Raw genomic sequence first — 57671 nt, forward strand, 5'->3', positions numbered from 1 at the left:
CAGTTTCAAGTAGGTTCAGACAGCAATCAAACCATTGGCGTAACCTTAAATTCTGCAGCCGCTGAAGATATAGGTCTAAGAGGTAAAGGGTTTGATTTGGCTGCAATTGCCGGATTTTCAGGTGCTAGTGAAACAGCTAAAACATTTGCGGCTACAGACTCTTTAAGTGTAACTGCAGGTGGGCAAACTAACACGATTGATTTAACCACAGGTATGAGTGCGGCAGATTTAGCTGGTCAATTCAATAGTACCGAAGGGGTGTTTGGTGTTGGTGCAACCACACAAGTTGCGGTGGGTGGATTTGGAGCTACAAATACAACTGCTACAGATGTTGTTACACTTAATGTTGCAGGTGTAGAAATTTCAGCAACGGCTGCAGCAACGGGTGATGGTACAGTTGCTGCATTGAACACCGCAATTGACCCAGCAACAGCAGAGGCACTTGCTGCTAAAGGTATTACTGCCTCGGTTGTAACTAATGCTGGTACTACCGGCGATGATTTATTGGTGTTTACTAACGCTAGTGGTGAAAACATTGATGTAACAATGGAAATTCAAGGTGGTAATACTGATGGGTTAGATGGTACGGTATCTGCTTACGATGGCACTGCAGTTATTGCTGGTGGTGTAACAGTATCTGCTGCTGCAGACACAACTGAAAACAAAACAGCAACAATTACTGGGCGTTTAGATGTTTCTAATGGAGTATTGGATTCTGACTTTTCTACATTAAGCGTTACTGGTACAGGCGCTTTAAATGGTGCAACAACAACCAACGCTACGCTTGATACGACAACTAGCCTTACGTCAATTGCTAATTTAGATATTTCATCAGCAGGTGGCTCGCAATCGGCAATCGATGTGATTGATGCAGCACTACAGCAAATTGGTAATGAGCGTGCTGAGCTCGGTGCGGTGCAAAATCGTTTTAGTCAAACAATTAGTAATTTGGCGAATATTCAAGAAAATGCATCGGCATCACGTAGCCGTATTCAAGATACCGATTACGCCACAGAAACAGCACAAATGACGAAAAACCAAATCTTGCAACAAGCGGGTACGTCTATCTTGTCGCAAGCAAATCAGTTACCACAAGCAGCACTTAGCTTATTAGGTTAATAAGTTAAAGTAATAGCTTAATGGTTAGCTAGCTAGTACATAAAGTCAGTATTAGTTTTACAAAAAAGGAGGTGGCTTTAGCTACCTCCTTTTGTGGTTTAAGGGTTTTAATTGAGCTATTGTTTAATTAACTAATAAATAGGAATCTGTTATGAATACCATTAATTCCAATGCAGAAGTTACATTACCAACTCCGCTTGCGGGTGAAGATAAAGTAGTTGGTCAAGCGGCTAGTTCGCTAACCGAACGCGCTGTTGACGATGTAAAGCAAGCTGACACACAAAATCAGCAACGATTACAGCAAAATCAATACGAAAAAAATAACCAAGAAGTAACTGCTCAGCCGTTAGAGCGTGAACAGCTAGAAAAAATGGCGCAGCAATTGCAGGAGTTTATGGGTGAAATGAACCGTAGCTTACAGTTTCAGGTAGACGAAGACTCTGGCCGCGATGTAATTAAAGTGCTAGATAAAGACACTGGCGATATTATTAAACAATATCCATCGGAAGAGGTGTTAAATTTAGTGTCTAAGTTATCTGAAACTGCGGGCTTATTGATAGATCACACTGTATAGCGCCTAAATGGTGGCTTAATTTTTCATTTAAATAGTTATTAAAGAGGGTAATATGGCTATTTCGTTTACAGGGTTAGGCTCAGGCTTACAAGTATCAGAAATTGTAGGTGCATTGGTAAATGCCGAAAAAGCTCCTTTTGAATCGCGTTTAAATAAAAAAGAAGGTAATTTAACCACAGATATTTCTGCCGCTGGGGCACTTAAGGCGGCACTTGTAAAAGTGCAAGAGTCTATGACCGCGCTTGGCAAGGTCGATAACTACCAAAAGCGCACAGCATCGGGTAATGATGATTTTATATCTCTTAGCTCAAACAAAGACGCGGAGCCAGGCAGTTATAATGTAAAAGTTGATGCACTGGCACAAGCCCATAAGTTATCGTCTCCTGCATTTGCTGCCGATGAGGCGGTTGGTGGTGGTGTGATTACTATTGGCTCTGGAGATAACAGTTTTTCGACTGTGCTGTCGCCTACTAATACACTGGAAGATTTAAGAGACCAAATAAATAACGGCCCATACACTGGCTCTGACTCTAATGACTCTGTGGTAGCAACGATAGTAACCAGTGATGCAGGTCAACATTTGGTTTTAACCAGTAAACAAACCGGTGAAGAAAACGCCATTACCATTACCGTACAAGATAGCGATGGTAACAATACCGATGTAGGCGGGCTCTCTCGCTTAGCCTATGACGTATCTGATGCGGACCCTGCCAACCATACGACTAATTTAACTGAGGTAAATGCGGCGCAAAATGCTCAAATAACCATTGATGGTACTTTAATTGCTTCAAGTAGTACGAACGAGTTTAAAAGTGTTATTGATGGCGTAGATATTACGGCTAAAAAAACCCAAGGTATTGATGGTGACGTAAGCACATTAACAGTAAAAGAAAACAATAATAATATTAAAGCTGGACTCGATGGATTTGTTAAAAGTTATAACGAGTTATTGGAGCTAAGTAAAAATTTAGGTAAATCTGGCGAGGATGGCGCTGGCGTAATGGCCGGTGACTCGTTGCTGCGCGGGGTGATGTCTAAACTTAGGCAAGAAATTACCAACAGCATCGATTTAGGTGAGGGCAACTCTTTATCACTATCACAGTTAGGGGTCGAGGCTGACCGCTACGGCAAGCTAAGCCTCGACACTGCGCGCTTAAATGAGCAAGTAGAAAGCAATGTTGATTTAGTGCAGCAGTTTTTTGTAGGTAAAAATACTGATGAAGGTGGTTTTGCCCAGTCGTTTGATACATTAATGGGTTTTTATACTAAATCAGATGGCTTAATTCAAAACCGCATAGACAGTAAGGAGGGCCAGTTAAACGATATAGATGACCAGAGAGTATCGTTTGCGCGTAAAATGGAGTCGTTAGAGTCGCGCCTGTATGCACAGTACAACAGTATGGATGCATTGGTGGCTAGTTTAAATTCAACCAGTAGCTATTTGCAAACTCAGCTGGACAACATGCCAGGTGTGGTAAGGCAGTCTAAATAATATATATTAGTAATTTAAAAAGGCCGCTAAGCATTTAACTTAGTGGCCTTTTTACTGTGGGATTTGGTGCATTTGATGCTGATACAGCTACTTTAAATAATTAAGTCGACTTATAAGCGTTAATGGCTTTATCCGACTTTTTATGTTTGAGCAGCGCACTAAATGACTCTGCTTTTTGGTTTTCTGCGGTTGCTAAAATCATATTAATTTGCGTTTGCAGTACACTTAACTCATCAACACTTGGCGGTGAGGTACTTTCGCACCAATTTACTAAGTGTTTATTTAATAACTCAAGCGAATTAGCAGCACCATCGGCACTGTTTTTATTAACGTGAGTTTGAAGCTCGCAGAGTAATTGTTTAACATGTTCTGCGGCTTTTGTTGGCTTTGTTGGCATAACTATTAAATAGTAGGTATGCGTTGGTCGGCAGGAATACCCTCCCAACCCTCTTTAATTTCCTTAACAATACCCGAAACCTCTGTAAGTGCTTCAACATCATTGTTGATATTTGCTTGTACTAAGCGGCGTTGGCAGTAGTCGTAAAGTGCCAATAAATTGTTAGCTATACTTGGGTCTTGCTCAACCTCTAAGTTTAAAGAGTCTTGCAAGGCACCAAATAACAAAATACAGGCTGATATGTTTTCACCTTTTTTTGCTATTTCTTTACGTTCAATAAAGCCTTTAGTGGCTGCTAAGCGACCAATAATGTTACTAAAAATTAGATTTATTTGTTCATACGGTGCCATTTCGGCGATGCTGCTGGTACGAACTTGAGAATATTTTTTTAACGAAGCATGAGCCATGGGTTAATCCTAAATTTAGTTAAATATAAAAGTTACTAAATGTTAGCAATTATAATGCCAAGCATTTTATATATGACTTGTTATCGGCATTTATACTAACAACTTAAGCAAAAATTTAATGTTACTTAAATTTTTATAGTCAGTTGATGTGCTTATGATTGCGCGCGATAATAAGGACAGTCAAGCTTTTGTAATACTTAATATCTAATCCCTAAGTATTGGGTTTAAGTGGTGTGTCTATTTTTTGGCGTGAATGTCAAAAAATCGCCGCTTTGTGCTTGCATCCAAATCCAACTGGCTTACAATTTGATTAATAAAACAAATTAGTGAAATAAATGGCTCGCTAAAGATGATCTTAATTTTAGATAATAATAACAATCGCTCTATTGGATTATACGCATCGCTTACTTTTATTGGTGAGGCGGTACAGTTGCAAACAGAAGCTGACTTTGAACAGGCATGTAGCCACTATCAAAACAAAGAATGTATTGTGGTGTTAGGTGCTTTGCAGTCTTTAGATCACGAAAGTTTAATTAAACGATACCCAACATTTCCTTTTTTACTCATTGGTGAAACGCTTAAACCTTTGTTGAGTTTGGCTAATGTTGTGGGGTTGATATGTGAGCCATTTACTCATGAAATAACCACACAGCTGTTACACGACTGTCAGCAATATCAGCGCATGTTGCCGCATGAACATAAAAATAATAAAGAGAAAAGCACCTTTGATGGTCTTGTTGGTGAAACCAAAGCCGTAAAAGATTTACGCTTTTTAATTACGCAGGTTGCTAAAACCGATGCTAACGTACTTATTTTAGGTGAGTCGGGCACAGGTAAAGAAGTGGTCGCCCGTAACGTACATTTGCTTTCTAAACGTAACAAAGGCCCATTTGTACCAGTAAACTGTGGGGCAATTCCTGCAGAGCTACTAGAAAGTGAACTATTTGGTCATGAAAAAGGCGCATTCACAGGGGCCATTTCAGCACGGAAAGGCCGTTTTGAGTTAGCGCAAGGTGGCACGCTATTTTTAGATGAAATAGGGGATATGCCATTACAAATGCAGGTTAAATTACTGCGAGTGCTCCAAGAGCGTAGCTATGAGCGCGTTGGTGGTACCAAAGCGATCCAAGCTGATGTGCGTGTGATTGCTGCAACCCACCGTGACCTTGAAAACATGATAGAAAAAGGCTCATTTAGAGAAGATTTATACTATCGCTTAAATGTTTTTCCTATTGAGAGCCCATCTCTTGCTCAACGCGCAGAAGACATACCATTACTACTTAAAGAGCTTATGCGCCGTGTAAATGAACAAAGCGGTACTACGGCTAAGTTTACAGAGCGTGCTATTGATAGTTTAAAAGAACATGCTTGGCCGGGTAATATTCGTGAGCTGGCGAACCTTGTTGAACGAATGGTTATTATGTTTCCAGATAAGGTGGTGGATGTTCCTGATTTACCCAATAAATACCGCTACATTGAAGTTGAAGCCTATGAGCCACAGTACCCAGAAGAGCTGATGGAGCGTGATGCCTTTAATGATATTTTTAGTGGCGGATTTAGCGAAGATGAAATAGATCTAGAAGATGACTTTGCTCAGGCCGCACCTGGTTTATTGCCCGATGAAGGTATTGAGCTTAAAGAGTACTTAGCTGAGCTTGAAATTAACTTAATCACACAGGCATTAGAGCGCTTTGATTACGTTGTCGCCCGTGCTGCTGAAGTACTTGGTGTAAGACGAACCACACTGGTCGAAAAAATGAAAAAATATAACTTATCCCGTGATTAAGGTTAAGAGCAGGTGTTACATTTTGGTGTTGGGTGTTGGGTGTTGGGTGTTGGGTGTTAGGTGTTAGGTGTTAGGTATTAGGTTAGAAAAACTAAACACCGCGTTTAATGCAAACTCGGCGCTATACTTGTCAGCGGGTTAACCCCGCGTCGGTGTTGGTGCCAACTTACTGTTTTTGTTTAAAATAATAATTAAAGGGTTACGACTGAAAATCCTTAATTTATGCTATTTTCTTAACCCTTAACCCTTAACCCTTAACCCTTAACCCTTAACCCCTAAATTTTTAACTTCTTCCTTCCTAAAACAGTTATTACTATGATCGTTAACCATTCCGCACGCCTGCATGTAGGCATACACTGTGGTTGGGCCTAAAAACTTAAAACCGCGCTTTTTTAAATCTTTTGCAAATAATGTTGATGCCTCAGTAACTGCGGGGTAATCCGCAAGCGTCTCTAAATCGTTTACCTGAGGTTTATTACCAACAAACCGCCACTGGTAATCACTAAAGCTGCCAAACTCTTTTTGAATAGCAATGAAGCACTTTGCATTATTAATTGTTGCGGCTATTTTTAAGCGATTGCGAACAATTCCTTCATTTTGCATTAATGTTTCTAGGTCCTGCTCAGTAAAGGCCGCTACTTTATTTACGTCAAAGTTTGCAAAGGCGTTTTTATAATTAGCGCGCTTTTTTAATATGGTGTACCAACTTAACCCTGCTTGTGCCGATTCTAACGTTAAAAACTCAAAAAGTAGTTGATCGTCATACACAGGAACGCCCCATTCATGGTCATGGTAATCCACGTAGTCGGGTTTTGTTGTATCTAACCATGGGCAGCGGCACTGAGTCTCTTTATTCATGCATGTTCCTTTGCGCGTCATTTTTACGACACGCGTTTTGTTGGTTTAATTTATTGAATTTGCTAGTAAATAATTTTGGTACATATTGTGCATCAGCTACAGTATCTACATTATTTTAGAGAGTTGATTATGGCCCTTGCAAGTGTGCTAAAACCCCAGTTTATTTCTGCTAATCAGTATAACCCATGTTTACTGCAAGAGGAGTATGTTGGTGAGTTGAGTGATTTGCGTCAACAAGCAAGTTGGCTCTCTCATCTGGTTGATACCATGCCTGCGGGCGTGATTGTACTCGATGGTAAAGGAATGATCGCTAAGGCAAACCAAATAGCTATCGATATGCTCGGCGAGCCATTAGAAGGAGAGAAGTGGTTTAGCGTTATTCAGCGCTCATTTCGTCCTCATCAAGATGATGGTCATGAAGTGTCGTTAAAAGATGGACGCTTAATAAAGCTCGATATTACTGCACTCGCGCCTGAGCCTGGGCAACTTATACTAATGACCGATTTAACCGAAACCCGACGCTTACAAAAGCGAGTCGCGCATATGCAGCGTTTAAGTGCCTTAGGTAAAATGGTTGCGTCTTTGGCTCATCAAGTACGCACACCGTTATCAGCGGCTATGTTGTATGCCGCAAATTTAGGCTCAAAACGCTTACCCGAAGCGTCTCGCGGCAGTTTTCATACTAAATTAATGTCACGTTTAAAAGATTTAGAAACCCAAGTAAACGACATGCTGTTATTTGCTAAAAGTGGTGATCAGCAAGTTGTTGAGCAAGTGTCGATGCAACAGCTACTAAGTGAAGTTAAAGCCGGTGCCGATGCTATGGTAGCGCTCAATGATAGCGAATTAAATGTGAGCTTACCTGAACCCGATATTGAAATTATGGGTAACAAAACAGCATTGGCAAGCGCAATTCAAAACCTAATTCATAATAGTATTCAAGTCATTGGCAGTGGTGCACAAGTACATCTTAGTGCTTTGCGTGATATGCAAGACCCTGATTATGTCCGCATTAGTGTTAGTGATAATGGCCCTGGGCTTGATTTAGCACAAACTGAAAAAATATTTGAACCCTTTTATACCACTAAAAGCCAAGGTACTGGTTTAGGACTTGCCGTTGTAAGTTCAGTGGCCAGTGCACATCAGGGACGTGTTGAAGCAGACAACAACCCACAAGGGGGAGCAATTTTTAGTATGTTGCTACCTATTAGTGTCACATCTAAATTAGGGGAGTCATAATGAGTAACACTATTTTAGTTGTAGAAGATGACGCCGGACTTCGTGAAGCATTAATTGATACACTTGAAATGTCAGGTATAGCCTGTATGGCCGCCAATAGTGCCGAACAAGCCATGGTGCTACTAAAAAAAGAAGTATTTTCATTGGTGGTCAGTGATGTACAAATGGGCGCAATGAGCGGCTTGGATTTATTACGTAGTATTAAATTAAATTACCCTGATTTACCCGTACTAATGATGACGGCCTATGCCACTATTGATGATGCTGTAGAGGCTATGCGTTTAGGCGCGATTGATTATATGGCTAAGCCATTTGCACCAGAAGTGCTATTGAATATGGTGAGTCGTTACTTACCAGAAAAAGAAAAAGAAACAGACGGGCCCATTGTCGCCGACCCTAGTAGTATTCAATTACTCGAACTTGCTAATAAAGTTGCTCGTTCAGATGCCAGTGTGATGGTGCTTGGGCCAAGTGGCTCTGGTAAAGAAGTACTGGCGCGTTATATTCATGACAAATCAAAACGCTGTAATGAACCGTTTGTTGCGATTAACTGTGCTGCTATTCCTGAAAATATGCTCGAAGCCACTTTATTTGGTTATGAGAAAGGCGCGTTTACCGGTGCTATACAAGCTTGTCCTGGTAAGTTTGAACAAGCACAGGGCGGTACTATTTTACTTGATGAAATTACCGAGATGGATTTAGGCTTACAAGCCAAATTACTGCGGGTATTGCAAGAGCGTGAAGTTGAGCGTTTAGGTGGTCGTAAAACCATTGCACTGGATGTACGTGTGCTTGCCACAAGTAACCGAGAGTTAAAAGAAGCGGTTGCTGATAACCAGTTCCGCGAAGATTTATACTATCGACTCAATGTTTTCCCATTGCTATGGCGACCACTGTGTGAGCGCCCAGGGGACATTATTGTGCTGGCTAAACATTTGATTGAACGTCACTTAAGTAAAAGCAAAGAGCCAATGGCGTATTTAGATAGCAGTGCAGAGCAAAAACTGCTTAGCCATAGCTGGCCCGGTAACGTACGCGAACTAGATAACGTTATTCAACGCGCATTAATTTTACGCAGTGGAAATAGTATTGATGAACATGCTATTTTTATCGAAAATCTAGCCCCAACGCATTTTGTAGCAGAAACTAAAGCTGACATTGAGCCTGTAAAAAGTAGTCTCAGTAACGCTTATTATGATGAAAAAGCAGCGCCTGTAGATGAGCAAAAAAATGATTTGTTAGCCGTCGATACCGGCAGTTACAAAGATGAGCTTAAAGATAAAGAACATCGCATAATTTTAGAAACCTTGGCACGCTGTCAAGGAAAGCGTAAAGAAGTAGCCGAAACCTTAGGTATAAGTCCGCGTACTTTGCGTTACAAATTAGCACAAATGCGTGATTTAGGCATTTCCCTCCCAGCATAACCCCCATAAGCCCTAAGTTCAATCACTTGAATTTAGGGCTGTCAAAACTCTGACTGCTTAATTATTTTACTTAAAGTGCTGTTTTAATTGATTTTAATTTTTGGCATGTTTTGTGCTTTATTCTCTTTAAGAGTTTACTGCATTATCAGAGACAATTATGAAAATTCAAAACAGTGCTTTATTTCAAGAAATGCAATCAATGGCTGCAGAGGCCACACGTAGTAATCAAGTTAATAACTTGCCAACGCAAGTGCAATCAACCTCTACAGCTCAGTTTGGTGACATGTTGAGTAATGCCCTTAATACAGTGCATGAACTTCAGCAAGACGCAGGGCAAAAAGTAAAAGCGGTAGAGAATGGCGACAGAAGCGTATCACTTGCTGAGGCTATGATTGCTTCGCAAAAGTCTTCTGTGGCATTTGAAGCTACGGTACAGGTTCGTAATAAGCTTGTTGAATCTTATAAAGAAATTATGAACATGCCTGTTTAACTAGGTAGTGGAGAATTATTGTGGCGCAATCTAATCAATCTACAGATCTGGCACTTGCTGATGGCATGATGGAGCAAAGTGAAAACGAAGATCAACAAGAGCAAAAATCAGGCTATTTTAGTTCCCTTGGCGGTGTTGATGTTTTACGTCAAATTACCCTGATTGTTGCATTAGCTATTTGTTTAGCCATTGCTATTTTCGTTATTATTTGGGCTCGTCAGCCAGATATGCGCCCTTTAGGTAAAATGCAAACTGAAGAGTTAATAGAAACACTCGACTTTTTAGATGCACAAAAAATTGACTACCAACTTGATGGCAATGTGGTCTCGGTGGATGAAACTGAATATCAAAATATCAAGTTATTGATGACCCGTGAAGGTTTAGATCAAGGGCCTACATCAGGTAGCGACATTATTATGCAAGACATGGGGTTTGGGGTAAGCCAACGTTTAGAACGTGAGCGCCTTAAACATGGCCGTGAGCAACAACTTGCCCGTACTATAGAAGAGCTAAATAATGTTACTCGCGCCAAAGTATTGTTAGCGATTCCCAAAGAAAATGTATTTGCCCGTAGAGAGAAAAAACCCTCTGCGACTGTTGTACTTACTCTTAAACGCGGTCGCTCTCTAGATGGCGAAGAAGTTGACTCGGTTGTTGATATGATAGCTTCAGCGGTACAAGGGCTTGAGCCTTCGCGCGTTACTGTGACCGATCAAAATGGTCGTTTATTAAATTCAGGCTCGCAAACCTCTTTAGCTGCACGCTCGCGTAAAGAATACGATATAGAACGTAAACGTGAGCAAGAATACCTAGAAAAAATCGACAGTATTTTGATCCCCGTGGTTGGATTAGGTAATTACACCGCACAAGTAGATTTAAGTATGGACTTTAGTGCGGTAGAAGAAACACAAAAACGTTACAACCCAGATTTACCGGCGGTAAGAAGTGAAACGACCTTTGAAGAAAATAATATTGGTGGCCTAGCGGTTGGTATTCCAGGCGCGCTTACTAATCAGCCACCAGTTAACTCAACGATACCTGAAGATGCAATGGCTGGCGGTGCAGGCACTGCAACCTCACCGAGTAGAACTCACAAAGAAGCCACTCGTAACTATGAACTCGATACCACTATTTCACATAAGCGTCAGCAAACTGGAGTGATCCGCAGAATAAGTGTCTCTGTTGCGGTTGATTACCTGCCTACGGTGGGTGAAAATGGTGAAACAACTATGACGCCACGCTCGGTTGAAGCCCTGTCAAATATTCGTCGCTTGTTACAAGGTGGCGTAGGCTTTGATATGCAACGTGGCGATGCACTTGAAGTAGTGACCGTGCCATTTGTTCGTGAAGACTCAGCGCTTGATTTTGAGTTGCCTTTATGGGAACAAGACTGGTTTATGAAAATGATGCGCTTAGTATTAGGTGCGCTGGTTATTATTGTACTGATTTTAGCTGTCGTTAAACCTATGCTTAAGCGGTTAATTTACCCAGATAGTACACTTGAAGAATATGATGAAGACTCTCTTAGTTCAGGTGTTGATCTTGGTGACAGCACATTAGATATGCTAAATAATGACTTTGATTCTGCTTCAGTTGGCTTCTCAAGCGATGGTACACTACAGTTACCAGACCTACATGGCGACGAAGACTTATTGAAAGCGGTTCGTGCCCTTGTAGCCAATGAACCAGAACTATCATCACAAGTAGTGAAAGCGTGGTTAACAGAAGATGACTGATCAAGAACAAAAACAACTACCACCGGCGTTTGATGTTGATAAACTTGATGGTGTAGATAAAGCGGCGATATTATTGCTGAGTTTATCTGAAGAAGATGCAGCGCAAATCCTAAAGCACTTAGAGCCAAAGCAAGTGCAAAAGGTAGGTATGGCCATGGCGGCAATCGATGATTTGTCGCAAGCTAAAATCAGCGCAGTGCACAACTTGTTTATCGAACAAATTCAAAGCTTTAGTACGATAGGTTTTCAGTCTGAAGATTTTATCAAAAAAGCACTTACGGCTGCATTAGGTGAAGATAAAGCCGCCAGCTTGATAGACCAAATAGTGATGGGCTCAGGCGCCAAAGGGCTTGATTCATTAAAGTGGATGGACTCTAAACAGGTGGCTAACATTATTCGTAATGAGCATCCACAAATTCAAACAATTGTTCTCTCTTACCTAGAGCCTGAACAGTCGGCTGAAATTTTAGCGCAATTTCCTGAAAAAGTGCGCCTCGATTTAACCATGCGTATTGCTAATTTAGAAGAAGTACAACCGGCAGCATTGCAAGAATTGAATGAAATTATGGAAAAACAATTTGCCGGTCAAGCGGGTGCACAAGCTGCGAAAATGGGTGGCTTAAAAGCTGCGGCAGATATCATGAACTACCTCGATACCAATGTTGAAGGGCAGTTAATGGATTCAATCCGTGAGCATGACGAAGAAATGTCGCAACAAATTCAAGACTTAATGTTTGTCTTCGAAAACTTAATGGATGTAGACGACAGAGGCATTCAAGCAATCCTGCGTGAAGTGCCGCAAGATGTATTAATGAAAGCCATTAAAGGGACCGACGATGCCCTTAAAGAGAAAATTTTGGGTAACATGTCAAAACGTGCTGCTGAAATGCTCGCTGATGATTTAGAGGCTATGGCTCCTGTGCGCATTAGTGAAGTAGAAGCGGCGCAAAAAGAAATTTTATCAACAGCACGTCGCCTTTCTGATTCAGGTGAAATTATGCTTGGTGGTGGCGGTGGTGAGGAGTTCTTATAACCTATGAGTCACTCTAAAGGTCGCCCATTACATGCAGATGAAGCTGATGAGTTATTAAAAAATTGGCCAATTCCTGATGTTGCTCCTGATGAGCGAAGCTTTCGCAATCGCTCTACGGCTTATGGCACACCCTTAGCCGAGCTATACCGTAAAGAAATAGCAAAAGAACAAGTAGAAGAACCGGAAGAACCAGAGCTGCCTTCATTAACTATGGTAGAGCTGGAGCGTATCCGCCAAGATGCCTACGAAGAAGGCCTTAAACAAGGGCACGAACAAGGCTATATAGATGGCTTTGACAAAGGCGTAACCGAGGGTAAAGAGGCGGGTTACAAAGAAGGTGTAGAGCTGGGTAAAACACAAGGCCAAGAAGACGTTAAACCATTAATTGATGAGCAGTTGACCAGCCTGCGTGGCTTACTAGATAGTTTAAGCGACCCGCTTAAAAAAGTGGACGAACAAGCAGAAAAACAGCTGGTACAGCTAGCCACTATGCTCAGTGAAGCGATTATTTATCAAGAAGTAAAAACATCACCTGATATTATTTTACATACTTTGAAAAAAAGCATTGATGCACTTAATGCAGAACAAGAAAAAGTTCGAATTCATCTTCATCCAGATGACTTATCGCTGATAAAAGCCAGTTATGGGGAACAAGCTATTGAAGCTAATCATTGGCAATTAATTGCAGAGCCCACTCTAGAGCGGGGCGGTTGTGAAGTTAAAACAACGTTATCATCTTTAGATATGACCTTGAAAACCCGTGTCAAAGAAACGTTGGATAGCTTTTTGCATAACAGTGGTATCTAACTTTTTTATTGGCGTGTCATGTCTGTGAGCGATACTTCATTAAGCGAACGCTTATCTCAATACCAACGGCATATTAAAATTCCAGCGCCTGCAGTCGCGGGGGTTTTAACGCGTGTGGTTGGTTTAACACTGGAAGCCAAAGGTTTGCGCGCTCCGGTAGGCAGCCAATGTAAAATTGAAACAATGAACGGTTTTGTTGACGCTGAAATTGTTGGATTTAACGATCAAACTTTGTATTTAATGCCTAACGACCACATTTCAGGTGTACTGCCTGGTGCGCGAGTTATCCCCCAAGTTAATGACACAGGTTTGCCTGTTGGCATGAGCTTACTTGGTCGAGTGGTAGACGGTTTAGGCAGACCTTTAGATGGCTTAGGTAAAATTAATGCAGAACATACACTCAAATTTGCTCAAAATGCAATAAACCCTCTTGCAAGACGCCCCATTAGTAAGCCTATGGATGTGGGGGTACGTGCTATTAACTCGGTGATTACTGTCGGCCAAGGCCAGCGCATGGGCTTATTTGCAGGCTCTGGTGTGGGTAAATCAGTATTATTAGGCATGATGACCCGAGGCAGTGAAGCCGATGTGATTGTAGTGGGTTTAGTCGGTGAGCGTGGTCGAGAAGTAAAAGAATTTATTGAAGAAATACTGGGTGTTGAAGGGCGTAAACGTTCAGTTGTTGTTGCAGCCCCCGCTGATGCCTCACCATTAATGCGATTAAAAGGCTGCGAAAGTGCGGTAACCATTGCAGAGTATTTTCGAGATCAAGGTTTAAACGTATTGTTATTACTCGACTCGGTGACGCGTTATGCTATGGCACAGCGTGAAATCGCCCTTGCCGTCGGTGAGCCCCCTGCAACAAAAGGCTACCCACCTTCAGTATTTGCTAAATTACCTGCGCTGGTGGAAAGAGCGGGTAATGGCGGGGAAGGGCAAGGCTCTATTACTGCCTTTTTTACCGTACTGAGTGAAGGCGATGACATGCAAGATCCGATTGCTGATGCTGCACGTGCCATACTTGACGGACATATTGTTTTATCTCGTGATTTAGCCGACAGCGGCCATTATCCTGCCATTGACATAGAAAAATCGATTTCTCGAGTTATGCCTCAAGTGGTGTCTGAATCGCACATGCAACAAGCTCGGGTGCTTAAGCAAGTGTATTCAATGTATCAACAGAACAAAGACATGATCACCTTGGGCGCTTATCAAAAAGGCAGTGATCAAATGCTCGATCAGGCAATAAACATGATGCCAAGAGTGAACGCATTTTTACAACAAGGGATGCGTGATGTGATTAGCTATGATGATGGCCTTCAAGGGCTCGCGCAATTATTAGGACAAGCATAATGGCAAAAAATAAACTGCATTTGTTGCTCAGGCTTGAAAACGAAAAAGAAGAAACGTTACGCATGAGCTACTTGCAAGCTAATCAAAATTTGCAAGTAAATCAGCAAAAGCTGCAGGGCTTAAATGACTTTCGACTTGAATACACGCAGCAACTTCATATTAAGGGGCAGTCGGGTTTATCAAGTGCCGGATTTAGTCAGTATCATGCATTCATTGCTAAGATTGAAGAAGCGATACGTCAACAAGCAAGCACTGTTAACACTGCAAAGCAGGTGGTTAGCCAGCGTAAAACCTTGTGGTTAAAGCAACAAGTAAAAGCGAAAGCGGTTGCTAAGTTAATTGAAAAACAACAGATAAAAGCGGATATGTTGGCCGCTAAAAGTGAGCAAAAAATGCTCGATGAATTTTCCTCTAATCAGTTTTATCAAAGGCATAAAGCACTATAAGGTAGGCATGCTAATTGCTTAGATTCTACAAGAGCAATGATTTTTAGGATTGTGCGGTGGGCTGTTGCCGCTTTTATTAGGTGATTTATGGCGATAAATGATATTTCAATGTTAGCGGTATCTGAGCAAGACTCATACTTAGTTAAAAAAGACAGTGATAAAACAAAGCTAGATAGCAGTAATGATGCTGGCTTTTTTGATCAATTAGCCCTTGCTAACCAAGCTTCTGAAACACACAGTACGCAAGCTAAAGCGCCACAAAAACAACAATCAGCAGATGAACAATCCGATCTAAAAGAGCAAAGTAGCGAAGAAAAGCCTTTGAGCGGTGAAGATATGCTGGCGCAAATTAATGCGGCACAAGTCATCGATACCTCAGTAAAAAATAACCCCCATGGTGGTGCGCAGTTAATAGACAAAGACGCTGTTAAAATAAACGCTAAGCCTGAAGATAAGCTGGCACCCATTATTACTATGCCAAGTGATGCCGTTATGGATGATGAAATCATTCCACAAACACAAAATGTACAAGGTGCTAATTTAGCAGGAAAAGGCGAAGGTGAGCCGACACTGCTTGACACAAAAGCGCTAGCAGCTGTTAATGCGAGTCAAAAAGGCGATGTTGTTTCAAGTCAATTAGCAACAGATAAGGTGGCCGATAAGCCGACTGATACCACAACCGTAAAATCATCATTAGACTCATCAATTTTGGCGCTGTTATCAAAAGATGATAATGCCATTAAAGCAGATAAATTATTGGCAAATTTAACACCTGCTCAGCAAGGTGAATTAGCCACTGAGCTTAATGCGATGAGCAAGCCAATTAATAAAGATAACCTAGCGGATTTAAAGCAATTACTCAGTAAGTATGTGAGTGAAAGTGAGAAGCCGCAAACACCTCAGCAGACCATTAATGCACAAATAAGTACGTTAACTACCTCAGAAAAACAGGCCTTACTCAATCAGTTGCAGGGTTACGTTAAAAATGAATCTTTATCAACGAAAGAACTTACCTCGCTAAAAGGAGTAATCAGTGATTTAGAGACCGCGATTAACGCGGACAGCTTGTTTAGCGCCAAAGATAAGCCACTATTTTCAAATAATGCTTTGGCGGGAGCAATAGCGCCAAAAGCACAGGCTGGTACTGAATCAGCCAATGTAAAACCTGAGCTAAAATTAGAGAGTTCAAAATCGGTAGCTGATAACCCTGAAGAGCTTGCCAAACAGTTAGACGCATTACAAAAAGAGAGCATGCGCGGCACTAATGCTGAGCAAATGCCACCGCGTGCAGCACAAATTTTCTCTCAGATCATTAATATATTTGACAAACAGTCGCTTAATAGTCTCGCTAAATACGATACTTTAGGGTACGAACAAGCTATTATTGAAGCGCAAAGCTTGCAAGCAGGACAGTTACAAAGTACAGCACAAGCGAAACAAGTAAGCATTGATCCTGCCACGTTACAGGCTTTAAACATTATTAAAAGTGATGCGGCAAAAATGCTACAAGAGCGGGTTAGCTCAATGTTAAGTATTAATAATAAAGAAGCTGAAATTCGCCTAGATCCGCCAGAAATGGGCAGCATGCAAATTCGTATTAGAAGTGATGCTGAGCAAGCACAAATCAACTTTGTAGTGCAAAACCAGCAAGCCAAAGAAGCGCTGGAGCAGTCGTTACCTAGGCTTAGAGAAATACTGATGCAGCAAGGTTTAGAACTAGGTGAAAGCAGTATTTCTTACGGTGATTCCTCAGGTGAGCAAGCACAGCAACAAGAAGGTGATGCACAAGGGCAAATGGCCAATAATCGCTCTACAGATGAGACAAATAGTGAGCAACCAGATAAGCAAATACAGGGTTCTGGACAACAAACGTCATCATCAATAGATTACTATGCCTAAGTCCTGCTATTATAATAGTTAAAACAAGCAAATACCTTTGCAAATAAAGGAAATACAATGGCTGAAGATACTAATTTAGAAATAGAAGAAGTCAGTAAAAATAAAAGCAAGCTCATTATAATTATAGCTGCTGTATTGGTAATTGTTGGCGGTGTAGCTGGTTACTTTTTACTATCGGGGGATGATGAGGCCTTAGAAACTCTAACAGATGATAGTGCCAGTGGTGAATTAGCTGCTGCATCATCAAGCTCTTCAGCAACAATAGGCACAGCCTTATATATTTCAATGCCAAGACCTTTTGTATTTAATGTGCCAGGGGCTAGTCGCGATAGAATTGTGCAAATTAAAGTGCAATTACTGGTGCGCGGGGATGGCAATGAAGAAATAGCTAAAAAGCATATTCCTCTTATAGAAGGTACGTTGTTAAATGTATTTTCTATGACCACAGCTGATGAGTTAAGTAGCAGCGTTGGTAAGGAAACACTGCGCTTTACTGCGCTTGATAAAGTGCAAGCAGCTATGATGGATGTGGAAGGAAGTAAAGTAATTGAGCGGGTACTATTTACCGGCTTTGTGATGCAATAAGGGGCCAGTGTGAGCGATTTATTATCCCAAGACGAAATTGATGCGCTATTACATGGTGTCGATGAAGTCGAAGAGGAAGATATACACGACGGTGAAGATGGTGAGGGAAGTACACTACAGTACGACTTTTCTTCGCAAGATCGCATCGTGCGTGGTCGCATGCCGACACTTGAAATTGTTAACGAGCGATTTGCCCGTCACATGCGAATTAGCTTATTTAACATGATGCGCCGCACCGCTGAGGTGTCAATTAACGGCGTGCAAATGATCAAGTTTGGTGAGTACATACATACCTTGTTTGTACCAACGAGTTTGAATATGGTGCGTTTTCGCCCACTAAAAGGCACCGGCCTTATTACCATGGAAGCACGCTTAGTATTTATACTGGTAGACAACTTCTTTGGTGGCGATGGCCGTTATCATGCCAAAATTGAAGGACGTGAATTTACCCCAACAGAACGCCGAATCGTGCAAATGCTGCTGAAAATAATCTTTGAAGATTACAAAGAAGCATGGGCACCAGTGATGGATGTGTCGTTCGAGTACCTCGATTCTGAGGTAAACCCTGCGATGGCTAATATTGTTAGCCCAACCGAAGTGGTGGTTATTAGCTCTTTTCATATTGAGCTGGATGGTGGCGGGGGAGACTTCCATATTGCGCTACCTTATTCAATGCTCGAACCTATCAGAGAGCTATTGGATGCGGGTGTTCAGTCTGATACTGAAGATACCGATTTACGTTGGAGTAAGGCGCTTCGTGACGAAATAATGGACGTAGAAGTCGATTTATCGACCCAGCTACTTGAAGTTGATTTAAGCTTAAAACAAATAATGGAGCTCAAAGCCGGGGATATAATTCCAGTTGAAATGCCTGAGCATATTACCGTATTTGTGGAAGAACTCCCTACATTTAGAGCTAAAATGGGTCGTTCACGTGATAACGTTGCGCTACAAATTAGTGAAAAAATTAAACGCCCTGATTCAGTTAAATCTGAGCTGCATGTCTTTACCAAAGGCGGCAAAAAAATTGATTCAGATGCAGAATTAGCAGAACTAGAAGATGATTTACACCTTTCAAACGGTGTAGACTTAGACTGGTAATTGATTAAAAGGTTAAAAGTATGAGCGATGATCAAGATACAATGGACGAATGGGCAGCAGCACTTGCTGAAGCTGAAGGCACTGACGATAGTCCTGAGGTCAAAGTAACCGAGCTTGATGAGCTTGATGATTCAAAGCATGAACTCAGCGGTGAAGAAAAACGTAAACTCGATACTATTTTAGACATTCCCGTTACTATTTCTATGGAAGTAGGGCGTTCTAAAATTAATATTCGTAATTTATTACAACTTAACCAAGGTTCGGTCGTTGAGCTTGACAGGGTTGCCGGCGAACCGCTCGATGTTTTAGTTAATGGTACTTTGATTGCGCATGGCGAAGTGGTTGTGGTGAACGATAAGTTCGGTATTCGTTTAACGGATGTAATTAGCCAGGTTGAACGGATCAAAAAGTTACGATGATAGCACTAGCCAGTTTAAGCAATTCGGTGTTTGCAGCAACAGATGCTGCAACACCGACCACAGATATCGTATCCATGGTGTTATCTTTGGGTATGGTTGTGGTGTTAATTTTAGTGTTGGCTTTTTTTGTAAAAAAGCTCAATCCAAATTTAACCAATAACGATGAGTTTAAAGTGATCCGCAGTCTTCCGTTGGGATCACGTGAGCGCTTAATGGTGGTTGAAATAGATAATGCACAGCACCTATTAGGGGTTACTCCACACAGTATTAATTATCTACACAAGTTAGAAACCCCCCTAACAGAAAAAGAGTTACCAGAATTAGCGAAGCGGTTTGGCAAAATGTTGAATCCGCAACTTAATCAAAATAAAAAGAACTAATATTATGACTAAATGGCTGCTTTTCCTATTTGCCATGGTGTTCGTCCCAGGGGTCAATGCCGAGGGGATTGACGCGCTGACGATCACCACTAATGCCGATGGCACCCAAGACTACTCAGTGACGCTACAAGTGTTGGCGATCATGACGGCTATGAGCTTTATTCCAGCCGCCATTATCATGATGACCTCTTTCACTCGAATTATTGTTGTTTTAGCTATTTTGCGCCAAGCCATTGGTTTGCAGCAAACGCCTTCGAACCAAGTATTACTAGGTATGTCGCTGTTTTTAAGTATTTTTATTATGGCGCCAATTTATGAGCAAATAAATGAGCGCGCTATCGAACCGTATTTAAGTGAACAAGTAACGTCACTTGAAGCACTTGATTTAGCCAAAGAGCCAATGAAAGCGTTTATGCTCTCACAGGTACGTATAAAAGATTTAGAAACCTTTGCTAAAATAGCAGGTTACGATCAGCTTGACTCGCCTGAAGCAACGCCAATGGTTGTGCTTATTCCTGCGTTTGTGACCAGTGAGCTACAAACCGCTTTTATTATTGGTTTTATGTTTTTTATTCCCTTTTTGATTGTCGATTTGGTGGTTGCATCGGTATTGATGGCCATGGGTATGATGATGTTATCGCCCATGATTGTGTCGCTACCGTTTAAGATTATGTTGTTTGTATTGGTTGATGGGTGGAGCTTGGTGATGGGTACACTCGCTAAAAGCTTTGGCTTGGGCACGTAGTTGTGCACTCTTCATTGAACCAACCACACTAGGAGTCGTCCATGGAACCTGAAGTATTTGTTGATATTTTAAGTGGAGCCCTATTTTTAGTGATTAAGCTGGTGTCTGCCATTGTGGTACCTGGCTTAATTATTGGGTTGGTTGTGGCTGTGTTTCAGGCAGCAACCTCAATTAACGAACAAACACTGAGTTTTTTACCGCGTTTATTAATCACCATCAGTGCCCTGATTGTGGGAGGACATTGGTTTACTCAAGAGCTAATGGACTTTTTTAATCGCTTAGTGCTGCTTATCCCCGAAATTGCAGGTTAACAATGGAATTTCCATTTTCCGTTGTCATTCAATGGTTAAGTGATTTTTTACTGCCCTTAGTGCGCATCAGCTCTATGATCATGATCATGGCGGGTATTGGCGCAAAAAACGTACCTGCTCGAATAAAAATGGGCTTGGCTGTTGTGGTCACCTTCTTAGTTGTTCCTGTTCTTCCTGCTGCTACATTTACTAATCTATTTTCTTTTGAAATGATTTTAGTGGTACTCCAACAAATGTTGATTGGTGTCGCAATTGGTTTTGCGTCCACACTATTACTCAATACGTTTGTGTTAGCCGGTCAAATTCTTGCTATGCAAACCGGTTTAGGTTTTGCATCTGTTGTTGACCCCTCTAATGGGATGAGTGTGCCTGCAGTGGGGCAATTTTATCTAATATTAGCTACCTTATTATTTTTTGTGTTTAATGGTCATTTAATGATGATTCAAATGGTGGTGCACAGTTTTGAAGTACTCCCGATTGATGGCAATTGGTGGGCGGTTGATCATTACTGGGACATAGTGACATGGGGTGGTTGGATGTTTACCACTGCATTAGTGCTGTCATTAGCACCATTAACCGCCATGCTGGTTATTAATATGGCATTTGGTATTATGACCCGTGCTGCACCGCAGTTAAATATTTTCTCGATAGGCTTCCCATTTACCTTAGTGGCAGGGCTCGTTATTATTTGGGCAACGCTCGGTAACTTTGTCACTCAGTTTGAGTTCCAATGGCTAAAAATGGTTGAGCTGATGTGTACTCTAGTTGGTTGTTCCCCTTAGGAGAGCGTAATGGCTGAAGATTCCGGACAAGAAAAAACCGAAGAACCCACCCCCAAAAAAGTTGATGATGCTAAAAAGAAAGGTCAAATAGCGCGTTCTAAAGAGTTAGGTACCATGTTTGTGCTTATTTTTTCTGCTATTTCCTTATTAATGTATGGGCCTGAAATTGGCAAAGGCTTGTACCGCATTATGGGAAGAATGCTGAGTCTTAACCGCAATGAAACCTACGACACCACCAAAATGTTTGCCGTATGGGGAGAGGTGGCCGACGTACTGTTATTTCCTATGTCGATGTTTGTACTCATTATTGTATTGGCTGCATTTATCGGTAATACCATGCTTGGCGGCTTTAATTTTAGTTGGCAAGCAGCTGCGCCCAAAGCCAGTAAAATGTCGCCAATGAAAGGCTTTACCCGCATGTTTGGTCCACAAGCGGCTATAGAATTGCTTAAGTCATTATTAAAGTTTGGCTTGGTGGCAGCATTTGCTATTTTTTTAATTAATACGTTTTTTGATGAAATCTTACATTTAAGTATAGAAAGTGCGCCTGGCAATATTGTTCATGCTTTGGAAATTTTAGCGTGGATGTTTTTAGGCATGTCTTGCACCTTAATTATTATTGCTGCTATTGACGCCCCATTTCAAAGCTATAGTCATAACAAACAGCTTAAAATGACTATGCAAGAGGTAAAAGACGAATATAAAAACTCAGAAGGTGATCCGCAGATTAAAGCGCGCATAAGGCAAACCCAACGTCAAATGTCGCAAAAGAGAATGATGCAGGATGTGCCAGACGCCGATGTTATTGTTACCAACCCTACTCACTATTCCGTAGCTTTAAAATACGATACAGAGCGAGCAGGCGCGCCTATTGTATTAGCCAAAGGTGTGGATGAGCTCGCCATGCAAATTCGTAAAATTGCATTGGGTAATGAAGTGCCTGTTGTTGAGTCTCCAACTTTAACCCGAGCGCTTTATCATACTGCAGAAGTGGGTGAGCAAATCCCCGATCAGCTCTTTACTGCGGTTGCTCAAGTGCTTGCTTATGTGTTTCAGCTTAAACGGTTTAAAAAAGGTCGTGGAAAACGCCCTGTTGCCCTTAATAAAAAGCTGCCTATCCCCGATGAATTTAAGTATTAACTGCTAACCAACTAACTTGGAATAGTTATTGCAATTTCAGCGTAGTGTCAATTTTTTGAAATTGTAGAGTTATGGAATTTAAAGCGGTATTACAACAACTTAATAAAGATAAAAAAGAATATGCGAAGGGCGTTGGTACACCGCTTTTGGTGTTGGCTGCGCTGGGCATGGTTATTTTACCGCTGCCTCCATTCCTGCTTGATATATTATTTTCGTTTAATATCGCGCTTGCGTTAGTTGTATTACTGGTCACTGTATACACCATGAAGCCGCTTGAGTTTGGTATGTTCCCAGCGGTGCTGTTAATTGCAACCATAATGCGCTTAGCACTCAATGTGGCCAGTACCCGGGTGGTACTGCTTGAGGGTCATAACGGTGGGGATGCTGCTGGTAAAGTCATTGAAGCATTTGGTTCAGTGGTAATCGGTGGTAACTACGCCGTGGGCTTGGTGGTGTTTTTAATTCTGATCATCATTAACTTTGTGGTAATCACCAAAGGTGCTGGTCGTATTTCAGAGGTATCAGCGCGTTTTACTCTAGATGCTATGCCAGGTAAGCAAATGGCCATAGATGCAGATATGAATGCCGGTTTTATCAGTGCCGAGCAAGCCAGAGAACGTCGTGAGGAAGTAACCCGTGAAGCTGACTTTTATGGTTCTATGGATGGAGCTAGTAAATTTGTAAAAGGTGATGCTATTGCTGGCATAGTCATTTTAGTGATCAATATTGTGGGTGGCTTATTTGTTGGCATGATCCAACATGATTTAAGTTTTTCACGCGCTATGGAAGTGTACACACTATTGACCATTGGTGATGGCTTAGTCGCGCAATTACCTTCATTACTACTTTCAATTGGTACTGCAATTGTTGTAACCCGTCAAAATGAATCGCACAACATGGGCGATCAGTTTAAGAAGCAATTAGGTAACGAAAAGTCGTTATTTATTGCCTCAGGTATCCTTATTACTATGGGCTTAGTCCCAGGTATGCCACACCTTGCATTTTTAAGCTTAGGGGCGCTTTTAGGTTACCTTGCATACTATACTCAACAAAATAAACTGAAATTAGCCGCTGCAGAAGCAGAAGAAGCCGAAAATGCGGCCTCAGGTACCGGAATTGCGGCTAAACAAGAGCAAAAAGAACTGGGTTGGGATGATGTTCAACAAGTTGATGTTATTGGTTTAGAAGTCGGTTACCGACTCATTCCTCTCGTTGACCAATCACAAGGTGGCGAGCTGTTAAACCGTATTAAAGGAGTGCGTAAAAAACTATCTCAAGAGCTAGGCTTTTTAGTGCCGCCGGTGCATATACGCGATAATCTAGAACTCGACCCAAATGCATACCGCATAACCATGATGGGTGTATCAAGTGGTGAGGGTGAGCTTAAACATGGTGATGAATTAGCGATTAACCCAGGCCAAGTATTTGGCCCGTTAAAAGGAATTGAAACTAAAGATCCGGCGTTTGGTTTAGATGCAGTTTGGATAAAACCTGATCAAAAAGATGAAGCACAGTCTTTAGGTTACACGGTGGTTGATTCGGCTACCGTGGTGGCAACCCATATTAGCCAGTTACTCACCAATAGCGCCGCTTTATTACTCGGACATGAAGAAGTACAAAACTTATTAGATATGTTAGGTAAGAGTCACCCTCGCTTAGTTGAAGGACTTGTACCTGAGGTATTACCGCTGACCACCATCGTGAAAGTACTACAAAATTTATTAAATGAAGGGGTAGCAATACGAGATATGCGCTCAATTGTTCAAACCCTTGTTGAGTATGGCCCTCGCAGCCAAGACCCAGATGTATTAACGGCTGCAGTGCGAATATCACTGCGTAGATTAATCGTCCAAGATGCCGTTGGTATGTCTTCTGAAATCCCTGTCATAACCTTGGCGCCTGAGTTGGAACAGATGTTGCATCAGTCACTTCAAAATGCAGGTGATGAAGGTGCCGGAATAGAACCAGGGCTTGCTGATAGACTTCAAACATCATTGAATGAAGCGCATCAAAATCAAGAAATGGCCGGTGAACCTTCAATATTGCTAACGTCAGGAATGTTACGCACTGTGTTATCTCGATTTGTTAAATACACCATTCCAGGATTGCGAGTGATGTCTTATCAAGAGATACCAGATGAAAGACAGATCAAGATTGTCAGCTCTGTAGGCCAACAATAAGATTTTAAAGGGGTTTGAATTATGAAAATTAAACGTTTTTTTGCTAAAGACATGCGCACTGCACTAAAAGAAGTAAAAGAAGAGTTGGGTGTTGATGCGGTTATTATGTCAAATAAAAAACTAGCTAATGGCGTTGAAATTGTTGCTGCAGTTGATTACGACAAAGCAGCGACAAAACCGCCAGAGCAGCCTCAAAGCCAACCTGCTGCAAGAGCTTCATTTGCACATACTGAGCAAAGTTCACATAATTTTGTTAAACCAGAACCACAACGCGCTCAACCTAAGCCACAAGCAAAGGTTGCAGATAGCTTACAAGCCTTACTAGAGCGTCAGTCTCCACGTCCTCGTTCAGCAGAGCTTGCTTCAATGTTTTCACACTCTGGCATTGACACATCTGGCCACTATCAAGAACAAGAGCCTGTGCAATCACGACCTAAAAATATGTTTGAACGTGAACAAAGCGCGCCAGTGCGCCCTCGTACCCAAGCCGATAGCTTAGGTTTTGACGACTTAGACAGTGGCTTTGACGATTTAGATTCACCTAGCGCACCGCGTCAGCAAACAATGCATAAAGAATCAAGTGACATGAGCACAATGCGTGAAGAAATGAACGCAATTCGTCAACTATTAGAGCACCAAGTATCAGGTTTAATGCAGCAAGATATGGCGCGTCGCGACCCGACCCGTGCATGTATGATTGACCGCTTAGTCGGTATGGGTATAGAGAAAAATGTTGCTGAGCAAATGGCATGTTTTGTACCGGACGATGTGTCTCGCCAACAAGGCTGGAAAGCTTTATTGAACATGGTTGAAGATCAAATGCAAACCACTAACAACGAAATACTTCGCCAAGGCGGTGTTTTTGCGTTAGTTGGACCTACTGGGGTGGGTAAAACCACCACAGTTGCAAAACTGGCAGCATTAGGTGCACAAAAATACGGTGCCGATAAAGTAGCGCTTATTACTACCGATACCTACCGTATTGGTGCCTATGAGCAGCTAGCAACGTATGGTCGTATTATAGGTTGTGGCGTTAAACAAGTTAAAGATGCAAATGAATTAGCAGAAGTTTTATACCATTTACGAAATAAACGTCTAGTCTTAATTGATACAGCAGGAATGAGTCAACGTGATTTACGCTTAACCGAGCAGTTAAACACCTTGATGCGTAATCAGCGTGTTGATATACGTAGTTATTTAGTATTAAGTGCGACGGCGCAAATTAATGTATTACAAGAAACAGTAAGGCACTTTAAAAAAGTACAGCTAAGTGGATGTATTTTTACTAAACTTGATGAGTCATTGAGTTTAGGTGAGATTATTAGTATTGCGATTCAAAATCGTCTCCCAATAGGGTATCTTACTAACGGTCAGCGAGTACCAGAAGATATTAGAGTGGCAAATGCCGAAAAACTAGTAAAAAAAGCTGAGCAATTGTATTTAAAAAGAATAAAAGCACAACAATCACGACACCAATCAGTGGCGTCGAGCACAGTAGAGATGTATGATTAACACAGTTTTAGATCAAGCAAGCGGCCTTCGCAAAATGAGCAAGAATAATAATAACGGCGTAAAAGTTATCGCTGTCACCGGCGGCAAAGGTGGAGTGGGTAAAACGAACGTATCCCTTAACACGGCAATCGCGTTAGGCCAACAAGGCAAACGTGTGCTTGTACTAGATGCTGATTTAGGATTAGCGAATTGTGATGTGATGCTTGGACTGCGCGTTGAGCGTAATTTATCTCATGTTTTATCGGGCGAATGTGAACTTGATGATATTTTAGTCGAAGGTCCCGCAGGCATAAAAATAGTGCCTGCAACATCGGGTTCGCAAAGTATGGTTGAGTTATCACCCTCAGAGCACGCTGGACTTATTCGTGCATTTAGTGAACTTAACACCGACTTTGATATTTTAATTGTTGATACCGCTGCGGGTATTTCCGATATGGTGCTGAGTTTTTCTCGCGCAGCGCAAGATGTGGTTGTGGTGGTATGTGATGAGCCTACATCAATTACCGATGCCTATGCTTTAATTAAAGTACTTAGCCGTGAGCACGGCGTTTATAAATTTAAAATTGTTGCCAATATGGTGCGTAGTTTACGCGAAGGGCAGGAATTGTTTGCAAAACTTTCAAAGGTTACCGACCGATTTTTAGATATATCAATGGAGTTGGTTGCAACGGTTCCATATGATGAAAATATGCGCAAATCAACGCGCCGCCAAAAAGTAATTGTTGAGGTTTTTCCTGGGTCGCCTGCTGCAATTGCTTTTAAAACACTGGCTACAAAAATTGCTAAGTGGCCAACACCTAGTCAAGCCTCGGGTCATTTAGAGTTTTTCATTGAGAAACTAGTTAGTAACTAACAATGACAATACCGGTGAATAGAGCTATGGGATATCAGTCAACACAAAATTTAAATATGATTGTTGAAAAGCATGCCTCATTAGTCAAAAAAGTGGCGTGCCATTTAATTGCTCGTTTACCGGCCAGTGTGCAGCTAGATGATTTAATTCAATCGGGTATGATTGGTTTAATTGAAGCTTCAAAAAACTTTGATGCAAGCAAAGGCGCAAGCTTTGAAACCTTTGCCGGTATTCGTATTCGTGGTGCGATGATAGACGAAATGCGCCGAGGCGATTGGGTTCCACGTTCAGTTCACAGAAAAAGCCGTTTGGTTGCAGAAACTATTGTTGCGCTTGAGAACAGTTTAAACCGTGAACCTAAAGATAGTGAAGTTGCTGAAAAACTTGAAATTTCGCTAAATGAGTACCATCATATTTTAAACGATGTAAATGTAAGCAAAGTGTTAGGTATTGAAGACCTTGGTATAGATGACGATGTGATTACACCTCATGGCCAAGATTTAGCACTAGACAAACCGTTCAATAATGTTAAAAATGAACGGTTTAATGAGTCTTTACTCAGTGCAATAAAGTCGTTACCGGAAAAAGATGCAATGGTGCTTTCTTTGTACTATAACGATGAGATGAATTTAAAAGAAATTGGGCATATACTCGATGTAAGTGAATCGCGTGTAAGTCAGATACATGGTCAGGCGATGATTAAGCTTAAAGCAAAAATCAATGACTGGATAAACTAGAAGTAAGTAAATAAAGGTTCAGGCCTCACTGGAGGATGTTTTGGATAAAAACATTAAAATTCTTGTTGTTGATGATTTCTCAACAATGAGACGTATTATTAAAAACCTGTTGCGCGATTTAGGTTTTACCAATGTTCAAGAAGCAGATGACGGGTCAACTGCTTTGCCTATGTTGCAAAATCAAGCGTTTGATTTTGTTGTAACAGATTGGAATATGCCAGGCATGCAAGGTATTGATCTTTTAAGGGCAATTCGAGCTGATGAAAAATTAAAGCATATTCCTGTTTTAATGGTTACAGCAGAAGCTAAAAAAGAACAAATAATTGCTGCGGCCCAAGCAGGTGTTAATGGTTATATTGTTAAACCATTCACTGCAGGTACATTGAAAACTAAATTAGAAAAAGTGTTCGAACGCTTAGGTTAATGAGAGGGAGAGGCTTATGTCAGCACCTGCTGCGCCTCAGATTACTTTAGAACAAGCTCGCCAGTTAGTTGTTTTTTTAGAAAATGGTGAGCAAGATAAAGCGAATCAGTTAATTTTAGAAACAGCTTCACAAGAGCAATCACAGTTATTTGCTGAGGTGGGTAAGTTGACGCGTCAACTGCACGAAGCTTTAAAAAGTTTCGAGTTAGACACGCGTTTAACAGACATTACCACTGATGCCATCCCTGACGCAAAAAAACGCCTTAACTATGTCATGGAAATGACAGAAAACGCAGCCAATAAGACAATGGATGCGGTTGAAGCAAGCTTACCATTAGCACAAGAAATCGCTGACGAAATAGCTGATATCAAGCCAACGTGGGATCGTTTAATGAACCGCGAAATAGAGCTTGGTGAGTTTAAATCACTTTGTCATAGTATTGATAAGTTTATGAGCAGTTCTCATCACAAAACCGATGAGTTACAAATGCTGATGACTAATGTGCTGATGGCTCAAGACTATCAAGATTTAACCGGTCAGGTTATTCGCCGTGTTATTGAACTTGTCCGTGAAGTTGAAGAAAGTTTAATTCACCTGTTAACTGCATTTGCAGCGCAAGGTGGTGAGGTTGAACCAACTGAACAACCAGAAAAAATAGAAGATCCCATTGTTGCACAAACACTAGCAGGTCCCGAAGGGCCTATTATTGATAAAGAAACGCGTAATGATGTTGTATCTGATCAAGATGAAGTTGATGATCTATTATCAAGTTTGGGCTTCTAATAGGAGAGTACTGCATGAGCTTTGAAGTCGATGAAGATATTTTACAAGACTTTTTAGTAGAGGCCGGAGAAATCCTTGAGCTTTTATCTGAACAGTTAGTAGAACTGGAAAACAACCCAGATGATACTGAGCTACTAAACGCAATATTTCGCGGTTTCCACACTGTAAAGGGTGGCGCTGGCTTTTTGGCTATGACAGAGCTTGTTGATGCATGTCATGGTGCTGAAAATGTGTTTGATTTACTGCGCCAAGGTGTAAGAACAGTTAACTCTGAATTAATGGATGTGATTTTACAAGCACTGGACACCATTAATGAAATGTTTGCCACGATTAAAAATCGTGACCAGCCAGAGCCTGCTGATCCAGAATTACTTGCAGTACTTCACAAACTTGGACAGCCACCGACAGCAGAAGAGCTTGCCGGCGATTCTGTGGTTGAAGATGTAGCTCCTGTCGAAACCCCATCGGTAGAGCCCGAACCAGTTGCAGAGCAACCGAGCAGCGATGCTGAAGAAGACCCGTTTGCTTTTGATGAATTATTTAGCGGCCCAGATAGCAGCAGTACTGAGTCTCAGATTGATGAAATAACCGAAGACGAATTCGAAAGCCTACTTGATGAACTTCATGGAAAAGGGCAAGCCCCACAAGAAAAACAATCATCATCAAGTGACAATGATGTCAGTGGTGATATAACTGACGATGAGTTTGACAGCTTATTGGATGAACTTCATGGTGTAGGCAGCTTTGGCGAAGTGAGCCAAGCAACCGCAAGTACACCACAACAAACACCATCAGCCCCTGTGGCTCCACCAAGTAACGAGCAAAGCTCGGGCGATGATGAAATAAGTGACGACGAGTTTGAAGCGTTACTTGATGAACTTCATGGTAAAGGTGCACCTAAGTCGATAGAAACACCGGCTCCTGTAAGTAAACCAGAACCAGTGGCAGCTAAAAAGCCAGAACCAGTTGCTGCAGCTAAGCCACAGCCTAAACCAGAGCCAGCTAAGCCGGCTCCTGCGGCACAAGCAGCTAAAGCTGCGCCGCCTAAAAAAGCAGCGCCTCCACCGGCAGAAACAACAGTACGTGTTGATACCAAACGCCTAGACCAAATAATGAACATGGTGGGCGAGTTAGTACTTGTGCGAAATCGCTTAGTGAGTTTGGCGACTAATTCTGATAGCGAGGCTATGGGTAAAGCTATTTCCAACTTAGATGTTGTGACTGCTGATATCCAAGGTGCAGTAATGCAAACACGAATGCAGCCAATTAAAAAAGTATTTGGCCGTTTTCCTCGTGTTGTACGTGACTTAGCACGAACACTTAAAAAAGATATTAATTTATTACTTGTCGGTGAAGACACCGATTTAGATAAAAATTTAGTGGAAGCATTGGCCGATCCATTGGTGCATTTGGTTCGCAACTCGGTCGACCATGGTATTGAAATGCCCGATATTCGTGAAGCATCGGGTAAACCTAGAACAGGTACGGTGACTTTATCAGCTTCGCAACAGGGTGATCATATTCTACTTACCATCCAAGATGATGGTGCCGGTATGGATGCTGAAAAGCTTAAAAAGATTGCGATTAGTAAAGGGGTGCTTGATCACGACCAAGCGAGTCGTCTTTCTGATACTGAAGCTTATAACCTTATTTTTGCACCTGGGTTTTCAACCAAAGAAGAAATCTCAGATATTTCTGGCCGTGGTGTTGGTATGGATGTGGTTAAAACAAAAATCACTCAGCTCAATGGCTCGGTTAACATAAAATCAGAAATGGGCGTAGGGACTACTTTAGAAATCAAAGTTCCACTAACACTTGCGATATTGCCTACCTTAATGGTGGTGGTGGGAGAGCAAACCTTTGCCTTGCCGCTAGCGGGTGTAAGTGAAATATTCCACTTAGATTTAACAAAAACTAATGTGGTTGATGGCCAGCTAACGATTATTGTTCGTAAAAAGTCGATTCCATTATTCTACCTTGAACATTGGCTTATAAAAGGCGCTGATAGAGGTCAGCGAAAAGCACAAGGGCATGTCGTTATTGTGCAAATAGGGACTCAAAAAGTAGGGTTCGTTGTTGATTCACTAATAGGTCAAGAAGAAGTGGTGATCAAGCCTCTAGATGCATTATTGCAAGGTACGCCGGGTATGGCGGGTGCGACTATTACCTCTGATGGTGGAATTGCACTGATATTAGATGTACCGAGTATGCTAAAGCATTACGCTGGATAATAAAAAGTAGGTATAAACTTTATGCCTACCCATTCATTGAATAAGAGAGCGAAATGGCTGTTAAAGTTTTAGTAGTTGATGATTCAAGCTTTTTTCGCCGCAGAGTGAGTGAAATTCTTGAACAAGACAGCGGCATTGAGGTAATAGGCTTTGCTGTAAATGGCCGAGAGGCCGTCGAAAAAACAGCTCAGTTACGTCCTGATGTTATCACCATGGATGTTGAAATGCCGGTGCTGGATGGTATTAGTGCTGTGAAAGAGATCATGGCGAGTAATCCAACACCTATTTTAATGTTTTCATCGTTAACACGAGCAGGGGCATCTGCCACTTTGGATGCGCTTGATGCTGGGGCGATGGACTTTTTACCTAAAAAGTTTGAAGATATTGCTCGCAATAACGATGATGCAATTAAGTTATTGCAAAATAAGGTTAAGGAAATAGGCCGCCAGCGTATTGGAAGAATTACGAGAACGGCCCCATCTCCAAGTATTAGTAAACCAGCGTCAAACAGTTCTGAACGCTTTTCTAACCTTGCTAAAAAGCCGATAGTTCAACCTGATCGTAGCTTTAATAATGCGAGTCCTGCACCTAATAACAGCAGTGCCTCAGCGCGTGCCAGTGGTAAGCAGTATCAGTTAGTTGCTATTGGTACATCCACAGGTGGGCCAGTTGCACTGCAAACTATTTTGACGCAATTACCTGCTAATTTTCCACACCCTATTTTACTCATACAGCATATGCCTGCTGCATTTACCCCGGCCTTTGCTACTCGCTTAGATGGCTTGTGTAAGATTAAGGTAAAAGAAGCGCAGCAAGGCGATAGATTACAACCTGGGTGCGCTTATTTAGCGCCAGGTGGCCAGCAAATGATGGTAGAAGGACGTGGCTCTAATAGAACCCTTCGTGTGTTTGAAGATAAAAATGAACGAGTAAACTATAAACCAAGTGTTGATATTACCTTTGCCAGTGCGGCCAAAGCGTATCAAGGTGATGTGCTTGCCATTATTTTGACAGGCATGGGTGCAGATGGTCGTGATGGTGCTCGCATGCTTAAGCAAACTGGCGCTACAATTTGGGCTCAGGATGAAAAAAGCTGTGTTGTCTATGGTATGCCTCAGGCGATAGCCAGTGCAGGTTTAGCGAGCGAAAGCATTAGCCTTCATGATGTGGCTGCACGCTTAAAAAGAGAGGTTGGCTGTGGATAAGCTTTCTGTTTTAGGATTACTGGTTGCATTAGGTGCTATTGCAATCGGTTATTCTTTAGAGGGAGGTGTGGTATCTGCGCTGTTTAATGGGCCTGCACTAATTATTGTATTAGGCGGTACATTAGGTGCGGTGATGCTACAAACATCAGCCAATACATTTAAAAAAATGCTTAGTATTACTCATTGGGTTTTTGTTACCGACGACCATGATATTGAAGATGCTATTGAGCAAGTAAAACGCTGGTCGCATAAAGCCCGTCAAGAGGGTTATTTAGCATTAGAAAACGAAGCACTTGCGCATTCAGATCCCTATGCCGCCAAAGGACTGAGTTTATTAGTTGATGGCTGTTCAGAGCAAAAACTACGCGATACCCTCGAGATTGACTTATTACTTGAGCGAGAACGATTACTTGAGGCTAGCCGGGTATATGAAGCAATGGGTGGGTATAGCCCAACTATTGGTATTTTAGGTGCTGTACTTGGGCTTATTCAAGCCATGTCATTTATTAACGATCCTGAGCAGTTAGGAACGGGTATTGCCACCGCGTTCATTGCAACTATATATGGTGTTGGTTTGGCTAATTTATTATTTTTACCCATGGCCAATAAGCTAAAGCAACGGGTTGAACAAAAGATGCTTTATCACGAAATGTTAGCGGAAGGTGTAATTGCTATTAGCCAAGGTGAGAGCCCTATTAATATAGAACTAAAGCTTGAAGCCTACCGCGTTGAACGTCCAATTTTACAGGCCCATTAGCGCCTATGTTACGCCGTCGCTTACGTCATCACCAATTAAAGAGCCAACATACTGAGCGTTGGTTAGTTTCTTATGCGGATTATATGACCATAATGTTTGCATTTTTTGTTGTATTGTATGCAATTGCGATAAACAAAGAAGACAACATCAAGGTTTTATCTGATTCTCTTGAGCATGTTTTTGATAAGTCTGCAAAACAATATTCTCAGCAGGGTAACGGGGTAAATGGTGATGCTTTATTGCTTGAAAGGGTGACCCCTGAGGCTGAAATACTCTATGGCGAAAGTATTCAAGAGCTAGAGCAAGGCCCAGTGTTACTCGATGGTCAAAGTGACAATAGCAATATTAGTCAACGCCACTTAGGTAAGCCGCTGGATAGTTTATTGGCTAAATTACAATCGTCGCTGATTGATGAGATACGCAGTGGCGAGGCTAGCTTAGAACTAAGCCAAGACTGGTTGGTTATTGAGCTCAATTCCGGATTGTTGTTTGCCAGTGGTAGTGCTGTTGCACATAACAAGGCCAAAGAGATTGTAAAAAAAATTGAAGCAATCATCGCATCAGTCGATAACTATATAAGAGTACGCGGGTATACAGATAACGAAACCATACGAAATGAAATATTTCGTTCTAATTGGGAGTTATCAGTGGCGCGTGCAACCTCAATATTAGTTGAGCTAGAGCGTTTGGGCATTGAATCCGCGCGCATGGCCATTGAGGGATATGGTCAATACTCGCCCTTTGCCGATAATGATACCGAAGCTGGGCGTGCTGAAAACCGTAAAGTCGTGATTGCACTTTCTAAATATGGTTTAGCACCAGATCCCTCTGATGAACAAACGAAATCATCAATTTCAGTATCAGAGCAAAGTCAGCCAGAAATTGAGCTACCTGCCCAAGACGATACAATAAAAATAATCCGTTTACCGCATGGTGGCATCCGTGTTACAACGCGCAACGAACAGTAATTAGGATGTAATGTGAAAGTTTGGACAGTAGCCAATCAAAAAGGGGGAGTAGGCAAAACCACTACAGCGGTTAGCCTTGCAGGGATCCTTGCGCTTCAAGGCAAGCGTGTGTTATTGATTGATACAGATCCTCATGCTTCACTAACCTATTACTTTGGTATTGATTCAGAAGATTTAGAGGTCAGTGTTTACGATATTTTTACTCGCGGCTCGAGTATGAAAAGTGAAGAAATACTGCAAGCATTATGCCCCTCAACAATTGAAAACCTAGATATTTTACCTGCAACTATGGCGATCGCGACACTTGACCGTAGCATGGGTAATAAAACGGGAATGGGCCTGATTTTAAAAAAAACACTGGCTAAAATTAGCGAGTATTACGATTACGCAATTTTAGATTGCCCACCTGTTTTAGGTGTGCTGATGGTCAATGCGCTTGCCGCCTGTGAAAGAGTCTTAGTGCCGGTGCAAACTGAGTTCTTGGCGCTTAAAGGGCTCGATAGAATGATGCGTACTATGGAATTAATGCAAACCTCTCAAGCGAAAAGCTATGAATATACTATAATTCCAACTATGTATGATAAACGAACCAAAGCATCGCTTGAGGCCTATAAAACACTACAAGAAACGTATAAAGAAAAAGTATGGCCAGGCGTTATTCCTGTGGATACTAAATTTAGAGATGCAAGTTTAGCGCAAAAAGTACCGGTAGATTTTTGCCCAAATGCGCGTGGAGTCTATGCTTATAAAGCATTACTTAAATATTTAATAAAACAAGGTTAATAAATGAGTAAGCAATTATTTGCTAATGAAAAAGTAGTCACTCAGTACTTAGGGGCGTTATTATCTGATGACGAACCAACAAAAGACCTTGAGCCTGTTGCTAAACTGCTTGAGCAGGTAACGTATGAAGAGCAAAAAGAACAACCAGTAATAGTTGAGCCTGTTGTTGAAGTTGAAAAGCTCAATAAGCAAGTATCGAATGTAGAAATTGACACTCTCCAAGAGCAACACGTCGTGCCTGAGCAAGAGGTGGTTGTAGGTGGTGAAGCTGACTACTTTGATGGTGAGTTTCAAGCGCTGTTTTTTGAAGTGGCAGGGCTTACTTTAGCGGTGCCGCTAAAAGCCTTAGGTGGCATTCATGAGCTTGGAGAAGTAAATCATTTATTTGGCAAGCCTAAGTGGTTTAAAGGGGTTATGATCAACCGAGAAGAAAAGCTCAATGTTGTTGATACCGCTCGCTGGGTTATGCCTGAAAAGTACGATGAGCAGTTAGAGGCATCTTTAAATTATCAATACCTCATCACTTTAGGTGATAGCCAATGGGGTTTATTAGCAGAAAAACTAATAAATAACATTACATTGAGTAAAGAAGATGTAAAATGGCGTACAAATAACAGTAAGCGCCCATGGCTTGCTGGAGTAATTAAAGAAAAAATGTGTGCTTTAATAGATGTTAATAATTTAAACGCACTATTAGAGAAAGGCTTAGATAGCCGTCACAAGTAATGACCATTACGAGGTAAGAGCATGAGTGAAGATAAATTACTGTCAGCTAAGAAAAATGCAGATAATAATGATGAGATTTTGCAGTGGGTTACGTTCAAGCTAGAAGATGAAACTTATGGCGTAAATGTAATGCAAGTGCAAGAAATACTGCGTTACACCGAGATTGCTCCTGTACCAGGTGCACCTTCGTATGTGATTGGTATTATTAACTTACGTGGTAATGTTGTTACCGTTATTGATACTCGCTCTCGTTTTGGTTTACCTGATATTGAAGCGACGGATAATTCACGTATTTTAATTATTGAAGCAGAAGAGCAAGTGATTGGCATTCTAGCCGATAGCGTTTCTGAGGTTGTTTACCTACGTAGCTCTGAAATTGACAGTGCGCCAAATGTAGGTACAGAGGAAAGTGCTAAATTTATTCAAGGTGTATGTAACCGCGACAATGAGTTACTTATTCTGGTTGATTTAAATAAACTACTTAGTGATGACGAATGGGATGAGTTAAGCGATATATAAGCTTCTCTACATAAAACTATGTTATTACTTGGTATTGCTATTGCGGGTTTAGTTTTTGGACTATTCTCGCTGCTTTTAATTGTGATGTTTAAAAAGCGCTATGCGAGTGAGCTTGGCGCGCAATTACAACAGTTTAAAGATTCATCAGAGCAGATTAATATTTTACGTAGCGAAGTGTCAGAGTTGCGAACCGGTTTACTGAGTATTGGTAAGCGTGTGCTTGAGGTAGAACAACAAAACCAAGAGCTGATACAGCAACAAGCAGCTCAAAAATACGATGACCCCGATGCTAAAATATACTCTCGTGCAGTAAAAATGGTTGAGTTAGGTGCTGATTTAGATGAGGTTATTCGCGAATGTGAATTACCCCGCGCCGAGGCTGAACTGTTGTTTTCATTACACAAACAAAAAGGCGCTTAGCGCCTTTTTTGCTTTTATAACACTGCGTTATGCTTTTATATTTAGCTTTCCCTGAAAGTCTTGCCAACCAGGCGGAAACTTTCCTCTAACCACGTATGAAAACGCAATGAGCTCAGCAATAACAAAGTACAACTCTTTGGGGATCTCTTCTGCGAGGTCTAGTTTCGATAGTGTATTTGCAAGTGCTTCATCTTGATGGATTAAAATTCCTTTTTCTTTGGCTAGGGCAATAATTTCATCCGCCAGTTCACCAAACCCTTTAGCACTTACAATGGGTGAATGTCCCGCCTCGTAGAGTAGTCCAATTGCTGAATTGCTTTTTGATGACTCAGTCATGACTAAACCTTAATATTAATAATGGCATGCGATTGGTAAAATGCTTGATGGTTATCATCCGCTCGTTTTAGTTTAAGCTCACCCACCTGTAAGCCTTGTTTTGCCAGTTTTGAGCGTAAATTATCAAGATGTGGATGAGCTAAAGCGCTCACCGCTTGGGTTGAGGCTAACAACTGGCAATCTAAAGCTTTATCCATGAGTTCTGCGATTATTTGTAGCTTACCCAGTTCGGCATAATCAAAGTTGAGCCTAATAAACCAGACATTTTTATCCGCTAGTTTACCGCTACTGTGCTTTTTATACTGCCCTAAAGTTATTTCTGTTTGCGCCGCTTCAGCAGGCAGCTTCATCGGTAATAAAAATTGCACTAAGGCGTTTGTGTCAGGTTGTTGGCTGATAGCAGGCGTTTGTACTTGACTTAATGTGTTTTTAATTTGGGTTAATTCACCTGCTAATGCTTGTACTTGTGGTTGCTGTAATTGTTCCAACAATTTATTGGCGCTATTACCTACTTTAAACGTCGGTAATAAAACTTGCAGTAAAGCTTCTAAACCCGTTTGATTATTAATACTCACCGCACTTGGATTTTGGTTAATGATAGGCGCGGCTAAAATGCTTAATGAAAGCTGTTCAACACCTCTATTAAACGAGCTTTGTAAGATGTCGCTTTGAAGTTGTGTGGGCTTTATGGTGCTGAGTATTTCGCGCTGTATGGTTGCTGGGTGTAAATTAGTATCTGACAACATGCGATTAAAAGCCTGATTAACTAAACGGTTTAAATCGGTTCCTTGATCAGTCAGTTTGCTTGTAATGGTATTAAGTTGGCTGCTTACTATTTGGTTGGTCGCATCTTTTTGTTCTATTGAGGTGTTTGGACTGTGTTTTAAAACCGTCCCTAATAAGAGTTTTTCTAAAGGCTGTAAGCTCTGACCAAATGTAGCCGCGTTAGTTGGTGAGGATGAAAAAGGAGTCACTAAAGGAGATAAAGCGTGTGCTGCTAACGGTTGTTGTTGCCACATAGAAACGCTTGATTTTATTTGCTGGGTAAATTGCATTAGGGGCGGCGCTAAATTTGACACGTTTTTTAATTGTGTGATGTCAATTTTTTGCATTGGGTTGAGCCATTTTTGCTGAGCATTGCCTGTAAATTCTGGTTTTTGAGATGAGCTTACCGAGGTCGTAAATGGCTTGCTTTCAAAGTACTTTACCGCATCTAAAATACGTGTTTTAAAATCAGCAAAACTGCTTTTTAACCATGATTGTATGGGACTGTTTATCGTGCTGAGCGGATGCTGTTTACTTGGCGAGGGATCAATTAGGCCTTGCGACTGTTGCAAAGAGAGCATCTCATTAAACGGTTTACTAAATGAGTTTTTAAGGCTCACAGTCATAGTGTGATAAGCGGTTTTGATCAGTAATTTATCTGCTTGGTGAGTAATGTTTACCTTAGTCGGGATGGTAGGTAGTTCACTTAATTGTCGATGACTTAGGTTAATAGTTAATGAGTCTTTAAAAGAGTTTGGGCTTAATACCGCAAACTTAGGCATAGCATGAAGCTGAGCAGGGGTTAAATTACTGGCAAGCAACTGTGTTAGTTTGGCTTGGTTTAGTGGCTGTGAATGCACTATATCAGCAAAACGGTTAATAATGTTAAGTCGTGTACCTTTGCTATCCGTTTCAATCATCCCCTTTATTAAAGGCTCATCTGCGAGTAATTGTGCAACGTGTTTATTAATAGCAATACTGGCATTAAATTTTTCAATGACCAACTTTGGTGTGGGTTGTAATACCACCTGAAGTGATAGTGGACTGTTTTGAATATCACTTTGGGTGTTTATAAAATTTAAAAATCGTTGCAACTGAGCCGGTTGTTTAATTGTTAAAGTTGTATTGTTAGGGATGATGGTTAAGCTTTTACCATCTGCACTTAACTGTATGTTAGCGCTTGCTATTTTTTCAACGTTTGTGAATGTCTCAGTTGTCCCAAGGCGAATCGTTTGCCAATGCTTATTCATAAACACATCAAGCGTGACTGAATCTTTAGAAAACTGAATATTTTTTGCCGCCAGCACTTCAGGTGGCAGTGTTGCTAACGCAGCCTTACCTGAATCAGTTGTTTGATTACTAACCTGTGGGTTAGACAATGTGATGTGCGTTGGTGTATTCATTATTTTATATCAAGTTTTCTTTATTTTAAGTAAATCGATTCTAAAGCAATATTCGTATTACCCTATCATTATGGTAGACTTACGGCTAATTTTTGGCAGAGAGAATCGTCATCTTGTTACACATTAAGTCCGTTACTTGTATCAAGCAAGAGCGTTGTTTGTTTGATGAACTTAATTTTAGCCTTAAAAGCGGTCAAATCATGCAGTTAGCCGGCCCTAATGGGGCTGGTAAAACATCATTATTGCGCATTATTGCTGGTTTTTCGCTGCCGGATGAAGGTGATATTTTATACCTAAATCAATCTATCAAAAAATATTATGACGAATATGCCAGAGACTTATTATTTATAGGCCATAAAACCGGTGTTAACGTACAACTTAGTGCACTTGAAAATGTAGCACATTGGTTGGCTATTAATGGTTATGTTGATACTCCTGACTTATACCCTTTATTAAGTAAGTTAGGTTTAGTGGGGCTGGAAGATGTGCCTGTAAGAATGTTATCTGCGGGTCAACAGCGGCGGGTGGCACTCGTTCGATTATGGTTATCTGAAGCGAAGTTATGGATTTTAGATGAACCTTTCACGGCGCTAGATAAAAGCGGGGTTGCCTTTTTACAGCAACGTTTTACTGAGCACTTATCAAAGGGGGGCGCTATTTTGTTAACAACACACCAAGATTTAACCACCCACTTTAGTGACTTACAAACGTTGACTTTGGAGTACCGCCACTAATGACACGACAGCATTCATATTGGCAGTTATTTGTCGCGGTATTTAGCAAAGACGTTAAGCTCGCTTTTCGTCAGCGCGCTGAAATAGTTAATCCTATCTTGTTTTTTTTAATTGTTATCTCACTGTTTCCATTAGCCATAGGGCCTGAGCCAGGCTTGTTATCAAGAATGGCACCGGGCATTATTTGGGTTGCGGCTTTATTATCGACCATGCTTGGCCTTGATAAACTGTTTAGAGATGATTACCACGACGGCTCTTTGGAGCAGCTCATTGCTTCGTCATACCCATTATCATTAACGGTACTGGGCAAAGTAGCCGCACACTGGGTGATCACCGGCCTCCCGTTAGTGCTAATGACCCCTTTATTTGCTTTACTACTAAATTTAGATACGACGGCCCTAATGGCTACGTTATTAACGCTATTATTGGGTACGCCTTTATTAAGCTTCATAGGCGCAATAGGGGCGGGCTTGACTGTGGGATTACAAAAAGGCGGCATTTTAATGAGTCTGCTCGTTTTGCCTTTGTATATTCCGGTTTTAATTTTTGCAACTTCCGCTATTGATACCAGCACTATGTCGCTGGATTACAGTGGTCAGCTTGCAATCCTTGGTGCGATGTTAGTCGTTGCGACTATCAGTGCGCCAATTGCCATATCATCAGCATTAAAAGTGAGTGTAAGTTAATATGTGGAAGTGGTTACATCCGTATGCGAAAGCAGAGCGAGCATATCAATTATGCAATACTCTACTGCCATATTTTGCAGTAGTAACGGTTATTAGTATGATTGTCGGTTGGGTATGGGGATTAGGTTTTGCTCCTGCCGATTACCAACAAAAAGACAGTTACCGTATTATTTTTATTCACGTGCCCTCCGCTATTTTATCTATGGGCGCCTATTCATCAATGGCGATTGCTGCCATTGTTGCGTTGGTATGGCAATTACGCAATGCAGAGCTTGCGGTTATTGCAATAGCACCCGTAGGTGCCTGCATGACCGCAATAGCCTTAATCACCGGTGCTGCGTGGGGTAAACCTATGTGGGGTGCTTGGTGGGTATGGGATGCACGACTGACCTCTGAGCTCATTTTGTTATTTTTATATCTAGGGGTGTTGTCTTTGTACCATGCCTTTGAAGATAAAAAATCAGCCGGTCGCGCCGCGTCTATTTTAGCTATTGTTGGGGTTATTAACTTGCCTATCATTCACTTTTCGGTGGAATGGTGGAATACCCTGCATCAAGGGGCAAGCATCACTAAGTTTAACCGCGACGCGGTAGATCCAAGTATGTTTTGGCCGTTAATGATTAATATTTTAGCCTTTGCCGCGTTTGTTGGTACTGTGACTTTAATTCGTCTTAAAAATGAAATTTTACACCGTGAAAAGCACCGCCCATGGGTGCGACAGTTGTTAACTAAGGGGTAATTATGCAGTTTGACTCGTTTTCAGATTTTATTGCAATGGGAGGCTATGGCTTTTATGTATGGCTTTCTTTTGGTACATGCGCATTAATTTTATTAGGCATTTTATTTAGCTCGTTACGCGACAAAAAACAAATTTTAGCGTCGGTAGAGCAGCAAATTGCGCGTGAAACTCGAATTAAAAATTCTAAGCAGGAGCAAACCTCGTGAACCCTAGACGTAAAAAACGCCTTTTGGTTATTATTGCCGTACTCTTTGGTATTGGTGGATCAATTGGTTTAGTGTTGTACGCCTTACAAGAAAACATTAATTTGTTTTACACCCCCAGTGAATTAATTGATGGTAAAGGCCCGAATAAAGAAAAGCCTCATATAGGACAAAAGCTCCGCATTGGCGGTATGGTTGTTCCTGGTACAGTACAAAGAAATGAGCAAAGCTTACAGGTAAGCTTTAAGTTGATTGATACTGGCCCATTGGTCACGGTGCGTTATCAAGGAATTTTGCCTGATCTATTTCGTGAAGGGCAAGGAATTGTTGCACAAGGTGTGCTAGTTGAACCTAACGTCATTGAAGCGTTTGAAGTACTGGCTAAACATGATGAAGAATATATGCCAGCCGAGGTTGCCGAGGCAGTAAAAGGAATTAAGCACGAGAAACCAAAATACAATTTAGATAGTGGGAGCTAATATGATCCCAGAACTTGGTTATTTTTCCCTAACATTGGCCATGGTACTGAGTATTCTGTTGTGTATTTTCCCACTTTGGGGTGCACACACAGGAAACCTTCGTTTGATGCGCGCTGCGCCATCACTTGCTATTGGTCAGTTTGCATTTGTTGCTTTGTCTTTTGCTGCGCTTATTTATGCCAGCTTAACTGATGATTTTACCGTATCTTATGTAGCGTATCACTCAAGTAGCACCTTGCCTTGGTATTATAAAATAACCTCAACATGGGGTGGCCATGAAGGCGCTATTTTACTGTGGTTATTAATGCAGGCCGGTTGGACCGCCGTTGTTGCTGTGCGTTCAAAGTCACTGCCTTGGGTACTTCGTGCTCGCGTATTAGGTGTGCTTGGCTTTTTAGGTGTCGGATTTATGATGTACACCTTGCTACTTTCAAGTCCGTTTGAACGTTTACTGCCCTATTTCCCTGTTGAGGGACGCGATTTAAATCCATTATTACAAGACCCGGGGATGATCATTCACCCTCCATTACTTTATATGGGGTATGTCGGTCTTTCTGTTGCTTTTGCCTTTGCTATTGCCGCGTTGTTAACCGGCAAGCTTGATAACACCTGGGCAAAATGGTCACGCCCATGGACAATGACGGCATGGGGCTTTTTAACCTTAGGTATCACCATAGGTAGTTGGTGGGCCTATTCAGAGCTAGGCTGGGGCGGCTGGTGGTTCTGGGATCCTGTTGAAAATGCATCACTCATGCCATGGTTAGTCGCAACCGCGTTACTGCACTCTTTAAGTGTGACTGAAAAACGTGGCGTATTTAAATCATGGACAGTGTTACTGGCTATTGCGGCGTTTTCATTAAGTTTACTAGGCACCTTTATCGTTCGCTCAGGAATTATTGTTTCGGTGCATGCCTTTGCAACAGACCCTGATCGTGGCTTATTTATTCTTGGCTTTTTGGCCGTAGTTGTTGGCGGCGGTTTAGCATTATATGGCTTGCGTGTCTCACAAGTTAAAAGTGAAGGGCGTTATAAATTTGTATCGCGTGAAGTGGCACTTTGGTTAAACAATATTTTCTTAGTGGTTGCTACGTTAATTGTACTGTTAGGTACATTATTACCTATGGTGCACAAGGAAATGGGGCTAGGCAGTATTTCAATTGGCGAACCTTTCTTTAATAAAATGTTTGCTATTTTACTGGTGCCATTTGCTATTTTAATGGGCATTGGACCTTTCCTGCGTTGGAAGCAAAATAAGTGGGCCTTTTTACAAAATAAAATATTTGTAGGCGCATTAGTCAGTATTATCATTACCTGTGCGTGGTTATTTAGTAGCTATGAGGTAGTGACTCCATTAACACTTTTAGCAACCACGCTAGGTGTATGGATATTTATTGCCACTTTTATTGATTTATATACCAAAGCAGCGGTTCATGGCTCGCTTAAGCTCGGTATAAAGCGTTTAGGTTTAAGCTATTGGGCAATGGTGCTGGGGCATGTTGGTTTAGCCTTTGTTATAGCGGGCATTACACTCACCTCGGCGTATTCAGTTGAGCGTGATGTATCGATGAAGCAAGGCGATATCGTGCAGCTTAACCAGTATCAATACCGCTTTGAAGGTGTGAAGACTATTCGTGGTGCAAACTACAGTGGTCATGCTGGTGTCGTGACGGTATTAAAAGGGAATGACACTGTAACGCGTTTATATGCAGAAAAGCGTCGTTACGATATTGGTATGCAATTTATGACCGAAGCCGCTATTGATGCCGGATTCACTCGTGATTTATATCTTGCGCTTGGTGAGCAACTAAGTGAAGGGGCATGGTCATTACGCATTTACCATAAGCCGTTTGTACGTTGGATGTGGATTGGCGGTATTCTGATCTCACTCGCTGGTTTTGTGATTTTATTTGATAAGCGCTATCGCGCCTCACCGCGAAAAGATGAAATAGAGGGGGCAGTATGAACCGTAAACTTATCGCAATTGCCCCTTTATTAATTTTTATCTTTATTTGTGTGTTTTTATACCAAGGGTTGTTTGCCAACCCGCGGGAAATACAAACAGGGCGAATTGGTCAAACGGTGCCTGCGTTTAATTTACCTGATTTAATGCAAGACGATAAACGTTGGACTGATGAGCAGCTAAAGGGTGACGTGTATTTACTAAACGTATGGGGCACATGGTGTCCGACGTGTTTAGCTGAGCTTGGCTATTTAACTAAGCTACGCGAGCAAGGGGTTAAAATTATCGGCTTGTATTATGTACAAAGTTACGACGCCGATTTTGATGGCCCATTTGATATGCAAGCGCTGCGTGATGATGTGAGTAATATGCTTTCACGTGCGGGCGACCCTTATCAATTTAATATTTTAGATTTAGAACGTTCATTGTCTTTAGATTTAGGGGTGTCCGGTGCACCAGAGACATTTTTAGTAGATAAAAATGGCACCATTTTGTTACATCACACTGGTGATATAAACCCTCGAGTTTGGCGTGCTAAGTTTGCGCCTATTATGCAGGAGCTGCAGCCATGAGATTGTTTTTATTAACCCTTAGCTTGTTTGTTAGTGTAGCTGCGTTTGCTCAGCAAGACCGTTATCAATTTGATAGCAACGAGCAAGCTGTTCGCTTTGAAGAGCTAACAAAAGAATTACGTTGCCCGAAGTGTCAAAATCAGAATATTGCTGACTCTGATGCCGTTGTCGCAAAAGACTTGCGCGAGCGAGTGCTGGCGTTGGTAAAAGATGGCAAAACCAAAGATGAAGTTATTGATTACATGATTGATCGATATGGCTATTTTGTTCATTACGATCCACCGGTAACACCTGCCACGTTAATACTGTGGGTACTTCCGGTACTCATCGTAATAATTGGGTTTGGCTTTATTGTGATTCGCCAACGTAAAGCGTCGGTAAAACAAACCTGGAGTGACGCTGATGAAGTGATGCTCAATAAGCTGATTAAACAAAATAAACATCAGGAGCAAAGTTAAATGATTTTAATGTGGGCGTCTTTTGCTTTACTCACACTCATTGCATTGCTGTTTATTATTGTGCCTTTTTTAAAAAAAGAGCGCGTAGTAACCATCACTCATAACGCCAATGCACAGCTTATCAGCATTTATGAACAGCGTTTAGTTGAATTACAGGCAGATTTAGATAATCAACGTATAGACTCGCAAAATCACAGCGAAGCTATTATTGAATTAAAACGCCGCTTACTTAATGAATTATCGCCAGAGAAGTCACTAAATAGTCGTGGTGACAATCGTATATTTGCTTTAACAGGGGCGGCGTTTTTAATTGCATTAGCAGGTATTTTCTATGCAATGACAGGCAGCCAGCAACAAATTGCAGCTTGGCATGATGCAATGGATAACTTGGCCGATTATGGTCAGCGCGCCGTAATGCAAAAGGGCGAGCCATTAACTAAAAATGAGTTACAAGCGTTTGCCCTAGCACTGCGTACTAAGTTAAGCCAAAGCGGTGATGATGAAGTTGCTTGGATGTTGTTAGGGCGTGTTGCTTTAATGCTAAATGAATTTGATATGGCGAAACAGTCATTCGATAAAACATTAAAAATAAACCCTGATAATATGCAAGCGCTTGTTAGCTACTCTCAGGTGCTATTACTTGAGGGCAGTGAAGAAAACATGACTCGTGCAGCGGGTATGCTTTCTAAAGTACTGCAAGCTCAACCAAATAACCTTGATGCGATTTCGTTACTTGCACTGATCGCCTTTGAGAGAAAAGACTGGCTACAGGCAAAGGCAGCGTTTGAGGTGCTACTTGCAAGTATGGATGAGTCTGATACGCGCTATGCTATGATCAACCAACGTATTAGCGAAATCGATCTACAAATTGCTCAGCAAAACGTGGCAACCAGTGGCGATCAGTTAGCGGCTCAAAGTATTCAAGTTACCGTTGATATCGATAGCCAACTTGCAGACAAACAGCCCAATAACGGTATTTTGTTTGTGTTTGCTAAAGCGGCTAAGGGATCACCGATGCCTTTAGCCGTGGTCAAACTAACAGACTATAGCTTTCCAATTACGGTTGAGCTGAGCGATGCTAATGCCATGATGGCAGGGCTAAACTTATCGAGTGCGAGTGAAATTATCATTTCTGCGCGTATCTCTAATGATGATTCAGTTATGCCAAGCACTGGGGAGCTTGAAGGGCATTCTCAAGTGCTTGCTTCTAAAGAGGTGCGCCAAGTGCAACTGAACATTGATACATTAATACCTTAAGGATTTGAGATGTTAAAACAAGGCTTACTTTTATTATGTTTACTCACGTTATCGGGTTGTGCTCAAGTGCCTGAGAGTAAATATGATGAGCGCGATCCCATACAAAGTGTAAACAGACCTATTTATGACTTTAATATGGACGTACTTGATGCTTATATTTTAAGGCCTGCGGCAGTGGGTTATATAACAGTAACCCCACAGCCTGTGCGTCGAAGTATTGTGCATTTCACCGATAATATTACCGCACCGGTTGATATTATTAATGCGGGTCTGCAAGGAAAGCCAAGCAGTGCCGGAATTAATTTTGCGCGCTTTTTAGTGAATTCTACGGTGGGAGTGTTTGGCTTATTTGACGTTGCAAGTTCGTTAGGGCTTGAAGTAACTGATGAAGATTTTGGCCAAACCTTAGGTGTGTGGGGAGTAGGCGATGGTGCCTATTTAATGATCCCTGCAATGGGGCCATCAACTGCTCGTAACTTAACCGGTGATGTTGTTGATAATGTGGTTTTACCTGAAATTGCACTGACTACACCACAAACAATTTTAGTGTTTGCGTTAAAGGCGGTTGAGGCAAGGGCGTCTTTAATGGCTCAAGAGGGTTTATTAAATGATTCATTAGACCCATACCTGTTTGTTAAAGACATTTACTTTCAGCGTCAGTTATATGAACTCTACGATGGCAATCCGCCAATAAAAGAAGAGCCTGAAGATTTTGACGAAGATTTCTTAGAAAGCCTTTAATAAAAATAAAAACGCCAGCAAATGCTGGCGTTTTATTTTTAGTTATTAATTGCTAATGAGCGCTTTAATTATCAATCATTATCTGCATTTGTTCACTAACCCAATTAAGTGCTTCGTGGTAAGCATCAGGCACATCATCACCTAAGTTAAGCTGTTGGGCTTTATCGTTAGCAGCTTGCCAGTTACCCTGCTCATAGAGAGTTACTAAATTTAAATACTCAGCAAGCAGCCCTTCATTGTTTAACAGTGCCGCTTTTATCTCATTTGAAAGCGGTAGCTTAAGCATTACACTGTCCATCTCTTCATCTAGTATGGCATCCATAAGCGACATCATGCCGGTTAAAAATGCTATTCCTGTATCTCTAAGTTTGCCATGTGAAATTGCTAAAAGCTCACAAAAGCGCGCGCGTGTTAGTGACAACCTAATAAGCTCCAGAGGTTTGTCTGCAGAGACTTGTGCGGCAAATAATAAAGAGAGTAGTTTTTTTATTTCAGCCGCGCCCAATACAATAAGCGCTTGTTTTATAGTGTTTATTTCAGAGCGGCGAGCAAATGCTGCCGAATTTGAGTAGCGTAGCAGCTTATACGATAAGTTAACATCACGCTCAAATACATCGGTGATTTTTTTAAGATCCATTTCTACGCTGGATGTTTCATAGAGTAGCTCAGCCAATGCCATGCCCGATGGCGGTAACGCCTTGCTTTGCACCATTTCTGGTTTTGAAAAGAAAAAGCCTTGAAAGTATTCAAAACCTAGTTCAAAAGCTTGATTGTAAAGCGCGTAAGTTTCAACCTTTTCAGCAAGTAATTTTATGTGTGGATAAGGTTTTAAATCCTCTATGATCGTTTTAACGTTTTCAATATCACAAGTTAAAAAGTCGACTTTAATAATATCGATAAACGGATAAAAGTGCCGCCATACAGGTTGATGTGCATAGTCATCTAGCGCTAGCGTATAGCCTTTTTCTTTTAGGTCTTTAACAATTGCCAATAAGCGTTTACCTGGCTGGACGGTTTCGAGTATTTCAATTACCACCCCATCTTTGTTTAAAAGGGTTGGGTAGCCTTTTAACAAGGTGTCTAAGGTAAAGTTAATATAAGCGGGTTTATTATCAGTTAAATCTTCTAAGCCAAAGTTAAATTGACTGCCTTCAATCAGTCGAGACGTGGCTTCATCGCCGTCAATATTTGGAAATACGTTATCAACTCCATCACGAAATAAAAGCTCATAGCCAATTAGTTCTTTATTGCGATCTAAAATAGGTTGCCGAGCAGCGTAAAAATACATATTGGATTCCGAAAGAGTAGAAATTGATTAACATTGTAATAATATATTGGAAAACATTCAAAATAGCATCGGTAAAATGAACATTATTAATAAAATACTATGGTTGGTTTGGTATTTCTTAATCTAATTTTATTGTTTTTCATTTTATTTGTTGCAAAAGTGAGCTAACCGATGGTTTTTTATCTACTTAAATGAGCGGGTTGGAGTTATTAGCAATTACCGTGTTATAGTTCAGTAGAAAGCTTTTATTCCAATACTGTCTTAATTATAAGATTTCAAGAGTCATTATTTGGATTAAAAGCCTGTTATTACTTATTTAAGTGGAGGCAAATTTGGAAACAGGAATGATTATTTCACTGGCATTATATTTTATTGTAATGCTGGGAATAGGACTATACGCATATAAGCAATCTACCAGCGATATATCAGGGTATATGCTAGGTGGTCGTAATTTAGCCCCCAGTGTTGCTGCCTTATCAGCGGGTGCATCAGACATGAGTGGTTGGTTACTTATGGGCCTACCTGGCGCAATGTACTTGTTTGGGCTTAGCAAGGTTTGGATTGCTATTGGCTTAGTATTAGGCGCATGGGCAAACTATTTCTTAGTCGCCCCAAGACTGCGTGTTTATACTGAAAAAGCAAATGACTCTATTACCATCCCTGATTATTTTGCAAATCGTTTTGATGATAACAAGAATATCCTCCGTGTGATCTCTGCAATTGTTATTATTGTGTTCTTTACTTTGTATACTTCATCAGGCGTAGTCGCCGGTGGTAAGTTATTTGAAAATTCATTTCAGATGAGTTACGAAATGGGTTTATACATCACCACGGGTGTGGTTGTTGTTTACACCTTATTTGGTGGCTTTTTAGCGGTTAGCCTAACAGACTTCGTGCAAGGTTGTATTATGTTTATCTCCTTGCTTGCAGTACCTATCGCTACTTATATGATGCTTGATCAGCCATTTATGGATACTTTAGCAAATGCAAATTACCAGCAGTTGTTAAGTTCACCAAAAGCCAGTGAAATCCATTCATTGAATATGCTTGATTGGTTTGCTGGTGGTTCTACCATTGCTATTATTTCTGCGATGGCTTGGGGCTTAGGCTACTTTGGTCAGCCACATATTATTGTTCGCTTTATGTCTATTCGCTCAGTAAAAGAAATGCCAACTATGCGTCGTATTGGTATGTCTTGGATGACACTATCTGCGATTGGTGCGGTATTTACCGGTTTATTTGGTGCTGCCTTTATGATTGAAAACCAAATGCCAATTGCCGATAAAGAGACCATTTTCTTAGTATTAGCTGAACTTATTTTCCACCCATTAATTGCTGGTTTCCTACTGGCTGCTATTTTAGCTGCGATTATGAGTACGATTTCATCGCAATTATTGGTGTGTTCAAGCTCGCTTACTGAAGACTTCTACAAGATTTAGATTTACTTAAACCGCGATGCCTCGCAAACTGAGCTGGTGTTAGTAGGGCGTATTAGCGTAATACTGGTTGCGTTATTTGCTATTTACCTAGCGTATGACCGTAATAGTTCAATACTTGATTTAGTTAGCAACGCATGGGCTGGTTTTGGTGCTGCATTTGGTCCACTTGTCTTGTTTAGTCTTTACTGGAAACGTATGAACTTAAAAGGGGCTATTAGCGGTATGGTTGTTGGTGCTTTAACAGTGCTTGTATGGATTTATGCGCCTATTACCATTAATGGTGAGAGCTTAAGCAGTGTAATTTATGAAATCGTCCCAGGCTTCATTTTAGCGAGTATTGCTATTGTGGTAGGAAGCCTTGTGACAGCTGAACCGAAAAAAGAAATTACTGATCTGTTTGATGAAGTTGAATCGTCATTGTAACTGATTAGCTAACGTAAAGTGTTGGTTTTTATAAATGCCAATCAGTTTAACTGGTTGGCATTTTTTATTGGCTGACCTTTAGCTATTATTATTTAAAGGCATAAAAAAACTGAATTCGAATACCGAATTCAGTTTTTTAATAATTACTATTGAGCTTTTGAAAGTGCTAACTCGCTGCTTTATCTTTTATATCCGCAACGTTATCTGACTTTGTTTTTTTAGCTTTAGTGGGTACTTCTTTACCACCTTTAAGTACGGCCATAAAGTCGTCTTTACTTTTTGCAATCTCCAGCGCGAGCGACTCAACCTGTTGTTCACTTAGTGGCACATCTACTTTTTCAAGCATGAGTTCTAGTGACTCGGCAATATCGAGCATTTTGTCATAGGCATCAGCTTCTTTTTTAGTAGTAAACGTCATGCGCTCGACTCCGTTTCGTTCTACAACATATTTAACAACAACAGCCATGATTTCTCCTGCTTACTTACGTGGCAATATGATTATTTTAAATCATTAGATTACTGTTTTTATATACAGTACAAGCTTGCGCGTGGTTTTGCAAGCTTTAGCCTTAGTTTATCTGCAGCTTGGTTGACAATAAAGAGTAACTCTACTTTATTTATTAAGTCACTTTATAACGCGTTGCAGTAAAGGAGTCGCAAGGAGTGATTGTTACCGTTAGTACTTAGTAACCACAACGTTATGTAAAAGTGCTGGGTGTAAATAATCAACGAATGTTCATGTAAGAACACAAAAGGAAATAGTATGAAATTAATTAAAATCATCTCATTAGCCGCTGCTTTATGTTTATTACCTATGGGTACCACCTTTGCGCAAAGCGATATGCTATCAGAGCAGATGCAATCAGCCGTGGTTAATATTAATACTGCTGATTTAAAACAGTTAATTAAGTTACCAGGTGTCGGCAAGAAAAAAGCACAGGCAATTATCGATTATAGAGAAACAAATGGTGATTTCGCATCACTTGAAGATCTAGCTAAAGTAAAAGGGGTGGGTAAAAAAATGCTAGCCAAACTTGATGGAAAGGTGGCGTTTTAACTTAAAAGGGCGCTATGCGCCCTGATCAAACTGTTTTAAGGCAGCACCAAGGTGCTTTTTAGCAAAATTAACATCTACGGGGGCGGTTAGTAGCGGGTAGCTTAAACCAGCCACAATCAAAAAGGGCACGAGTAGCCATCCTTCAAAAAGGGTAAATATTAAAAAAAATGGGCTTAGCAGCATAAGCTTTACAATACGCATTAACACTCTGTCACTAGGAGAGAGCATACTTAACGAGATCGCAATAACGGTTTGTCTTTGACGAACTTTTAAGTGTTTAAGTTCGTCAACGTGGCTTGAAAAAAAAGTAAACATATTAAAGTGACTTTTTAGAGATTAATCGACTGGCCACTAACGCAATAAGTGTGGCGGTAAACAATACAAAAATAACTTCCATCCATGCAGGCATACTTAAGCCTGCAAATTGCCAATCTATGTTTCCGCAATCACCGGTTGCCTCAAAAAATTGCGGTATCCAATGATGTAATGGCATAAACTCTGGAAAATTTGGCTCAAACTCACAGCTAAATGCGAAGGGGTCAGTGGTTGTTTGCATTTCAATGTGCTCACGAACTATTAGTAACCCCCATACACTTGAAACCCCCCACACTGTATAAGCGACAATACGGACTACGAGGTTGTTTGGTTTACTGGCGCCAATAATACCGGCAAAAAGTAAGCCTAATACCGCGGTGCGTTGGTAAATACACATAATGCACGGTGCTAATCCCATGTTGTATTGAAAAAAGAGCGCGATGACTTCAAGCAGAAAAACAATCCCACTGAATAATAACCAAGGTGTACGTTGAGTACTTAGATTAGCAAGCCAGTTCATAACAAATCCGTATTTAAATAAGGGCTTAGATTATGACGTAGGATAAACAGCGGAGCAAGTAAAAGGGAAAAAGTGAGGAGCTATGAAATTTCCTAGCTCCTCAAAGTCGGGGAAGCTCTTAATGCCCAGAATTCGCTACAGGGATGTGGTGTTGTATTATCCCCCAGTCATAAAACAAACTGGTTATTTCACTCAAGCCAAAATAAGTCGCGCTTAACCCAACAAAGGTAAGCACAAAAGTGTAAGGTAAAGCCATATACACCATTCGACCGTAAGATAGGCGTAACACGGGAGCTAGTGTTGATGTAAGTAAGAATAAGAAAGCAGCTTGACCATTAGGGGTGGCCACGCTGGGTAAGTTTGTGCCGGTGTTTATCGCCACTGCAAGTAAATCAAATTGGTCTCGAGTTATCTGACCTGCTTTTAGAGCTGCAGCAACTTCATTTATATATACAGTGCCGACAAATACATTATCACTGACCATTGAAAGCAATCCATTAGCGATAAAAAACATCACCAATTGTAAGTGCCCTTCAAATGTTAGTACCCAAGTAATCACAGGAGTAAAGAGTTGTTGATCGATGATTACTGCAACCACACTAAAAAATACACAAAGTAGTGCAGTGAAGGGGAGGGCCTCTTCAAAGGCTTTACCGAGTTGGTGCTCTTCTATTATGCCGGCCGACGACGTGGCTAAAATAATCACCGATAAACCAATTAAGCCCACGGTTGCTAAATGTAACGCTAAGCCAGTAATTAACCAGATAGCGATAAGTGCTTGAATTGTGAGGTTCACTCTATCGCGTTTGGTACGTTTTTTATCAAGTGTTTGTGCATGGTTTTTTAAAATAGCATGAATTGTTTCTGGCAGTTTTGCCCCATAGCCAAAGGTTTTTGTTTTTTCTAATAAAAAGGTTGTTAATAAGCCCGCAAAAAGCACGGGTAAAGAAACGGGCAGCATTCTTAAAAAGAACTCTCCAAATAGCCAACTTGCTCGCTCTGCAATAATTAAATTTTGTGGTTCACCAACCATAGTACACACGCCGCCAAGTGCGGTCCCAATCGAGGCATGCATGAGTAAATTACGTAAAAAAGCACGAAACTCTTCAAGCTCTTGACGGTTTACCTCTTTTACTTGGTTATCATCGTTAATATCGTGCTCACTAATAAAATCTTTTCCTGAGGCCACCTTGTGATAAATACTATAAAAGCCCATGGCCACCGCAATAACAACCGCCATTACAGTCAGGGCATCCAAAAAAGCTGATAAAAACGCAGCAGCTATTGCAAAGGCAAGCGATAAAACGGTCTTACTTCTTACTGAAACCACTAACTTGGTAAAAATATACAGCAGCAGATCTTTCATGAAATAAATACCGGCAACCATAAAAATAAGTAATAAAAGCACATCTAGGTTTTGTGCTATTTCATGTTCAACTTGCGTGGTTGATGTCATACCAATTAATAGTGCCTCAATGGCAAGTAGACCACCAGGTTGCAGTGGGTAACATTTGAGCGCCATGGCCAATGTAAAAATAAACTCAATAACCAGTACCCAGCCAGACAAATAAGGGTTTAATTGAAACAGCAGCGGGTTAATTATTAAAAATGCAATAATGGTGTATTTATACCATTGAGGTGCTTTACCTAAAAAATTTATAAATATTGCAGATGGGACACTCTGTTGCATGATTTTTCCCTAGGGAGGCGTTTAATAGTCTGGTTAATGTCATTAACTTAGTCCAGCTTATAGAGGGTGTAAACAACTAAATAATAATAGTCAAAGTGTCTGGTATGAATAATAGGTTGGCATTCATATTGTGTTTAAAACCTATCGGTAAAACTAGCGAATCATACAAGTAAAGTTGCCTTTTTAATCACATACCTAGGTAATTTAACTTACTTTACTTGTTAGTTGTGGCTTGTCTGGTACAATCAGTCAGTTAATCGTATGTAGCGATGTGATGTGAATTAATTCGAGTAGGAATTGAATGAGAATTTTTAAAGCGAAAAGCCCAGCAGGATTTGCTGAGGAATACATAGTAGAGTCAATCTGGAATGGTGATTTTCCTCCAGGTTCAATTCTGCCTGCTGAGCGTGAACTCTCAGAGTTAATTGGTGTTACTAGAACCACATTACGAGAAGTATTACAGCGATTAGCTAGGGACGGTTGGTTAACAATACAACATGGTAAACCTACTCGCGTTAATAACTTTTGGGAAACCTCAGGATTAAATATCCTTGAAACACTGGCACGTTTAGATGAAGATAAAATGCCAGAGCTAACCGATCAGTTACTCTCAGCACGTACTAATATCAGCGCAATTTATACCCGTGCAGCTATAAAACTTGCACCAGAGCGTGTTATCGAAATTTTATCACAAAGCGATGAATTAGAAGACAGCGCGCAAGCGTTTGCAGATTATGATTATAAAGTTCATCATGAATTAGCTGTTGCCGGTAACAATCGCATTTATGTGCTCATCCTTAATGGCTTTAAAGGTTTTTATTCTAAGATTGGCTGCCATTACTTTTCAGATCCTCGCACTCGCGAGCTTGCACGCCAGTTTTATAAAGACTTAACTAAGCTTGCTGAGAATAAAGAGCACGATGGTGCAATATTCATGATGCGTAAATATGGTCATCAAACCGGTGAAATATGGCAACATATTCGCGGTGATATGCCTAGCGATATTATGGATTAGTAAAAAGAACCTGCTTAAAGCAGGTTTTTTTATGATTAAAAATCAGTCCATTTATCAAGCGTTCGCTATTTTAGAACGGTGCTATCTATAAATACGATTGTTAATTTATTTTTGATAGCCATAGAATAATGTTTAATTAAATATGGTTGCTATTGTAATTTTAAAATTAGTGCCCATATTAGTAATCAGTATTGCGTAAGCAATTGACAATAAACTCAAAATATTTGGAGAATAAAATGGGTGTATTAGTAGGCCGTCAGGCACCAGACTTTACCGCTGCAGCTGTTCTAGGTAACGGTGAGATTGTAGATAGCTATAACCTTCACGAAAAAATCAAAGGTAAAAAAGCAGTAATCTTTTTCTACCCACTAGATTTCACATTTGTATGTCCTTCTGAGCTTATTGCTTTTGATAAGCGTTATGCAGAATTCCAAAAACGTGGCGTAGAAGTAATTGGTGTTTCTATCGATTCACAATTCTCACACAACGCATGGCGTAACACGGCTGTAGCAGACGGCGGTATTGGTAAAGTTCAATACGCACTAGTTGCAGACGTTAAACACGAAATCTGTAAAGCATACGACGTTGAGCACCCAGAAGCGGGCGTTGCATTTCGTGGTTCTTTCCTAATCGATGAAGAAGGTAACGTACGTCACCAAGTAGTGAACGACTTACCACTGGGTCGTAACATCGACGAAATGATCCGTATGGTAGATGCACTAGCATTCCACAGCGAGCACGGTGAAGTATGTCCTGCTGGTTGGACTGAAGGTAAAAAAGGAATGGACGCAAGCCCTGAAGGCGTTGCTAAATTCTTATCTGAAAACGAAGGCGAGCTATAATTTAGCCCTTTAGTTTAAGAAAAAAAACCGCCAAAATGGCGGTTTTTTATTATTTTAAATTAAAACGAAAAGCTAACTTTAGTGTAAATGTAACGACCACGAGGGTTGTGTACACCCGATGCGTAACCATACAGATCTGAATCACCGTCACCAATTGCAAACGGTGGCTCTTCATCAAATAAGTTATTCACACCTAGCGATACCTTTGCTGACTCAGTAATACGGTATGATGTTTGTAAATCTACCAGTACTTGTGAATCAACAGTACGCGATGTATTACTATCGAAGTCTAAGTTACCATCGAAGTCGATATCTGGCGTATCTTCAAACTCACCTACATAACTAATGTTCATGTTTGTGTTGAACTGACCAATTTCCCAGTTAGTTGAGAAAATCCAGCGATGCTCTGGGTAACCATATTCGCCGGTATAATCGCGCCCGTCTTTTTCAAATTTATCTTGATAAGCCCATTCTAAATTGAATTTTAGTAAGCCTAAATCATCCAGTGAGTGATTGTAGTTTGCTGAAATATCAACGCCCGAAACTTCTTGTGATGACACGTTTTCAAAAGTACTGAAAATCTTTTGAATAGTCCCTAAACTGTCCGTACCTGAAGGAGGTAAGCGAACACATACGGTACTGTTTTGGTTATTACACTCTGAGTTGTAAATTGGACCAAACTCTTGCTCATCAATTTTATTGTCTTGGGTGATACTCCATACATCTACACTCAAACCAAAGTCAGTTGTAGGTGCCCAAATAAAGCCGACGTTCCAAGATTCAGACTCTTCAGCCTCTAAGTCAGGATTACCAGCAAATTCAATGTTGTAATCTAGTGCATCACAATCTTTACCTGTTGCGTCACAACGGTAATTATCGATAAAGAACTGGCTCTCTTGAGATGGCCCTAAACCTACTTGTGCAAGTGACGGTGCTCTAAAGCCTTGTGCCCAAGAACCACGCACTGTGATTTCATCAGTAGGTGCCCAGCGTAAAGCGACTTTAGGATTGGTTGTGGTACCAAAGTCACTGTAATCATCGTAACGACCAGCAAGTTGTAGCTCTAAGTTCTCAGCAAGTGGAATTGAAAACTCTACATAGGCAGCGTATTGGTCACGCTCTGCTGCAGCTGACACAGACTCGGTACCAAAGATTAATCCTCGTTGGAATTGATCATCTGGCGTATCCGTTACGTCCTCTTCGCGGTATTCAATACCGGCCGCCATCATGACAACATCATCACCAAAGCTAAATGCTTCACCTGAAATGTTAGCATCGAACGACGTCATATGAGACTCGCCTTGACGAACCAAGCTCGTAGTAATTCTATCAATTACGGCCGGATCGTTGTAAGTGCCGCCAAATGGGTTGTAGTTACCGGCATCAATTTCTTGTTGTAAGAAGTCGGTGCGTACCCAACCTTGTGAGCGATCCCCAGTTTGTAATGACTTACTACGTCCTTTTTGTACCGCTGTTTCCCAGCTCCAATCGTTTATTTCACCTTTTAAACCAGCAACAAAACGTAATGTGTCTGATTCGATATCCCATTGGCGCGCACCCGCATCTACGGTTCTGTAACGACCTATTTCAATATCTTGGCCGAATGGGTTATTAGGGTGACTACCTGGTACTGTTAAGCCCGCATCTTCATCAAGTGGCGTTGGGGCACCTGCTGCAATTGAGCTGTTATGCTGAACGGCCATTTCTAAGAAGCCCGTTATGCCATTATCAAAGCGGTATTCAAATTGTGAAATAGCACCTACACGTTCTGATGCCGGTGCAATATAGCCAAATGGACCATAGTCAAATAAACAACTGCCACTTGATGTTGCATTTTCTGCAGGACACGCAGGGTCAATTGTTTTAACGCCATCAACATAGAAGTAGCCAGGGAAGCCACGTGATGAACGGAAATCTTCACCGCCATATGGAGATTGATTAGCAGTACCTAAACGCCCCATTTCATCTGATGATAAAGAGGTGTTTTTAAAGTAATCAATAATAACGGATGCGCTACTTTTTGCACTAGTAGTACCCCAAACAATACTGGCTGTAGTTTCTTCATAGTTAGGGCCATCTGTGCCGCCGTAACCTAAGTTTACTTCAATACCGTCAATATCTTTTTTC

General features: G+C 41.1%; 59 protein-coding genes and 1 pseudogene (1 of these 60 running past the window's edge). 49 read left to right on the forward strand and 11 right to left on the reverse strand.

Going from position 1 to position 57671, the window contains the following annotated elements; all coding sequences use genetic code 11:
* The 3 genes from ND6B_RS03565 to fliD form a co-directional block, all read left to right on the forward strand.
* The coding region (locus ND6B_RS03565) for a flagellin (protein ID WP_033104069.1) at window positions 1–1119 on the forward strand (1119 nt) is incomplete at its 5' end.
* A gap of 151 nt (window positions 1120–1270) precedes the next feature.
* The gene (locus ND6B_RS03560) at window positions 1271–1693 is read left to right on the forward strand and encodes a flagellar protein FlaG (RefSeq protein ID WP_033104070.1); all 423 of its coding nucleotides are present in this window, start codon (window positions 1271–1273) and stop codon (window positions 1691–1693) included.
* A 52-nt stretch (window positions 1694–1745) separates the two neighbouring features.
* Window positions 1746–3185, forward strand: a complete 1440-nt coding sequence (gene fliD, locus ND6B_RS03555; RefSeq protein WP_033104071.1) for a flagellar filament capping protein FliD — start codon at window positions 1746–1748, stop codon at window positions 3183–3185.
* 100 nt (window positions 3186–3285) lie between these two features.
* On the opposite strand, the gene ND6B_RS03550 is transcribed toward fliD, so the two are convergent.
* Together ND6B_RS03550 and fliS are read right to left on the reverse strand one after the other, a co-directional pair.
* Window positions 3286–3582 (reverse strand): hypothetical protein, encoded by a 297-nt coding sequence (locus ND6B_RS03550; RefSeq protein ID WP_033104072.1) that lies wholly within the window; start codon window positions 3580–3582, stop codon window positions 3286–3288.
* 5 nt (window positions 3583–3587) lie between these two features.
* Entirely contained in the window at window positions 3588–3989 is a 402-nt protein-coding gene (gene fliS, locus ND6B_RS03545) for a flagellar export chaperone FliS (RefSeq protein ID WP_033104073.1), read from the reverse strand.
* Window positions 3990–4338: 349 nt separating this feature from the next.
* On the opposite strand from fliS, the gene ND6B_RS03540 reads away from it, so the two are divergent.
* Complete coding sequence (locus tag ND6B_RS03540) at window positions 4339–5775, forward strand: sigma-54 dependent transcriptional regulator (RefSeq protein WP_028833983.1); 1437 nt, start codon at window positions 4339–4341, stop codon at window positions 5773–5775.
* Between the two features lie 261 nt (window positions 5776–6036).
* Here the strand turns inward: ND6B_RS03540 and ND6B_RS03535 are convergent, their stop codons facing one another.
* The gene (locus ND6B_RS03535) at window positions 6037–6633 is read right to left on the reverse strand and encodes a DNA-3-methyladenine glycosylase I (protein ID WP_033104074.1); all 597 of its coding nucleotides are present in this window, start codon (window positions 6631–6633) and stop codon (window positions 6037–6039) included.
* A gap of 129 nt (window positions 6634–6762) precedes the next feature.
* Here ND6B_RS03535 and ND6B_RS03530 point away from each other — a divergent pair, with 129 nt between their 5' ends.
* The 31 genes from ND6B_RS03530 (at window position 6763) to ND6B_RS03380 (ending at window position 36622) form a co-directional block, all read left to right on the forward strand.
* Window positions 6763–7872, forward strand: a complete 1110-nt coding sequence (locus ND6B_RS03530; RefSeq protein ID WP_033104075.1) for a sensor histidine kinase — start codon at window positions 6763–6765, stop codon at window positions 7870–7872.
* A complete protein-coding gene (locus ND6B_RS03525) occupies window positions 7872–9296 on the forward strand; it encodes a sigma-54-dependent transcriptional regulator (protein WP_033104076.1) in 1425 nt (474 codons plus the stop codon). Before ND6B_RS03530 ends, ND6B_RS03525 begins: the two co-directional genes overlap by 1 nt.
* Before the next feature lie 157 nt (window positions 9297–9453).
* The gene (gene fliE / locus ND6B_RS03520; RefSeq protein WP_008112177.1) at window positions 9454–9786 is read left to right on the forward strand and encodes a flagellar hook-basal body complex protein FliE; all 333 of its coding nucleotides are present in this window, start codon (window positions 9454–9456) and stop codon (window positions 9784–9786) included.
* Window positions 9787–9806: 20 nt separating this feature from the next.
* Window positions 9807–11522, forward strand: a complete 1716-nt coding sequence (gene fliF, locus ND6B_RS03515; RefSeq protein WP_033104077.1) for a flagellar basal-body MS-ring/collar protein FliF — start codon at window positions 9807–9809, stop codon at window positions 11520–11522.
* Window positions 11515–12555, forward strand: coding sequence for a flagellar motor switch protein FliG (gene fliG / locus ND6B_RS03510; RefSeq protein WP_033104078.1), 1041 nt, complete (start codon window positions 11515–11517; stop codon window positions 12553–12555). The genes fliF and fliG overlap by 8 nt, the downstream gene beginning before the upstream one ends.
* A 3-nt stretch (window positions 12556–12558) precedes the next feature.
* On the forward strand, window positions 12559–13362 hold the full coding sequence (gene fliH / locus ND6B_RS03505) for a flagellar assembly protein FliH (RefSeq protein WP_033104079.1): 804 nt from the start codon (window positions 12559–12561) through the stop codon (window positions 13360–13362).
* An 18-nt stretch (window positions 13363–13380) separates the two neighbouring features.
* Window positions 13381–14715: a flagellar protein export ATPase FliI gene (gene fliI / locus ND6B_RS03500; protein WP_008112184.1), complete on the forward strand. Its 1335-nt coding sequence runs from the start codon at window positions 13381–13383 to the stop codon at window positions 14713–14715.
* A complete protein-coding gene (fliJ, locus tag ND6B_RS03495; RefSeq protein WP_008112186.1) occupies window positions 14715–15161 on the forward strand; it encodes a flagellar export protein FliJ in 447 nt (148 codons plus the stop codon). Before fliI ends, fliJ begins: the two co-directional genes overlap by 1 nt.
* 87 nt (window positions 15162–15248) lie before the next feature.
* A complete protein-coding gene (locus ND6B_RS03490; protein ID WP_033104080.1) occupies window positions 15249–17060 on the forward strand; it encodes a flagellar hook-length control protein FliK in 1812 nt (603 codons plus the stop codon).
* 57 nt (window positions 17061–17117) lie between these two features.
* Window positions 17118–17645 carry a flagellar basal body-associated protein FliL gene (gene fliL, locus ND6B_RS03485; RefSeq protein WP_008112190.1) on the forward strand — a complete coding sequence of 176 codons (528 nt, stop codon included), beginning with the start codon at window positions 17118–17120 and terminating at the stop codon, window positions 17643–17645.
* 9 nt (window positions 17646–17654) lie between these two features.
* Entirely contained in the window at window positions 17655–18746 is a 1092-nt protein-coding gene (fliM, locus tag ND6B_RS03480; protein WP_010387912.1) for a flagellar motor switch protein FliM, read from the forward strand.
* A 20-nt stretch (window positions 18747–18766) separates the two neighbouring features.
* A complete protein-coding gene (gene fliN, locus ND6B_RS03475) occupies window positions 18767–19165 on the forward strand; it encodes a flagellar motor switch protein FliN (RefSeq protein ID WP_013465554.1) in 399 nt (132 codons plus the stop codon).
* A complete protein-coding gene (gene fliO / locus ND6B_RS03470; protein WP_024602027.1) occupies window positions 19162–19545 on the forward strand; it encodes a flagellar biosynthetic protein FliO in 384 nt (127 codons plus the stop codon). Before fliN ends, fliO begins: the two co-directional genes overlap by 4 nt.
* Before the next feature lie 4 nt (window positions 19546–19549).
* Complete coding sequence (fliP, locus tag ND6B_RS03465; protein ID WP_013465552.1) at window positions 19550–20290, forward strand: flagellar type III secretion system pore protein FliP; 741 nt, start codon at window positions 19550–19552, stop codon at window positions 20288–20290.
* A gap of 41 nt (window positions 20291–20331) precedes the next feature.
* Complete coding sequence (locus tag ND6B_RS03460; protein ID WP_010387922.1) at window positions 20332–20601, forward strand: flagellar biosynthetic protein FliQ; 270 nt, start codon at window positions 20332–20334, stop codon at window positions 20599–20601.
* A 2-nt stretch (window positions 20602–20603) separates the two neighbouring features.
* Entirely contained in the window at window positions 20604–21383 is a 780-nt protein-coding gene (gene fliR, locus ND6B_RS03455; protein WP_013465551.1) for a flagellar biosynthetic protein FliR, read from the forward strand.
* 9 nt (window positions 21384–21392) lie between these two features.
* Complete coding sequence (gene flhB / locus ND6B_RS03450; RefSeq protein WP_033104081.1) at window positions 21393–22523, forward strand: flagellar biosynthesis protein FlhB; 1131 nt, start codon at window positions 21393–21395, stop codon at window positions 22521–22523.
* Between the two features lie 71 nt (window positions 22524–22594).
* Window positions 22595–24703, forward strand: coding sequence for a flagellar biosynthesis protein FlhA (flhA, locus tag ND6B_RS03445; protein ID WP_008112204.1), 2109 nt, complete (start codon window positions 22595–22597; stop codon window positions 24701–24703).
* Between the two features lie 21 nt (window positions 24704–24724).
* Window positions 24725–26215 (forward strand): flagellar biosynthesis protein FlhF, encoded by a 1491-nt coding sequence (gene flhF, locus ND6B_RS03440; protein ID WP_033104082.1) that lies wholly within the window; start codon window positions 24725–24727, stop codon window positions 26213–26215.
* Window positions 26208–27068, forward strand: a complete 861-nt coding sequence (locus tag ND6B_RS03435) for a MinD/ParA family ATP-binding protein (protein ID WP_010387928.1) — start codon at window positions 26208–26210, stop codon at window positions 27066–27068. The genes flhF and ND6B_RS03435 overlap by 8 nt, the downstream gene beginning before the upstream one ends.
* Window positions 27069–27094: 26 nt before the next feature.
* Window positions 27095–27805 carry an RNA polymerase sigma factor FliA gene (locus ND6B_RS03430; protein ID WP_008112209.1) on the forward strand — a complete coding sequence of 237 codons (711 nt, stop codon included), beginning with the start codon at window positions 27095–27097 and terminating at the stop codon, window positions 27803–27805.
* 40 nt (window positions 27806–27845) lie between these two features.
* Entirely contained in the window at window positions 27846–28229 is a 384-nt protein-coding gene (gene cheY / locus ND6B_RS03425) for a chemotaxis response regulator CheY (RefSeq protein ID WP_008112210.1), read from the forward strand.
* A gap of 16 nt (window positions 28230–28245) precedes the next feature.
* The gene (locus ND6B_RS03420; RefSeq protein WP_010387932.1) at window positions 28246–29013 is read left to right on the forward strand and encodes a protein phosphatase CheZ; all 768 of its coding nucleotides are present in this window, start codon (window positions 28246–28248) and stop codon (window positions 29011–29013) included.
* A 14-nt stretch (window positions 29014–29027) separates the two neighbouring features.
* Complete coding sequence (locus ND6B_RS03415; protein ID WP_033104083.1) at window positions 29028–31244, forward strand: chemotaxis protein CheA; 2217 nt, start codon at window positions 29028–29030, stop codon at window positions 31242–31244.
* Between the two features lie 53 nt (window positions 31245–31297).
* A complete protein-coding gene (locus ND6B_RS03410) occupies window positions 31298–32449 on the forward strand; it encodes a protein-glutamate methylesterase/protein-glutamine glutaminase (RefSeq protein ID WP_016899235.1) in 1152 nt (383 codons plus the stop codon).
* Window positions 32442–33206: a flagellar motor protein gene (locus ND6B_RS03405; RefSeq protein ID WP_028833993.1), complete on the forward strand. Its 765-nt coding sequence runs from the start codon at window positions 32442–32444 to the stop codon at window positions 33204–33206. Before ND6B_RS03410 ends, ND6B_RS03405 begins: the two co-directional genes overlap by 8 nt.
* Before the next feature lie 5 nt (window positions 33207–33211).
* Window positions 33212–34174, forward strand: a complete 963-nt coding sequence (locus tag ND6B_RS03400) for a flagellar motor protein MotB (protein ID WP_033104084.1) — start codon at window positions 33212–33214, stop codon at window positions 34172–34174.
* Between the two features lie 12 nt (window positions 34175–34186).
* Window positions 34187–34957, forward strand: a complete 771-nt coding sequence (locus tag ND6B_RS03395) for a ParA family protein (RefSeq protein WP_008112222.1) — start codon at window positions 34187–34189, stop codon at window positions 34955–34957.
* A gap of 3 nt (window positions 34958–34960) precedes the next feature.
* Window positions 34961–35683: a chemotaxis protein CheW gene (locus ND6B_RS03390; RefSeq protein WP_033104085.1), complete on the forward strand. Its 723-nt coding sequence runs from the start codon at window positions 34961–34963 to the stop codon at window positions 35681–35683.
* A 21-nt stretch (window positions 35684–35704) separates the two neighbouring features.
* On the forward strand, window positions 35705–36202 hold the full coding sequence (locus ND6B_RS03385; protein WP_008112225.1) for a chemotaxis protein CheW: 498 nt from the start codon (window positions 35705–35707) through the stop codon (window positions 36200–36202).
* Between the two features lie 18 nt (window positions 36203–36220).
* Window positions 36221–36622, forward strand: coding sequence for a DUF2802 domain-containing protein (locus ND6B_RS03380; RefSeq protein WP_008112228.1), 402 nt, complete (start codon window positions 36221–36223; stop codon window positions 36620–36622).
* A 27-nt stretch (window positions 36623–36649) separates the two neighbouring features.
* On the opposite strand, the gene ND6B_RS03375 is transcribed toward ND6B_RS03380, so the two are convergent.
* Both ND6B_RS03375 and fliK read right to left on the reverse strand, forming a co-directional pair.
* A complete protein-coding gene (locus ND6B_RS03375; protein WP_010387940.1) occupies window positions 36650–36958 on the reverse strand; it encodes an EscU/YscU/HrcU family type III secretion system export apparatus switch protein in 309 nt (102 codons plus the stop codon).
* Window positions 36959–36960: 2 nt separating this feature from the next.
* A complete protein-coding gene (gene fliK, locus ND6B_RS03370; protein ID WP_033104086.1) occupies window positions 36961–39126 on the reverse strand; it encodes a flagellar hook-length control protein FliK in 2166 nt (721 codons plus the stop codon).
* Between the two features lie 113 nt (window positions 39127–39239).
* Between fliK and ccmA the strand changes: the two genes are divergently transcribed.
* Genes ccmA through ND6B_RS03320 form a run of 10 tightly spaced genes read left to right on the forward strand, consistent with a single transcriptional unit; the run spans window position 39240 to window position 46955 of the window.
* The gene (gene ccmA, locus ND6B_RS03365; protein ID WP_076920609.1) at window positions 39240–39860 is read left to right on the forward strand and encodes a cytochrome c biogenesis heme-transporting ATPase CcmA; all 621 of its coding nucleotides are present in this window, start codon (window positions 39240–39242) and stop codon (window positions 39858–39860) included.
* Window positions 39860–40546, forward strand: coding sequence for a heme exporter protein CcmB (gene ccmB, locus ND6B_RS03360; protein ID WP_033104087.1), 687 nt, complete (start codon window positions 39860–39862; stop codon window positions 40544–40546). The genes ccmA and ccmB overlap by 1 nt, the downstream gene beginning before the upstream one ends.
* Window position 40547: 1 nt before the next feature.
* The gene (locus ND6B_RS03355; protein WP_029609912.1) at window positions 40548–41285 is read left to right on the forward strand and encodes a heme ABC transporter permease; all 738 of its coding nucleotides are present in this window, start codon (window positions 40548–40550) and stop codon (window positions 41283–41285) included.
* 2 nt (window positions 41286–41287) lie between these two features.
* Window positions 41288–41491: a heme exporter protein CcmD gene (gene ccmD, locus ND6B_RS03350; RefSeq protein WP_008112240.1), complete on the forward strand. Its 204-nt coding sequence runs from the start codon at window positions 41288–41290 to the stop codon at window positions 41489–41491.
* On the forward strand, window positions 41488–41967 hold the full coding sequence (gene ccmE, locus ND6B_RS03345) for a cytochrome c maturation protein CcmE (RefSeq protein WP_008465420.1): 480 nt from the start codon (window positions 41488–41490) through the stop codon (window positions 41965–41967). Before ccmD ends, ccmE begins: the two co-directional genes overlap by 4 nt.
* A 1-nt stretch (window position 41968) precedes the next feature.
* Window positions 41969–43930, forward strand: coding sequence for a heme lyase CcmF/NrfE family subunit (locus tag ND6B_RS03340; protein WP_033104088.1), 1962 nt, complete (start codon window positions 41969–41971; stop codon window positions 43928–43930).
* Entirely contained in the window at window positions 43927–44499 is a 573-nt protein-coding gene (locus tag ND6B_RS03335; RefSeq protein ID WP_013465537.1) for a DsbE family thiol:disulfide interchange protein, read from the forward strand. Before ND6B_RS03340 ends, ND6B_RS03335 begins: the two co-directional genes overlap by 4 nt.
* Window positions 44496–44957 carry a cytochrome c-type biogenesis protein gene (locus tag ND6B_RS03330; RefSeq protein ID WP_013465536.1) on the forward strand — a complete coding sequence of 154 codons (462 nt, stop codon included), beginning with the start codon at window positions 44496–44498 and terminating at the stop codon, window positions 44955–44957. The genes ND6B_RS03335 and ND6B_RS03330 overlap by 4 nt, the downstream gene beginning before the upstream one ends.
* Window positions 44958–46214 carry a c-type cytochrome biogenesis protein CcmI gene (gene ccmI, locus ND6B_RS03325; RefSeq protein ID WP_033104089.1) on the forward strand — a complete coding sequence of 419 codons (1257 nt, stop codon included), beginning with the start codon at window positions 44958–44960 and terminating at the stop codon, window positions 46212–46214. It abuts the gene before it with no gap.
* Between the two features lie 9 nt (window positions 46215–46223).
* Window positions 46224–46955: an MlaA family lipoprotein gene (locus ND6B_RS03320; RefSeq protein WP_028834001.1), complete on the forward strand. Its 732-nt coding sequence runs from the start codon at window positions 46224–46226 to the stop codon at window positions 46953–46955.
* Window positions 46956–47019: 64 nt separating this feature from the next.
* On the opposite strand, the gene ND6B_RS03315 is transcribed toward ND6B_RS03320, so the two are convergent.
* Window positions 47020–48243: an EAL and HDOD domain-containing protein gene (locus ND6B_RS03315; protein ID WP_033104090.1), complete on the reverse strand. Its 1224-nt coding sequence runs from the start codon at window positions 48241–48243 to the stop codon at window positions 47020–47022.
* A 344-nt stretch (window positions 48244–48587) separates the two neighbouring features.
* On the opposite strand from ND6B_RS03315, the pseudogene putP reads away from it, so the two are divergent.
* Window positions 48588–50105 (forward strand): annotated as a pseudogene (putP, locus tag ND6B_RS19705) (sodium/proline symporter PutP).
* Between the two features lie 166 nt (window positions 50106–50271).
* Here the strand turns inward: putP and ND6B_RS03310 are convergent.
* Complete coding sequence (locus ND6B_RS03310) at window positions 50272–50571, reverse strand: YebG family protein (protein ID WP_013465532.1); 300 nt, start codon at window positions 50569–50571, stop codon at window positions 50272–50274.
* 297 nt (window positions 50572–50868) lie between these two features.
* On the opposite strand from ND6B_RS03310, the gene ND6B_RS03305 reads away from it, so the two are divergent.
* On the forward strand, window positions 50869–51162 hold the full coding sequence (locus tag ND6B_RS03305; RefSeq protein WP_024602041.1) for a ComEA family DNA-binding protein: 294 nt from the start codon (window positions 50869–50871) through the stop codon (window positions 51160–51162).
* 12 nt (window positions 51163–51174) lie between these two features.
* On the opposite strand, the gene ND6B_RS03300 is transcribed toward ND6B_RS03305, so the two are convergent.
* From ND6B_RS03300 to nhaB, 3 genes are all read right to left on the reverse strand, one after another.
* The gene (locus tag ND6B_RS03300; protein ID WP_024602042.1) at window positions 51175–51477 is read right to left on the reverse strand and encodes a DUF6170 family protein; all 303 of its coding nucleotides are present in this window, start codon (window positions 51475–51477) and stop codon (window positions 51175–51177) included.
* Between the two features lies 1 nt (window position 51478).
* Entirely contained in the window at window positions 51479–51997 is a 519-nt protein-coding gene (dsbB, locus tag ND6B_RS03295) for a disulfide bond formation protein DsbB (protein WP_033104091.1), read from the reverse strand.
* A 118-nt stretch (window positions 51998–52115) separates the two neighbouring features.
* Window positions 52116–53687, reverse strand: a complete 1572-nt coding sequence (nhaB, locus tag ND6B_RS03290; RefSeq protein WP_013465528.1) for a sodium/proton antiporter NhaB — start codon at window positions 53685–53687, stop codon at window positions 52116–52118.
* Between the two features lie 301 nt (window positions 53688–53988).
* Between nhaB and fadR the strand changes: the two genes are divergently transcribed.
* On the forward strand, window positions 53989–54702 hold the full coding sequence (gene fadR, locus ND6B_RS03285; protein ID WP_008109093.1) for a fatty acid metabolism transcriptional regulator FadR: 714 nt from the start codon (window positions 53989–53991) through the stop codon (window positions 54700–54702).
* Window positions 54703–54938: 236 nt separating this feature from the next.
* Window positions 54939–55544, forward strand: coding sequence for a peroxiredoxin (locus tag ND6B_RS03280; protein WP_008109095.1), 606 nt, complete (start codon window positions 54939–54941; stop codon window positions 55542–55544).
* Window positions 55545–55603: 59 nt separating this feature from the next.
* Here ND6B_RS03280 and ND6B_RS03275 read toward each other — a convergent pair whose 3' ends face one another.
* Window positions 55604–57671: the 3' portion of a TonB-dependent receptor gene (locus ND6B_RS03275; protein ID WP_033104092.1), read on the reverse strand. Its footprint extends 527 nt past the window's final position; 2068 of the gene's 2595 nt are visible here — the last part of the coding sequence; its start codon lies off the right edge, out of view — the gene reads right to left on this strand; its stop codon occupies window positions 55604–55606.

The sequence above is a fragment of the Pseudoalteromonas sp. ND6B genome (assembly GCF_000764215.1).
Taxonomy (GTDB): domain Bacteria; phylum Pseudomonadota; class Gammaproteobacteria; order Enterobacterales; family Alteromonadaceae; genus Pseudoalteromonas; species Pseudoalteromonas tetraodonis.

Bases quoted from the DNA above. Each gene is read 5' to 3' on its own strand.
- ND6B_RS03560 (WP_033104070.1), top strand. From the start codon at position 1,271: ATGAATACCATTAATTCCAATGCAGAAGTTACATTACCAACTCCGCTT.
- fliD (WP_033104071.1), top strand. From the start codon at position 1,746: ATGGCTATTTCGTTTACAGGGTTAGGCTCAGGCTTACAAGTATCAGAA.
- ND6B_RS03550 (WP_033104072.1), bottom strand. From the start codon at position 3,582: ATGCCAACAAAGCCAACAAAAGCCGCAGAACATGTTAAACAATTACTC.
- fliS (WP_033104073.1), bottom strand. From the start codon at position 3,989: ATGGCTCATGCTTCGTTAAAAAAATATTCTCAAGTTCGTACCAGCAGC.
- ND6B_RS03540 (WP_028833983.1), top strand. From the start codon at position 4,339: ATGATCTTAATTTTAGATAATAATAACAATCGCTCTATTGGATTATAC.
- ND6B_RS03535 (WP_033104074.1), bottom strand. From the start codon at position 6,633: ATGAATAAAGAGACTCAGTGCCGCTGCCCATGGTTAGATACAACAAAA.
- ND6B_RS03530 (WP_033104075.1), top strand. From the start codon at position 6,763: ATGGCCCTTGCAAGTGTGCTAAAACCCCAGTTTATTTCTGCTAATCAG.
- ND6B_RS03525 (WP_033104076.1), top strand. From the start codon at position 7,872: ATGAGTAACACTATTTTAGTTGTAGAAGATGACGCCGGACTTCGTGAA.
- fliE (WP_008112177.1), top strand. From the start codon at position 9,454: ATGAAAATTCAAAACAGTGCTTTATTTCAAGAAATGCAATCAATGGCT.
- fliG (WP_033104078.1), top strand. From the start codon at position 11,515: ATGACTGATCAAGAACAAAAACAACTACCACCGGCGTTTGATGTTGAT.
- fliH (WP_033104079.1), top strand. From the start codon at position 12,559: ATGAGTCACTCTAAAGGTCGCCCATTACATGCAGATGAAGCTGATGAG.
- fliI (WP_008112184.1), top strand. From the start codon at position 13,381: ATGTCTGTGAGCGATACTTCATTAAGCGAACGCTTATCTCAATACCAA.
- fliJ (WP_008112186.1), top strand. From the start codon at position 14,715: ATGGCAAAAAATAAACTGCATTTGTTGCTCAGGCTTGAAAACGAAAAA.
- ND6B_RS03490 (WP_033104080.1), top strand. From the start codon at position 15,249: ATGGCGATAAATGATATTTCAATGTTAGCGGTATCTGAGCAAGACTCA.
- fliL (WP_008112190.1), top strand. From the start codon at position 17,118: ATGGCTGAAGATACTAATTTAGAAATAGAAGAAGTCAGTAAAAATAAA.
- fliN (WP_013465554.1), top strand. From the start codon at position 18,767: ATGAGCGATGATCAAGATACAATGGACGAATGGGCAGCAGCACTTGCT.
- fliO (WP_024602027.1), top strand. From the start codon at position 19,162: ATGATAGCACTAGCCAGTTTAAGCAATTCGGTGTTTGCAGCAACAGAT.
- fliP (WP_013465552.1), top strand. From the start codon at position 19,550: ATGACTAAATGGCTGCTTTTCCTATTTGCCATGGTGTTCGTCCCAGGG.
- ND6B_RS03460 (WP_010387922.1), top strand. From the start codon at position 20,332: ATGGAACCTGAAGTATTTGTTGATATTTTAAGTGGAGCCCTATTTTTA.
- fliR (WP_013465551.1), top strand. From the start codon at position 20,604: ATGGAATTTCCATTTTCCGTTGTCATTCAATGGTTAAGTGATTTTTTA.
- flhB (WP_033104081.1), top strand. From the start codon at position 21,393: ATGGCTGAAGATTCCGGACAAGAAAAAACCGAAGAACCCACCCCCAAA.
- flhA (WP_008112204.1), top strand. From the start codon at position 22,595: ATGGAATTTAAAGCGGTATTACAACAACTTAATAAAGATAAAAAAGAA.
- flhF (WP_033104082.1), top strand. From the start codon at position 24,725: ATGAAAATTAAACGTTTTTTTGCTAAAGACATGCGCACTGCACTAAAA.
- ND6B_RS03435 (WP_010387928.1), top strand. From the start codon at position 26,208: ATGATTAACACAGTTTTAGATCAAGCAAGCGGCCTTCGCAAAATGAGC.
- ND6B_RS03430 (WP_008112209.1), top strand. From the start codon at position 27,095: ATGGGATATCAGTCAACACAAAATTTAAATATGATTGTTGAAAAGCAT.
- ND6B_RS03420 (WP_010387932.1), top strand. From the start codon at position 28,246: ATGTCAGCACCTGCTGCGCCTCAGATTACTTTAGAACAAGCTCGCCAG.
- ND6B_RS03415 (WP_033104083.1), top strand. From the start codon at position 29,028: ATGAGCTTTGAAGTCGATGAAGATATTTTACAAGACTTTTTAGTAGAG.
- ND6B_RS03410 (WP_016899235.1), top strand. From the start codon at position 31,298: ATGGCTGTTAAAGTTTTAGTAGTTGATGATTCAAGCTTTTTTCGCCGC.
- ND6B_RS03400 (WP_033104084.1), top strand. From the start codon at position 33,212: ATGTTACGCCGTCGCTTACGTCATCACCAATTAAAGAGCCAACATACT.
- ND6B_RS03390 (WP_033104085.1), top strand. From the start codon at position 34,961: ATGAGTAAGCAATTATTTGCTAATGAAAAAGTAGTCACTCAGTACTTA.
- ND6B_RS03385 (WP_008112225.1), top strand. From the start codon at position 35,705: ATGAGTGAAGATAAATTACTGTCAGCTAAGAAAAATGCAGATAATAAT.
- ND6B_RS03380 (WP_008112228.1), top strand. From the start codon at position 36,221: ATGTTATTACTTGGTATTGCTATTGCGGGTTTAGTTTTTGGACTATTC.
- ND6B_RS03375 (WP_010387940.1), bottom strand. From the start codon at position 36,958: ATGACTGAGTCATCAAAAAGCAATTCAGCAATTGGACTACTCTACGAG.
- fliK (WP_033104086.1), bottom strand. From the start codon at position 39,126: ATGAATACACCAACGCACATCACATTGTCTAACCCACAGGTTAGTAAT.
- ccmB (WP_033104087.1), top strand. From the start codon at position 39,860: ATGACACGACAGCATTCATATTGGCAGTTATTTGTCGCGGTATTTAGC.
- ND6B_RS03355 (WP_029609912.1), top strand. From the start codon at position 40,548: ATGTGGAAGTGGTTACATCCGTATGCGAAAGCAGAGCGAGCATATCAA.
- ccmD (WP_008112240.1), top strand. From the start codon at position 41,288: ATGCAGTTTGACTCGTTTTCAGATTTTATTGCAATGGGAGGCTATGGC.
- ND6B_RS03340 (WP_033104088.1), top strand. From the start codon at position 41,969: ATGATCCCAGAACTTGGTTATTTTTCCCTAACATTGGCCATGGTACTG.
- ND6B_RS03335 (WP_013465537.1), top strand. From the start codon at position 43,927: ATGAACCGTAAACTTATCGCAATTGCCCCTTTATTAATTTTTATCTTT.
- ND6B_RS03330 (WP_013465536.1), top strand. From the start codon at position 44,496: ATGAGATTGTTTTTATTAACCCTTAGCTTGTTTGTTAGTGTAGCTGCG.
- ccmI (WP_033104089.1), top strand. From the start codon at position 44,958: ATGATTTTAATGTGGGCGTCTTTTGCTTTACTCACACTCATTGCATTG.
- ND6B_RS03320 (WP_028834001.1), top strand. From the start codon at position 46,224: ATGTTAAAACAAGGCTTACTTTTATTATGTTTACTCACGTTATCGGGT.
- ND6B_RS03315 (WP_033104090.1), bottom strand. From the start codon at position 48,243: ATGTATTTTTACGCTGCTCGGCAACCTATTTTAGATCGCAATAAAGAA.
- ND6B_RS03310 (WP_013465532.1), bottom strand. From the start codon at position 50,571: ATGGCTGTTGTTGTTAAATATGTTGTAGAACGAAACGGAGTCGAGCGC.
- ND6B_RS03305 (WP_024602041.1), top strand. From the start codon at position 50,869: ATGAAATTAATTAAAATCATCTCATTAGCCGCTGCTTTATGTTTATTA.
- ND6B_RS03300 (WP_024602042.1), bottom strand. From the start codon at position 51,477: ATGTTTACTTTTTTTTCAAGCCACGTTGACGAACTTAAACACTTAAAA.
- dsbB (WP_033104091.1), bottom strand. From the start codon at position 51,997: ATGAACTGGCTTGCTAATCTAAGTACTCAACGTACACCTTGGTTATTA.
- nhaB (WP_013465528.1), bottom strand. From the start codon at position 53,687: ATGCAACAGAGTGTCCCATCTGCAATATTTATAAATTTTTTAGGTAAA.
- fadR (WP_008109093.1), top strand. From the start codon at position 53,989: ATGAGAATTTTTAAAGCGAAAAGCCCAGCAGGATTTGCTGAGGAATAC.
- ND6B_RS03280 (WP_008109095.1), top strand. From the start codon at position 54,939: ATGGGTGTATTAGTAGGCCGTCAGGCACCAGACTTTACCGCTGCAGCT.